This is a genomic window from Comamonas sp. A7-5 (genome assembly GCF_039581385.1).
In the GTDB taxonomy this organism is placed as follows: Bacteria; Pseudomonadota; Gammaproteobacteria; order Burkholderiales; family Burkholderiaceae_C; genus Comamonas; species Comamonas thiooxydans.
This window is the reverse complement of sequence record NZ_JBCPWO010000023.1, coordinates 1-48,058: the sequence shown is the minus strand read 5'-3', so window position 1 is coordinate 48,058 and position 48,058 is coordinate 1. Positions and strand designations below refer to the sequence as shown.

Below are 48,058 nucleotides of genomic sequence, written 5' to 3'. Positions count from 1 at the left end.
CCACGGCCAAGGACAGCGGCTATTTTTCACCCTTTTTTCATGGTGACACGCGAGCACCTGGCCAGCTGCTTTTTGTCACCATGCCGCACAGCCCTACACCCGCCCCCGCCCATCGGGCGAGGAAAAAAAGGTGCAAAAAAGGCCTTGCTATATTCACCATATGGCGAATATAATAAAACCATCCCAACGCAAGGAGCTACACCACATGCAAATCACCAACAAAGCCGCTGAAATGGCAGCAGCAACAACAGCAATCAAGGCCGTGCGCCCGTTCATGTCCAGGCAGCAGATGGCAGTCATGGCCGCAGGCCTGCGTGACTCTGAGGGCAGCAGCTTTATGGAGTCCTTTGTGAAGATGGCCGGGGTGATCGAGGCCATGCCCAAGACCTACGAGCAGGGCGACAAGGGCGGGCAGGCGGTGGCTTACCTGCATTACTTCTTGGGCGGTAGCGACTGGTTCATCTTTGAGAAGGATGCAGAGGGCGGCGTAGATCAAGCCTTTGGCTATGCGATCCTCAACGGGGACTTGCACAACGCCGAGCTAGGCTATATCAGCATTGCCGAGCTGGTGGAGGCGGGCGTAGAACTGGACTTGCATTTCAGCCCGACAACCTTTGAACAAATCCAGCGGGAGCGCGGGATTCTTCTCTGAGACACCAGCGGGCCACGGTAGCAACCACATAGCAAGGAGAATGCAGCAATGACATGGGAGATTCCGACAATGAAGGAACTAGCCGCTGTTTGCGTTGTTGCATTCCTGGCTTACTGGTGCTGGGTGTGGTGGAACGCGCGCACGTTTGCTGCACGATCCACCCGCGTTTTGTTGCGAGCTTGGGATGATTTAGAGCCCGGCTCCAGCGTTGTGTTCTACCGTTGCCGTCACAATTGGGGAGCGCATCGAGCCACCTTTTTTGTGTTGGCCCGTACCGCTGCAGGCCAGTGGTTTGAGGCCGAGGTGAAGGTTTTGGCCTTGACCAAGGCAGTGCCCCAGGCCCGGCGTCAGCTGACGCCCTCAGAAGCCCATGCATGGCTTGCAGCAATCCCCCAGGCAGCAGCCGAGGTGCAGAAGCACTTTGGCGCATCAAAAGTAGCAGCATGAGAGAAGAAACTAACCCCGTACAGCTGATAACAGAAGAAGAGTTTGTAGAGCTGTTGGACAGCCACGGCTTGCGTAGCGAGAAGGTCAAAGAGGCCTGCAGGCTGGTGTTTGTGAAAGGGGAGTCTCGTAGAGCTGCCGCCCTCGCTTGTGGGGTTGACTATGCAACGCTGCACCGTTCTGTGCGCCGCCTGCAGGGCTTGTGCCCTACCTGCGGCCAGCCTTTGCCTCAAGGGCAAGAGGAACACGAATAGCCGTTAAGGTTCTGGCCAGGTCTGCGCCTGGCACTCGGAAACTTTTACATATAAGGCGCTATGTTTATGTCATTATTCAGGGATGTAAAGCGCAAAGCCCAGCAATTGCCTGCGCGCCTTGAGGCACTGGACAAGGAACTCAAGGCCATAGCCAAGAGGCTGCAGAAGCTGGAAAAGATGGGGTTAGAGAGGGGCAAGGCCCACTGGCGCAAAGAGCGCGAAAAGGTCTATTTGTATCTGATCTACCCCATGGACAAAGGGGCGAGAACAAGGGTCTATGTGGGCAGCGACCCCAAGAAGGTGAAGCAGGCTCAAGACGCCATTGCGCGGGCTTATGAGTTTGACGAGCTGGCCGAACGGCAGACCCTTTTGCAACAGTGCTTTGCAAGGGGCACGGCAGCGATTGACGAGGCAGCGCGGTACTTAGATAAATGGTGACAATCAGCGACCGCCAGGCGCTAATTTGTCACCACTGGAGCAAAGACATGGAAGCACAAAAGAAGGTTCAAGGACAGGCAGCGAGCGACGAGCGCACCGCGCTTGAAACGAAGCGCAGCAAGAAACTCGATGACCAGCTGGACTGGCTCAGGGATCGCGCCCAAGGCAAGACCGTGGCCGTGTCTAAGCCCGAGCAGCTGCAACTTGAATTTGCTCTTCCCTGGCTCCCAGAGGTGCTGCGTGCCTCTCCGAATGAAATGTGCCGCATGGCACTTTTTACGGCCCAGCGTGGCCCGCGAAGGCAATATCTTGACGAGGCGGTTTTCATCGCGGGCGAGGGTGAAGCCACATATACCGGCACTGAATTACGCGCTGAAAATGATGAATTAGTTTGGCTCCAGTGCCTATTTCTTGCTGGGGGTCAAAATCTAACTAAAGATAACTGGATTACCTTTACACCTTCGCAAATGTGTCAGGCGATTGGCTGGACACCGAGCGGGCCAAATTACAAGCTGCTTAGAGAATGCTTGCTAAGATTGAAGGCCACCGCATTAGTCTTGCAAACAAGAAATGTTAATGACGGTAGCGCACTAAGCCTTATCGGTGATTTTAAATGGAAAACCCCAGAGGGTAGACCAGACAAGATTTATGCCGTTGAAATACCGCCAAAAATAGCGCAGTGGTTCGGTGCAAACAATTTCACTCGGTTAAATTGGCATACTTATCGGAAATTAAGCCCGATTGCCCGACGATTATATGATTGGGGCGCGAGTCATAAAAACCCGTTCGCAATTAGGATAGAAACGGTCTATAAACTTTGTGGATCAAAAGCAGCCAGTATTGAAAATTTCAGAAAAATACTATTGAGGGCAATTAAAGAACTGAATGAGACTGGAGTTTTTAAAAAGGTTTGGCTAGACAAGCGTGGATTGCTCCACATCGAGCGCCACGACGACCCAAGTAATCACGGACAACTAGGAGAAGATCGACCATGAAAAAAACCGCCATTGCCATAGCCCTTGCAGCACTTCTGAGTGCTTGCGCAACTGGCCCCAAAGACCCGCCCGTGTCGTCGCTGCGCTTCGACTATGTGACCAGCGGGGGGCGCGAGCTGGGCCTTGTCCGGGCTTTTGATGATGGCGCGCATACCGCGTTGCAATTCAATGTTGACCTGCCGCGTGAGCTGCAGGTTTTTGACGCTAAGGGCCAGCCCCTGGCATATCAGCAAGTTGGTCAAACAGCCGTTTTGCCGGGCTTGTATAGCCCGCTGCGGGTACAGATCGGGCAACGAGCTGCGACCGTGGAGGCCACCAAGGAGCTGCAGCCGAGCGGTGCAGGGGAACCATTACAACAAGACCAAGCAGGCCATGTCCATGCACCCACGGCCCCAGCCGACCAGGCAGCAGAAATAGCCCGCCTGCGCGCCGAGCTGCAGCAGGCCAATGCGACGATTGCCAAGCTGCGCGGAGCTGGCCATGTCAAAAGCCCCAGCAAGCCCAGCCAGGAGCCCGCCAAGCAGCTGCAGCACGAAGCGCAGGGCGAGGCCCAGCTTTTTGCGTTTGCCTTCAACAGCGCCGACTTTAGCGGCCATGAAGAAGAAGCCGCAGCCCTTGTGCCTGCGGCCAAAGTCGCAAAGACCATCACCGTGCATGGCTATACCGACTCGCCAGTGATCGACGTGGCAAACCGGCGCATTGCCCTGGCCCGTGCAATGGCAGCCCGCAAGTTTCTTATGGAGCATGGAATTGCTGCCGAGAAAATCAAAGTTCGATTTTCCTCTGCCGGTAATTTTGTGGCAGATAACACCACCGATTCAGGGCGTGCTCAAAATCGCCGCGTAGAAATTCGGATGGCCTACTAATCCGCTATTTACCATTAACTAAAAAGGAGAGTAATTCACATGAAGGCTACGAAAATCACGCTCATGGCTGCAGCCGCCCTTGCTTTGTCTGCTTGCGTGCAGCTGCCGACCCTGCCCACACTGCCCGGAGCCCAGCCCGTGGCCTCTTCTGGCGTGATGGGGCCACCTGGCGGTTATCAGCAGCCTTGGACTGCTGTACCCCCGTCCCCCGACGCTTGCAACTCGCAGGCCTTCATGGAAGGCTACAAGGCCGAGTATTACCTTACGTGGAATCGCTTGATCGGCCCGAAGCAAGGCATGTTTGAAATGCAGGCCAAGCAACGCCCCGCCGATCCTGCAGTGGCTTGGAATGCATCGCTCTACAAGGGCAAGCTCTTCAACCTGCAGGGCTACGACAACGGCCAGAGCCGCTACGGGATGCAAAACATCACTTCTACGGACTACCTCAAGCGCTGCGCGGCCACCAGCTACCAGAAGGGCCAGAACGCAGGGGGCGCGGCTGCCCTGCAGGGCTTCCGCGAGCTGGAAGCCAAAGAGCGCCGCTAAGGCTGCATGGCATGGTGACAAACTAGAGTTGGCCAGGTTGGGGTTTGTCACCAAAAAAAGAACCGCCACAGCCGAAAAGGTGACACCATATGCCTATTAGCACTGACCAAGCGTTAGCAGGAATTGAGAAATTTATCGAGGATTATCCAGGCGCAGAAAAACTGCAGTTTTATGTTGTAAACAAATTTGAGGACTTATATGGAACAGAAAAAGCCCAATACATCCCCGACAAAACCAAAGGCGCGTATCATCCTGCACGGGGATTTGTCGCACTTGCCTGTGCCAACATTCATAACGACGGAGACCTGCGGGAAACTCTCCAACATGAAGTCATCGGACACTATGGAAGCCTCACCTTTGAAAAAGGACAAAAAAAGGCATTAATGACCGCTATCAGGGGTTCCAGGCAATCAGCCGATATGGTTGATGATTGGGAATATATTGATCGGGTTTATAAAGGCTCTCCCGAATCAATAAAATGCGAAGAAATGTTTTGTCTGCAAGCGGAGCGGATTGTAGGCAAACCATTGCATGACCTTAAAGGCGTCAATCAGACCTTTGGCGAGGTTGTGATGGGGGGCCGTCCCATGAACCAGGCAGACTTACAGACGCTGGTGCATGGTGTTGCTGATGGCCTGGCGCGAGGCACCAGGGAACAGCAGATTTTCCCCGAACGCGATAGCGACCAATACCGCTTGCATGATGCGCTAGAGCCCGCCCGTGACGAGGCCAAGGAGCTGCTAGGCCCAGCTGCCAAGGCTCACCCCGCACAGCACGCAGAAGGCAGCTACAAGGGGCCGCTTGTGGGCCACACGACCACCCATGTGCTGCAGCAGGTTTCAGCCACGCAGACAGTGGCCCACGACAAGGCCGCATTCCCTCAAACTCCGGTGATCGACGGCAGTAAGCCCGTACAGGTCAAGTACGAGCAGGGCAAGGCCCAGGTACTCCCGCCCCGCGCGCCTGCGCGGGAAAAAGAAACAGGGAGGGGGCGATAGTGCATTCCGTTGAAAGAGAGCGGCTTAATCGGAAGCGACTTAAACGCAAGTTAATTGCTGATGGGGCGGCGCTATTATTCGGCCTGGCGATGTTGGCCGGAGTTTACTTATTCTTCGGTAGCGAGTGGGGGCGTAATATATTCTCAGAATGGTTTATAGGCCTTTTCAAGACCGGGAAATAGATATGAAAAAAGGCCTGAATCTCAGGCCTTTTTCTATAGATCAAGACTTAATTGCAAAATCGTCCCGGTTCTTGTCTTTGATCCAAGCTGGGGGTTTGCCCCGGCCCGTCCATGTCGCGCCCGTGGCGGGGTCACGAAATTTAGGTTCAACTTTTTCACGCTTATCAGCGGCGCGGGAAGGTGCAATGTCTGAAATGGAAAGATCAAAATCTTTCATGAGTGCGCGAATCTTTGCCACAGCATCACCAACCTCTGCTTTTCGGGCATCGCTGATTTGCTTTTCGAGTAGTGCCCGCTGTTCCAGAAGTTCTTTGTAAGTTGCCATGATTCATTTAAAAAAGGAGTTGATGACGAAAGTATATTAGCGTATAAATTGGGTTTGTGGTGTTGTTTTTATAGCCAACTTGGAAAAATATACTGATGAGAAATCAAGTAAACCAGATTAGAAATATCGGTGAAGCTGGTGTTATCGCCAAACCGGAAGGCAGCGTAAAAATAAGTGTGCTGAATAATTCAAGGCAAATTGATGTTGTTGTCGCTGGAGCCGGGAAAGATGGTAAGCCTGGCTGGATGACAATGAAGGTGTTGCCTGAATCCGGTTTGCCAAAAGGCATTAATTATTTAGACGAGGCAATAAATCCGGCAAAAAACATGAGGACTCAGAAATACGGGGGGCAAGTCCTGCATGTTGACCAGGCGCATGTTTACCAATTTGGGCCAAAAGGGATTGTGAAGCACGACAAGAATATATTTTCTGTGGGCCTGCAAGGTAAAGAGCCGATAGTAGGTAAGTGCTACGAAGTCAACTATGTGGGCGGGCAAGGCAAGCTCAAGGGAGAGCTGACCATCGAGCAGGGCCGCAAGATGACCGACAGCAGGGGGCTATCCCGCTAGGGCTCTTTAGGGTTGCCATAGTGAGCCTAGCTCATATACATTGCAGATTCATTCAAAGAGCCATTCCGGGGAGCATGGCTCTTTTGTCTATACCCTATTTGACCATCACAAGGAACACAGATGGCGCTCTTCTATGGTTTGGTTTCAGGGCTTGTTGCCATTGGCGTTGTATGGCTGATTCGCAAGATGCTGCGGCAGAGCTATATCGACAGCCTCAAAGACATGCTGGTGTTGGTGGGCATGGCTTCTGGCGCGGCATGGTTGATAGGGCGAGGGTTTGAGACTTCGGAACTCATCGCCTCTTTTCGGTCAATCCCGTGGGGCCTGGTTTGGGTAGTCGATTCCGTTCTGCTGGCGGGTCTGCTTTGCGTTATCTACAGCCGCAAGGGCAAAGATGCCTGAAAAGCTCATGGGGCGATGGGGGCCATACGACCCCAAAACACCAGAAGATAAGAAAAAGGCCCAAGGACAGGCTCAGAAGCGCCGAGAGAGCCAGGCCGCGCGGCAGGCCTGGCTAGACAAGCACAAGAGCTGCGCGAACGGCTGCGGCAAGCCTGTGGCCTTCTATGAGGACTCGCCATCATTGGCGCTCAAGCATGGCGGCTGCTGTTCGCGCGAATGTGAAGAGGCTTGGACAGCCAGCCACCACCAGCCCGCCGCCCCCAAGGGGGCGAAAAAAGGAACCATGGCCAAGCCCCTGCAGCCTCTCCAGAAGGTTGCCCGTGTTTATCTGCGCGTCAGCACAGAAGCCCAGGATTTAGAGCGACAAGAGGCCATCGTCCTGCAGGCACGGGCCAGCGGGTACTACGTGGCCGGGGTGTACCGCGAGAAGGCATCAGGAGCCCGCGCAGACAGGCCCGAGCTGCTGCGCATGATTGCCGACCTGCAGGCCGGTGAAGTCGTCATAGCCGAGCGCATCGACCGTATCAGCCGCTTGCCGCTGGCAGACGCTGAAAAGCTGGTTCATACCATTCAGGCCAAGGGCGCACGCCTGGCCGTGCCTGGCGTGCTGGACTTGTCCGAGCTGGCGACAGAAGCCCAGGGGACGGCCAAAATCGTTCTGGAGGCCTTGCAAGGGATGTTGCTGCGCATGGCGCTGCAGATCGCGCGGGAAGAGTACGAGACACGCCGAGAGCGGCAGGCCCAGGGGATCGAGCTGGCCAAGAGTGCAGGCCGCTACAAAGGCCGCCAGCCCAACCAGGCACAACATGCGCGGATTGTTGCCCTGCGCCTGGCTGGCTACAGCATCCAGAAGACCGCAGACATGACGGAGAGCAGCACAGCTCAGGTCAAGCGGGTATGGGCCGAGCACAAGAAGAAGACCGAGTAGCGAAAAATGGTGACAGAAGCACTCGCCGGCCGCGCGAATTTGTCACCATGCCCCATTGTTGTAATGGTTCCATTTTTTCGCAAAGCGCCTGCTTGACCGCAATGTCGTTTTCAGAAGACGGCTGCACTGAACGTCAGAAGCCGACTGCACTATAGCAGCGGAGGGGTTGGATCCATCAGGCAACGACGGGCTGCTGCCGGCCAAAAGCGGTCTCTGGTCCCCCGTGTCCGGTCTTGACGACGAGGCACCGTAGTAGTTTAGAACCGGAGGGTTTCGCCATCCTCGGGAATCAGCACCCGTTGCTCAATTTTATGGTCTTGCACAAACTCACGCAGGGCCTTGCGGGTGAGTGACATGTGGTTCACCGCATCCATGTGCACGGCCACGATGGCCGCATGGGGCGCTGCCTTGGTGGCCTGGAGTGTGTCCTGCTTGCCCATGATGATGGGATGCTCCTCAAAGCCACTCACGAGCGCGCTCCCTGTGTTGAGGATCACCACGTCGGGCTTGTGCAGCTTCAGTGCCTGATCCACTTCCGGACGCCACACCGTGTCCCCCGCCACGTAGACCGTCTTTGCCTGCGGCGCCGCAAACACGACCCCCATGACCGGGCCCATGAACGCCGCACGCGCGGGGTCGGCAAACCACAAATCCGTGCCGTGCTGACCGCCGGTCCTGCTCAGCTTCACACCCTTGAAGGTGGTGGAGCCGGTGAGCACGCGGACGTCCTGGAAGCCTTGGCTGCGAATGAGCTTGGCATCCGCTTCGTTCTGCGTGAAGACCGGCAGGCTCTTGGGGATCGCCTTTTGAGCGGCCTCATCCCAATGGTCTGTATGGGTGTGGGTCACGACCACTGCTTCCACGCTGTCCAGCACATCCTTCACTGAAAAGGGCAGCGCGACCAAGGGGTTTCTCAGTTCGCTGCGGTAAGTGCCCGGGAAGCCGGGGAACGCCCCTTGGTCCGACAGCATCGGGTCGACCAGGAAGGTCGTGCCAGCAAAGTCGATCTTCACCGTGGCGTTACGGATCTGCTGCACTTTGACCGAGGTGCCGGTGACGGTTGCCGGTGCAGACCAGGCGGTTGCCGCAAAGGCGCCCAGCGACAGCGAGACCAGCAGGGGAGTGAAAGCTTTCATCGAGAACATGGGGGACACCCGCGTTGAGTTGAAGAGGCCTCCATGGTCGTGTCTCTCGCCCCTTTGTAGAATTGACCCAAGCGTCAATATTCGAAAGAATTGGGCCACTTCACCCAGGAGCTTCATGTCAAAGCGACTTCCCCTCGTGGCCCTCGTGAGCTACCCGCACTTCAGCCCGTTTCACTTTGGCGTGCCGTTCTTGATCTTCAGTGCGCAGTTGCCCGAGCAGGCGCTGTTCGATCTGAAGATCGTCACGCCAGGCGGCACCGCGCTGGCGGCCGAGCGGGCCTTGTTCGTCCAACCCGATGGCGGGCTGGAGTTGCTGGCCAAGGCTGACATCGTCGTGATCCCCGGTTGGCATGATCTGGCCGAGCGTCCTGAGCCCGAGCTGATAGCCGCCTTGCGCCAGGCCCGCCAGCGGGGTGCCCATGTGGTGGGGCTGTGCTACGGCGCGTATGTCCTCGCCTATGCGGGCTTGCTGGATGGCAAACGCGCATCCACACACTGGATGGCGGAGCAGGATTTCAAGCTGCGCTTTCCGCAAGTGCAACTGGACATGAATGCGCTGTATGTCGATGACGATGGCCTGATCACATCGGCGGGAACAGGGGCGGGCCTGGACTGCTGCCTCTACATCGTGCGCAAGTTCTACGGCCAGAAAACGGCCAACAAAGTCGCCCGGATGATGGTGGTGCCGCCTCACCGCGAAGGAGGACAGGCTCAGTTCATTGAACAGCCGCTTGCCCCTTCCACGCAAGATGCCAGGATCAATCAGTTGCTGGACCATTTGCGCCAGCACCTGAACCAGGTCCACTCGGTCGATGCGCTGGCCCAACGCGCCGCCATGAGCCGGCGCACGTTCACGCGCCACTTCAGCAAGGCGACCGGCATGTCGTTGGGAGACTGGCTCATCAACGAACGCCTGCAGCGGACCCGAGAGCTGCTGGAAAGCACCACCTTGCCGGTGGAAGCCATCTCTGACCTGGTCGGATTTCAGAACCCGACCTCGCTGCGTCAGCACTTCAAGCGCAGAAACCAGGTCAGTCCCAGTGAATGGCGAAGAACCTTTGGGCGCGCGTGAGCTTTGTCTGCTCCGGGCGGGACAGCGTCATCCAGCTACCTGCGCCACTGACTCAGCCTTGTCCAGCCGGCCGCGCCGCACGAACAGACTGACCAGCCGTTGACGGATCGCCACCTGGAGTTCCGCCAGTTGTTCCGGCGTGATGCGAATTTCACCCGCTCGACGAGCGCAACACCGGCGCCGCCTACGCCAAGAACCGGCGAATCGAACTCAAACTCACGAACCGCTGAGCGCCGCGTCACCGCGCTGCTGCGCCAGCCAGTCGCGCGGGGCGCAGCCCATGCGCACGCGGAAGGCGCGCGCCAGAGCGTTCGGGCTGCCGTAGCCGACGCGGTCGGCCACCACCGCCACCGGCCGCCCCTGCTTGAGCAGGGTGCAACTGACGTTCATCCGCCAGTCGGCCAGATAGTCGCCCGGCGTGACGCCCACCGCGTCCTTGAACGCGGCGGCGAAGCGCGCGCGTGACATGCCCGCCTTCGCCGCCAGCGCCTCGAGCGACCACGCGGTCTGCGGCGCATCGTGCATGGCGGTTATGGCGCGCGCGAGTTTCGGGTCGGCCAGGCCCGCCAGCAGTCCGGTGGCGCCAAGCCGCCCATCCATCAGATAACGCAGCAACTGGATCAGTAGCAACTCGCACAAGCGGTCGATGGCGGCCTGCCGACCGCACTGGTCGCGCTCGGCTTCGGCAAACAGCAACTCTAGCGTCGGCCCGAGGCCGGGCAAGTCCGCCAACGGAATCAGCAGCATCGACGGCAAGGCCATGGCCAACGGATTGCCCGTCGAAGCGCCCAGATCGACCTCCGCACACAACAGCTCAGCGGTATCGCCGGGGGCGGCGACAAAACGATGCGACGCCACGCGCGGATAAAACAGCAGGCTCGGCTCGGTAACCAGCAGATCTTCATGCACGGGCGAACGCGCCGTAATCGGGCCGCGCCGCACCAGATGGATATAGCCATGCGGCGCCGCGTAATGATGCTGCTCACAGAAGGCGCCGCTGTGAAAAACGCGCGCCGAAAGCGAGTAGTGCCGGAGCAAGCCGGCCAGTCGATCCGCCATTCCACTCTCCATATAAGACGATAGGTTACGTATTTGATACTTTACGTGCCATATCGTACCAAACAAAGGGCGATCATGCCCACGTGCTCTTGCACCTCACCCACTACGGAGATAGACATGACCCAAATCGCCCCCCTGACCATCGACACCGCTGACGCCGCTACCGCTGCCACACTCAAGGCCGTCAAAGCCAAGCTTGGCATGGTGCCGAACCTGTTCGCCACGCTGGCCCACGCGCCGGCGGCGCTCAATGGCTACCTCGGCTTGTCCGAAACGCTGGGCACCGGCCGCCTGAATGCCTCCCAGCGCGAGATCGTTGCGCTCGCTGCCGCTCAAGCCAATCGCTGCCAGTATTGCCTGAGCGCACACACCCTGATCGGCAAAGGTGCCGGACTGTCGGCAGAGGCCATCGCCGCGGCCCGCACCGGCCAGGCGGCCAACGCACTTGACGATGCAATCGCCGGCTTTGCCCGCGCGCTGGTCGAGCAACGCGGCGTGGTGTCGGCCGACGCCATGGCCAACTACCGCCGCGCGGGGCTCGACGACGGCCTGATACTGGAAGTGATCGCCAACGTCGCGCTGAACACGCTCACCAACTACACCAACCACATCGCCGACCCCACGGTGGATTTCCCCGTGGTCGCCGTCTGATCTCCATAGGCATATAAGGAGAACACGATGAAAATCGCACTCACCGGCGCTCTGCTCGCCAGCGCCCTCGTCCTGCCACTGGCCGTCACGGCCGGCGACTAAAGGCCTCGGCCGAGCACTACCGCAAGACCGGCAAGTTCTTGGACGGCGCCACGCTGGTGAAAGAGATCCGCAAGCTCGAAACCAGCGCCATGACCACTGGCAACCCTGTGGTCTGGGGTTCCGATGCGGCCGTGTGGTTCGTGATGGTCAAGGACGCCAAAGGCCGTTTCGCCAGCAACCCCTTGTGGGGCGGCGGCTGGAGGCACGGCGTAGCTGGCGCAGTACAGGTCGACCAGCACGCGCCCGAGCCGGATCAGGTCGCGCAGGTCCGGCGTGTTCTCCAGCCGCGAGACGGTGGGCTGGCTCATCAGGTCCGCGCCGCTCTCGGGCAGGCGCCCGCAGGCGAGCTTGAAGGCGGGGTCGGCGCGCAGGTGGTCGAGGTCGTCCGCGTCCTCATACCCGCAGGCGATGGCCAGGATGCGCGCCAGGAGGATCTCGGGCAGCGGGTGCACGATCCGGCTCGGATCGCGCCGGTCCGGGATCACCGCGGCGAGCTTGTCGGCAATCCGCATCCGCCGGGCCGCCTGAGCCAGCAGCAGGACGCCGCCGTCCGAGGTCAGGCGCCCGCCGTCGAAGGCGGCTGTGAGCTTCTTGGCTCTCACGGATGGAAACGCGAACGGAAGTGCGTCAAGATCGGACATGGCGGGCGTGGCGGGCTCGATGGGGTGAAGAAGGTTGGTGTGAGCACCCAATCCCTAAGCCAGATCAATGCTTTACGCTACGCTCGCCAGCTTCGATCCACCGCCCTCATGAATAAGACGGGCTAATTTCGTTCACGATGATCATCACCTTCCTTGACTGCACTGCACTGTGCAATGTATGCTTTGGAGACTGCACGGTGCAGTGCAAACGAGGAGATAGGGTATGTCAGTCGTAAATTCCAGCGTCGCTTTGCCTGCTGAGGTCTCAAAGGACCGTTTCGCCAGGGGATCTGCTACATTCGCCGCAGTCACCGGCATTCCCACGGAGGCATACCTTGATGGATTCAAGGATAGCTCGCCTGATTTTGGTCGCTATGTGATTGAGTGGGTCTTCGGCGATGTATACAGCCGCACCGATTTGGATTTGAAAACCCGGGAACTCGTTATCATCGCAGCCGGCGCGGCGTTGGGCGCAACGGGAATTGATGTCATCAAATTTCATGTCCCCACTGCGGTACGCGCGGGTGCAACCCGAGACCAGATTTTCGGCGTTCTTACCCAGGTAGCGATTGTTGCAGGTGTTCCCACAGCAATCGCCGCAATTTCGGCGGCGGCACAAGTCTTGGAGCCACACTCTCAGGTCGCTGATCCTCTCTTATTCACCGGGCTGCTGCGTGATGGCTTAATCCGGGACGGGGTGGCAGGCTGAGGCGGCCAGCGGGCTCTGTTGCAAAGATTGGCGGCAGTCAGAGGTAGGCTGTCGCTCTGCGCCGATCAGGCGGCTGCTGCGAAATGGTGGTTGAGCATGCCCATGGCCTCCGTCAGCGCCGAGGGCCCAATGCCAAAAGCTCTCTCCACAAGGCGCACCTCGCCCCTGATGCCGGGCTGCAGGCACCAGGGGCGAGCCTGTCCTTTGCGCAGGGCTCGCATGACTTCGAATCCCTTGATCGTGGCATAGGCCGTGGGGATCGATTTGAAACCGCGCACCGGCTTGATCAGTATCTTGAGCTTTCCGTGATCGGCCTCGATCACGTTATTGAGATACTTCACCTGCCGGTGGGCCGTCTCCCGGTCCAGCTTTCCTTCGCGCTTCAATTCGGTGATCGCTGCACCATAGCTCGGCGCTTTGTCGGTATTGAGCGTGGCAGGCTTTTCCCAGTGCTTCAGGCCTCGCAGGGCCTTGCCCAGGAACCGCTTCGCTGCCTTGGCGCTGCGGGTCGGCGACAGGTAGAAATCGATCGTGTCGCCCCGCTTGTCGACTGCCCGGTACAGGTAGGTCCACTTGCCCCGCACCTTGACGTAGGTTTCATCCAGGCGCCAGCTCGGATCAAAGCCACGCCGCCAGAACCAGCGCAGCCGCTTCTCCATCTCCGGGGCGTAGCACTGGACCCAGCGATAGATCGTCGTATGGTCGACCGAAATGCCGCGTTCCGCCAGCATTTCCTCAAGGTCGCGATAGCTGATCGGATAGCGACAATACCAGCGCACCGCCCACAGGATCACATCACCCTGGAAATGGCGCCACTTGAAATCCGTCATCGTTCCGTCCGTCCAATCTCCGCCAAGCATGCTCAAGCTTCACGATTTTTGCAACAGAGCCGGAAATCGACCAAAAACGCGGTGGGGCGGGTAACGACGGCCGGGACGCCAACGCGCTCCACGGCCTCGGCCCAGCGCGCGGCCGGCGGCTGGAGCAGGCCGTTGTGCACGGAGCCGTGATAGGTGCCTACCGCCAACGCGAGCCAGCGCTCCAGCTCGCGCAGCGTCAGGGTGGCCATCTTCTCGGAATCGTACTCGCCGCGCTGGCCGGGATTGGAGAAGGTCGTCCCCGGTAATTCGTCGTGGATCATCTGCATCGCCGTGCCGATGATCCGTTCCACGATGCCGCCGTAGTGCGGCTGGCCTGGTGGGCGATAGTCCAGCCGGATGCCATGCTGTTCGCAGCCACGGCGCAGCGCTTCGCTTTTGAACTCGGCCGCGTTGTCCAGATAGAGCAGCCTGGGCTTGCCGCTCATCGGCCAGTCCATTTCCACATTCAGCCCTTCCAGCCAGGGCCGCTTGTCGCAGGCGGCATGCGCGAGGCATAGGCCGACCGAGACGGCGGACGGCGCTTCCAGCGTGACCACCATGCCGAGTACGCAGCGCGTGAACACGTCGATGGCGAGGGTCAAATATGGGCGGCCAATCGGTTGCCGGTCGCGCTCGTCGACCACGATCAGGTCGATGACGGTGTGGTCGATCTGCACCTGTTCCAGCGGCATGGTGACTTCTGGCGGAATGCCACCCGCGCCTTGCAAGGGACGGGCAGCGTCCTGCCCGCCCCGGCTGCGGGCTATTTTCGCCGGGTGTAGTCCGGCAATCCGCTGGGCCACGGTGTTGCGCGCCGGCACCGGCAGCTTCTGGGTTTTGCACGCCTGCGCGACTTCGCGGTGGAACGCCGCCAGGCTGCGTTTCTGCTTGGTCAGGAAGCGCTTTTGCAGCAGCTCGCGGATGATGCGCTCGACCGGTTCCGGCAAGCGCCCCTTGCCTTTGCCGCCGCCGGATCGGCCGGGCGTCAGGTCTGTTACCAGGCCAGTACCCTGCCGGGCGCGACGGATCAGGACATATACCTGTCGCCGGGACAGGCCCAGCGCTTGGGCTGCCTCATCGGCGGCTTCATGCCCGACCACCTCAAGCGCTGCCAGTGGCCCGATGATTTCCGTCCGGTGCCGGGCTTGCGCCCATGCCTCGTCGGGCAGGGTGGCCACGCCTTGCGCGGCAATCGGTGGAGTGTCTGATGTCATGCCCAAACCTCGCTTTGGTGCACACGAGTATTGAGCATAGTCGAGATTGGTGCAGACGACTCCTGATATTGGGCTGTCAGGAGCCGTATGCACACCAGGCGTTACATCCAGTCAGATGGTGCGGTCGTCTTCTGAAAACGACACGCAAGGCGCTTTTTCATTTTCTATGGCATTGGAGGTGCGGCATCAGGCCTGCCGGTGCGCTACGCCCCGCCCTGGAGCCTAAGACCGCTTGCAATGGCCCGAGTTGCCCACAAAAGGGTTGCTAACTAGCCCAGGTTATCCCCAAAGTGGGGTTGCATTGTGTGGGCTCCTTGTGGGCTCCTTTGTTGTAACGGTTCTGTTCTGTGGATAAGCACCCCTCTGGAGCCGTTCTCGGCTTGTTGTAACGGTTCCAGATGGGAGGGGGATTGTTGTAATGGTTCCGGCCTTTTGTTGTAACGGTTCCGGCACCTTGTTGTAACGGTTCCGGCCCGTTGTTGTAATGGTTCCGGCCTTTTGTTGTAACGGTTCCGGCCCGTTGTTGTAGCAGTTCTGAGAAGAACGCCAAAAATCCACGTAAGCCGTTGATAGAAAACGGGAAAAAAATGCGCTGCAGAGGGCGCTAACCGTTTTTTAACCAGGGTTTTAACCGGTATTTTTAATAATTTAGATAACCGGTTTTTTAACCCCGCAAAAGCTGCCTATTTTTTCAGCACCGCGCCCCCCGCGCGCCCCGCAGCAAAAAGTGCGGCCTCTGGCCGCGTCCTTGAGGCCTGCGCAGCCCTTCGGGCCGCTTGTCCTGACGTATCAATCAAGTCCCCCAGAGGGGACGAACAAAACCCCCTGAACAGCCCATTACAAGCCCCCCAAAGGGGGGCGACCGGCCCCCTCGCCGCTTTCCGTCGCCATCGGCTTAGGCCGATGGCTAGGAGCGTCGGACAGTCAAACCGCCCCCGCCCCCTTGGGGCGTGGAAAAAAGCGGCCTGCAGCCGCTAAAACGGCCCTCTGCGCGCATTTCCCGGCTCGTTGATGGGGTGGCCAACCCCTCGCCCTCGCTCGCCGTGACGGCAGGGCCGACGCAACCGTGCGCAAGCCAAGCTGGCAAACCATTGAACAAACTTTCTTTCTTTCTTTGTTTCTTACTTACTTTCTTTGTTTCTTTCTTTCTTTCTTGTGCTATAATCAATCCACACACCAAGGAGGTTTCACCATGCGCCCCGTTGAATTCACAGATGAGCAGGTAATCGAAGCAGGCCGCACCCTGCAGGCCCAGGGCCGCAACATCACCGGCTTTGCCCTGCGCAAGCTGGTTGGCGGCGGCGATCCAACGCGCCTCAAGCAGCGCTGGGACGCGCACCAGGCCTCGACCGCTGCCGGGGAGCCTGAAACCGTTGTAGAGCTGCCTATCGAGGTGGCTAACGTGGTGGACGGGCTGGCGGTCGAACTGGCCGGGCGCTTGAAGAGCTTGGCCGTGGAGGTCAACGACAAGGCGGTAAAGGCTGCAGAGCGCCGGGTTTCTGAGGTAGTAAAGGCTGCGGGCGAGCAAGCCAGCCAGGCCGAGCGCGAACTTTCAGACGCGGCGACAGCAGTAGACGAACTGGAAACTCATGTGGCAGAGCTGCAGGAGCAGGCCCAGGCCAAAGACAGCGCCTATGAAGCCTTGCGCCAATCAAGCCAGCAGCAAGCCGTGGAGCTGGCCGAGCTGCGGGAGCGTCTGAAAAACGAGCAGGAGAAGGCGCAGGAGCTGCGCACAGAGCTGGGACAGGTCAAGGAGCGAGCAGAAAGCAACCAGCAGCGGGCAGATAGCTTGTTGCAACGGTTCCAGGGTGCAGAGGCGCGCATCGAGCAGCTGCAGGCAGAAGAGGCAAAGGCGCGCGAACAGATCGACCAGGCAAGCCAGCAGCTGGCCGAGGCCAAGGGCGCATTGTTGGCAGAAGTTGCCATAACAAAGCAGGCCCGCGCAGAGCTGCAGGAAGCCCAGGCGCGTGCAGAAGCTGACCGAGAAGCCCGGAGCCAGGCAGAGCAAGAAGCCGCACGCCTGCGGGGCGCTCTTGAGGCTAGGGATGGTCATGTCGCAGAGCTGCTGCAGCGCTTTACTCTGCAACCAGCTCAGGAGCCAGTGACAGCACCTGTTGAAACGACCCAGCCGAAGGCCACGCCAGCTGCCAAAAGGACGACAGCACCTAAGAAAAAAGCCAGCGGCCAAAGCTGATTTTTCCCCGCCCTGGCGGGGGCGGTCATGGTGACAGATCCGCGCCTGGCCAGCTGCTTTCTGTCACCAACGAAAAAGCCCCTCGAAAGGGGCGTGGGGGTGGAATTGAGCTTGTGAAGCTAGAGCTTTGCAAAGCCCTCAAGGATTGCACTGTTGAGCATGGTATTCACAGAGACATTGCGATCTTGTCCGATCTTGAGCACCTTTTCGTAGAGGCTCACGGGAAGCCTCACGGATGTGTAAACGGTAGGGCGCTCTCTCAGCGGGACAGATTCTGCCGCTCTGCCTTTGGGAATCTTATGTAGCTGTATTTGGTGCAGGTTGAGGGTACTAAGGATGTTCACCAACTGATCGGATAAGTCCCCCCGGTAATGGTATGAGTTGCGTAGCAGCTCATTGGCTACGCCAGTCAACCGGATCGGGTAGGTCTTTGTCTCACTCAGCGGTGTATCGGTGTCGCCCATACATCGTTAACCTGACATAAAGATTTCATTATATAAAAATAGTTGACTTCATGGTGACAAATTTTCACGTCGATGCGCAATTTTGTCACCACGTTTGATGGTGACAAAACCGCGCGATCGAGGAACCTACTTGTCACCATGCCGCCTGAGCTTATCGAGCGTTGCCGAAGGCATACGGACGAGAGAAAAGCAGGTCTTTGTCAACGCGCACATTGAACTGATAGCCGGGGCGAATCTCGATTGTTGGCTGTACCCGAAGGTTCTTGCGTGCAATCTCAATGCCCAACTGGCTCATTTGTTGCGCCACGGCAGCCCCTGCAGTTTGTGACGCTGTGGGTTGCTGGTAGCCGTTGGTGCCGTTGTTGCGTTCGTTCTGCGAAATCTGGAATGCTGCCGAGAACAAAGAAGTCATCAAACCAAAGCCGATGATCCGGCCATAGTGGTTGTTGATCTTGTCGCGGAACCCTGCATAGCCCGACGCATCAGAGCCGCCCATGCCCTCAAGGTCAACGCTGGAGCCATCCGGGAAGATGATCCGCCGCCAGGACACCAGTAAGCCGTTCTGGCCGTAGGCTACTTGGGAGTCATAAGCACCCATCAGCTGCGCACCTTGGGGAATCAGCAGGAAGTTACCCGTTGCCGTGTCGTACACGTTCTGAGTGACCCTCGCTGTGATCTTGCCGGGCAAGTCTGAGTTAATGCCGTGTTCCATCGTGGCCGGGATGATCCAGCCCGCCTTGACCTCATACGGTGAAATCTGGCCCTTGCGCGTGCTGTTCACATGGTTGCGATCAGGTACGGCTTCCATGTCGCGCACAAACTGCTGTTTTTGCGCCTGCATGTTCTGATCCTCTTCACGCTGGCCGCCGAAGGAAGGAGCACCAGCAGGCATAGGAGCCCGCCCAGCTGCTGCACCGCCCTGCCCTGCCATGGCTTGCAGGGTCTGCAGGGCAGTACCTGGCTGAATGCCGGTAGCGGCTGCAGGATTGAAGCCGCCAAGGCCTGTGCCGCTGCCCCCGGCCTGCGCAGGGGTTCCAGCTTCCATTGCCTTTTTGAGATTGTTTTCCCTCTCTTCACGGAGCCTGCGCACCCGTTCCTCTTCGGGGTCGATGCCGCCCTGTGCGGGCATCGTCGGGTTCGCGGTATTGCCTGGCCGTGGAGGCAACCGCCCATCATTGAGGCTCGGCACGGCGCTTTGCGCACTTGCCTGGCCAGCTTGACCAGGCACAGCAGCGGGGCTGGCCGGAGACAAAGCCACATCCTTGCTTTCCTTGGACTGCAGAACAGGCAAATTTCCATCGGGAATATCACGCGAGATATTCTCGCCAGCTTGCAACGCTGGAGCCAGCTTTGTGTTACTGGTTTCAGCAGAGGCAGCGCCTGCGGTTTTCGGCTTTCTGGTAGCTATTCCCAGAACGATAGCCATCAAGGCCAGGACGAGAATAAATCCACCAATGGCGGCAGCCTTTTTGCTAACCCTAACAACCCCTTTGGGCTTGGTTTTAAATCCCAGGCCATCAGGTGATTTTTGAGGGCCATCATCTTTAATAGTGGCTTCGCTCATTATTAACCCCCAAAGTTAAAGAAGGAATTGGACTTGTAGCGTGCATTATTGGTAATGGTGATTTTTCTTTGCTCTTTACCAACACCAAGGATCAATGCGGCACGGTCAAAAAGACGGTCAACTTCATACCATCCATTGATGTAGCGAGAATTCACCAATTGCTCTTTTCCTTCTTGATTGAGGACAACCAAGACAGGAATTTCATCAGATTTTGCAGTGGGCGGGAGTTGGATATAGGTTTTCTCGCCATTGTCAATAACCCGGATCGGTTTGAAATATGCATCGCCGTCAATGGAGTAATTGAAATGCAGTCGTTCAATCGACATTTTCGACATGTCGGGAGCAACTTCATTTTGTGCCAGGGACTCGCGTTTTGCGGCATAGGCTTGCCATTCCGCTTTTGCATCTTCTGGATATTCAAAAGAAACGCGAGAAATATAGTCGCTAGTGCTGGAAATAATGCGCAAATAGTAGTTTCGCTTATCGGTTGCAATCAAAAGATTGGTGTCCAACCCTGCTTCTTTGGGTTTAAGGACGACAAGCGTTTGAGCATTTTTGCCCGTGCCGGATTCGTCGGGGGTAACGATCCAGCGCACAGAGTCCCCGATTTGAGGCTGCTTGTTGACCTTTTCACCAGGCTGCAGCTCAATGACGCACAAGCGCAGGGGCGCGCAGATGACGACCGGCAGACCATTGCCATACGTGAATGACACGCGACCGTCTGCACCCGGTATGGGGCGATTTGTCGCGTCTTGCCAGGCTTTGCCTTGGCTCAATGCACTGCGCGCCGTGGTGTTGAGGGGGACAGGCTTAACGTCCTCCAAGACGGGGCGGGGCTTGACTGGAGAACTGACCGCCACCCCCTGCGAGGGCTCCAATGCGGGTACTGCTTGCTGTGCGGCTGCATTCACGCTCAAAAAGGCAGTGGCAATCAAAACGGGGGTGAAAAAGTTTTTCATGGTTAATTTCCTTTTTTGCGTGATTTACAGAGTTTGCGACCAGCTCAGGTCAACGATATAAAGACCAATAGGGTTCCTGAAAATTTGAGCTTCAGTTGTCGGCGGATTGAATGCAATTGTCAGGTTTGCTTTCCAGCGCTGCTTTCCAGTAATACCGCCTTGAGTGCTGCGGGTTGTTTCTTCCCATTCAACCTGCCAGGTCTTGTCGGTGATTGGTATCACGCTGGAAATTTCAACAGAAACGGCAGAAGTGGCCGAGCGGGTATTAGGCGGATCATTCTTGTAATACTCGTTAACCATAGAAAGCGCGCGGGTTCCATTAGAGAGCATGGAATAAGTGCGATCAATCATTTGTCGCTGCGCTGTACCATCAGAAACGACGCCGCGAACGTCAGCAGTCCACCTGGCCAAAAGAGATTTGATTACCTTTTCGTCCATCTTCTGCATTTGATCGGCGCGCGCTACATTGACCGCTGAACCCAGGCGGTCAAGAGTAACCACATAGGGAACGATCTTGCTTTGCATTGCCAATCCAACCAGGCCGAAACTTTGGACAAGGCAGATACCAATAACCCCAAACGTGGCAAGACGCCAGTTTTTAGCGCGTGCAATATAAGAGCCATACCGTTCATTCCACTCACGGCGAGCATCAAGATATGGGCTAACTGGCCCTTTTTTGTCTTCTTTTGCAACAGTGTCTTTTTTGGACATAGCGATTTATCCTTGAATGTTGATGGCTGCTAATTAATCTTGGGGAGAGTCAAAGCGGATATGAACGGTTGCCGCTGGTGCGCCGTCATGAGGCAGTTGCGGCGGGCGAACTTGTGACAGCTGCCTAAACCGATCTTCAAAGCCTGGTGCAGAAGGCTTGTCTTTCTCTTTTTCGCTGACCCCGGAAGGGGCAGGCGCGGTGGAGCTGGCCGCATCGGAGCTGGGCGGGGCCGTCGAGCTGGCCGCATCGGAGCTGGGCGGGGCCGTCGAGCTGGCCGCATCGGAGCTGGCCGAGGCCGTCGAGCTGGCCGCATCGGAGCTGGCCGAGGCCGTCGAGCTGGCCGTATCGGAGCTGGCCGAGGCCGTCGAGCTGCCCACATCAGAGCTGCTGCTATTGGGCGCTGCCACAGCGCCGGTATCGCTCCAGTTGTTGGAGCTGGCCGCATTGGAGCTGCTGGTATCTGCAGCTGCTATAGCGCCGGTATCGCTCCAGTTGTTGGCCGTTCCAACTGCAGGAGTCGATACCGTGCCGCCATCGCTCCAGTTGCTAGATGCCTTCGCAGGGGCCGTAGGCGTGCCAGAGCCGCTGCCAGGGGCCGCAGGCGTGCGAGAGCCGCTACCAGGGGCCGCAGGCGTGCCAGAGCCGCTGCCAGGGGCCGCAGGCGTGCCAGAGCCGCTACCAGGGGCCGCAGGCGTACCAGAGCCACCACCAGGGGCCGCAGGCGTGCCAGAGCCGCTACCAGGGGCCGCAGGCGTGCCAGAGCCGCTACCAGGGGCCGCAGGCGTGCCAGAGCCGCTACCACCACCGGCAGATGCGCCAGGAGCTTGCGCGCTTGCTGCAGCCCCACCAGCTGCGCTGCTGGGAGGGGAGACACCGCCCCCGCCTGCCGACATTTCAGCGCCGCGCGCTTGCGAAATGTCAGCCATGCGCCCGCCCTTGGTCTGAGATATGGCCTCACCCATGCGGTTCGACGTGTCTCTAGCCGCCGCAGTCCCGAGGTTGCCCAGGGTTCCAACAGCACGACCGAGGCCTGTTTTTCCTTGTGCTCCAGCCTCACCAAATGCCGCGCTGGTTGCAGAAGCGGCACCGCCAACGGACTTAGCGGCAGAAATAGTGGAGGCAGCGCCCATGGCCCCTGCCCCAACAACACCAGCAGCGCCCATGGCTGCAGTTCCGGCAGCAGCTCCTGCGGTCATAGTGGGGCTACCAGACAGCATAGAAGCGGCCATAGCAGGAATCTGCACCGCAATGACAGCCAAAATAATAGAGCCGCCAAACACCGTCAAAATCAGGTTGAATACAGGCGCACCGGGTTGCCCAATCGTCTGCAACATGCTTTTCCATTGAAGGGCTTGGGTGTTGCCAATACCTACGATCAAGAAAAGCATAAATAGCTTTACGCCAGTTGCAACCGCGTACCCGATAAACTTCTGAACAAAATCAGTAGTCCAACGAGAGCCGCCGAATCCCAGGAACAGAAGGCCAGCACTAATAGCAATATAGCTTTCGATAAGTGCAATAAGCAGTTGTCCCGCAATCACAGCAAATGCCAGAACAATTGCAATAGCCGCCAAACCTGCAATAACAATAGTCGCAAAATCATCCCAAAGGGACATATCTTTAATGCCTTGGAGCATTGTTGCGGCATTGTCGAGGCCGGTAGTGAAAATCTCGGATGGAGACAAGCCAGCGCCTGCGCCACCTGCTGCAGAGCCAGCTTGTGTAAAGCTGTCAACAATCAGCGGTATCCAAGTTGGGCCGTTTAGCAAAAGCGCATAGAACAGGCCAATCCACATGATTTTTTTAACGATTGCAGAAGTAAACCCCTGCAATTCGCTTTTGTCCATCGCCCAAACGCCGAAGCTCCAGGCAAGCTCAATAGTCGCCAAAAGCATGAATAGCCGATTGGCATAACCGAGAAGCGTTGTCGCCCAGCCTGTAGAGGCATTCTTATAGCTGCTGGCGATGTTGTCGAGAATGCCAGTGTCTGCATACGACTGAGCAGAGAAGAAAACAAAGGCAAGTGCCAAAAGAAAAGACGCTTTTCTAAATTTTCTTACCGATGGTTCTTCTTTGGCTGGTAATCGTGATTTTCCGAAAATCATTTTTCCATTTCCAATCTGATATAAAAATGTCACTTTGAAGCCCAAAAAAACTTCCATGCGGAAGTCTTTTTGGTGCTATTTAGTTGGAGCCACCACGGAAACTTTGATAGTTGGACGGGCGAGGATCACGGTATTCATAGGCATCCTGCTTGGCTGCTTGAATGGTGTCTTCCTTTTGCTGCTGTGCGGCCATATAGGTGTTCTGTGACTGCAGCTGCAGCATCATGAGCTGCCGCAGCTTCTGGAGCTGCTGAACTTGTTGCTCGGCAATTTGGCTGCCAACCTGAATAGCTTGCATCTGGCCGGTTGCACTGGAAGACATAGAGCGCAATTGGCTCAAAACACCCTCTTCCGTTGCAAACTGCTGAGATTGAAGATTCGCAGATTCAAGCGCACCCTTCAAACTGTCCATTGTGGTTTGCGACCACTTTTTGTAATCGGTCTTGAAGTTGAAACCGCTAGGGAATTGAAATCCCTTAAATGTGTTCACAAACTGCTGCCCAATATTTTGAGCAGAATAAGCGAGTGCTTGACCTTGTTTTACAAGGTTAGCAACCCCGGACAGCTCATTCATCACCATGCCCCAAATTTGATTGGGGATGTTGAGCGTGTTTTGAATCATATTCCGGTACTGATCCAATTGGGTCACATATGCTTGAGCTTGCTGAATGTAGGAATTCACCAGCTCAACATTATTAGCCAATTGCGTCAATTCAGTGGAGCCACCGAAGCCACCCACCGAGCCCGCGCGCGCCACTGGCGCGAGAAAAATATGTGCAACACTTACAGCCAGGACGGATTTAACGAAGTCGCGTTTTTGCATGATATTAGAACTCCAAAATTAAGCCGGAAGCCTGAGCCAGTAATCGGCCCAATCATTGAATCCACGAGAACGCAGCCATTCTGCGGGCCAAGTCTCACCATAGCGCTGAATAAATTGGTCAATCAGCACAATATCTTCTTTGCCGGAAACGCCTACAAAGCTCAATGTGACGCCACCCAAGCCCAACTGGAAAAGACGACGCCCTAATGGGCTCATGTAGTAGTAATGACGCTTTTGTGTCGCAGTAGCCAGAATATCAATCTGGCGCTCATTGAGTCCAAGCGACTGATACAGAGGGCGCGCAGTGTCATTCTTTGCTTCTGGATTGGGAAGCAGAATCTTTGTCAAGCAAGATTCAAAAATAACATCGCGGATTGGCGAGTTATAAATATCAGTCAGCGACTGAGTGAACATCCAGACAGCGCAATTCTTGGAACGAAGGAGTTTCAACCAGGCGCGCAATTTTTCCTCAAAGATTGGATGGCCTAACGACATCCATGCTTCATCGAGGGGGATAACAGTCGGGGAGCCGTCCAACCGTTTTTCAATGCGGCGGAAAAGATAAAGAAGGACAGGGACAACATTCTTTTGCCCCATACCCATCAGCTCTTCCATTTCAAACACCATGAATTTAGAAGAGCTTAATGTGTCTTCTTCGGCATCCAACAAGGAACCCATAGGGCCGGAAATGGTGTAATGCTCCAATGCTTCACGAATATCTTTATCCTGCACGTTTGCGCAGAATTCGGTGATGGTTCGTGTGGGGCTCTCTTTCAGCAGCTCAAGTGCGTGCGTGATTTTGTTACGCATGGGGGCAGTAACAATCATGCCTTGCAATGTGCAGAGAGTTTCAATCCACTCTGCAGCCCAAGCAAAATCAGACCGATCATCAAGGTCTTTGAGAGGGCAAAATGACAGCTGGCTATCTTCGCGCCCCATGTCGTAATGAACGCCGCCAGAAGCCTTGCAGAGCCCGTAGAGGCCATATTTCATGTCGAAGGCGAATACCTGGCTGTTCGGGTATCGGAACTGCTGGGCAACCATAAGGCCGACCAATGTAGTCTTACCGCTGCCGGTAGGCCCGAGGCCAAGAACGTGCCCAACGTCACCCACATGGGCGCTTACACGGAATGGAGTATTGCCGTTGGTTGCCGCGTGCAAGAGTGGTGGAGAATCTGGGGGGTAAAATGGGCAAGGGTTTTTAGGCAAACCAGCCCAAACCGCCGTTGTCGGCATCAAATCAGCGAGATTCAGCGAATTCAGCATGAATCTGCGGATATTTTCAACCCCATGACCAGGCAGAGAGCCCAAAAATGCTTCCACTGCATTTATGGTTTCTACGCGAGCGCCGAAAGCGAGGTTCTGAATAACCTTTCTTATTTCGCGTACAGCTTCTGCCGCCAATTCAATATCATCCTCATAAACAATGATATTAGAACTGTAGTGGCCGAAACGGATCAATCCGCTATCGGCTTCCGCCATTGCGACTTCTGCATCACGGGACATTTCTGCAGCGTCAAGATTTACCGCGCCGCTTTGTGTCTGGAAAACCTGATCCTTAAATCCGCGAATCTTTTGTTTCCATTTTTTCCGAACGGAATCAATCAAAGGGCGAGCGGTGTAGGGGTCGAGAAATTGGTATCGTGTTGACCAACGATATTCAATAGCCAATTCATCCAGGGCTGCGAGAATACCAGGGTAGCTTTCTTGAGGAAAGCCATCAAGCGCAATGACTCTGATATTCTTGCTGCCAACTTTAGGCTCAATACCGCCATAAAAATCGGCATTGCCAATAAGAGTGTCCAGATATGAAGGAACCGCAGGCAGATTAAGAGGGTGATTTTCACCCGTAACGCAATAGTGCAGATACTGCAGCATGTCGTCACGAATATGCTCTTTGCCATGTGCATCAATATATTCATGACCAATCATGCGCTGCATGATAAAAATAGAGCCTAATTGGTCTTCAAAATCTTGGCAGGTATCGACAAATTGACGAAGAACGCGCTCAAAAACGCCCTTCCCTTCCCCCTTTTCGCGGCCTTCAAAAAGAAAATCTGTTGCCTTTCCTACTCCTTCTGTGGGAGGCAGGAAAGTGAGAGATACCGCAAAAACGCTTTCATAATGAGCGCCTTCTGCAAGAAACTGCTGTCGGCGCTCTTCATCAATGATTCTTGTTGTGCGGTCTTGAAATGCACCTTGAACGGGATAGCTTGGCGCTTTACGCCGCATATCGTCAATATGCAACATCCAACCTGTACCAAATCGGAGAGCATTATTAATGCGCGCCGAAATGGCCGATAGTTCATCATTGGTGCTAGATGCAAGATCAGGCCCGCGAAAATACCAAGACGCCATGAGGGAGCCGTCTTTATTGAGCATGACTCCATTTTCAATCATGGCGTCATAATTCAAGCGGTCGGCCAAACCCTCTTCTATGGTTCGATATTCAGTCAGATTGAGCATTATTTAACTTTCCATTGAAGAGGAATTTCACGACGCTTGCCGCAATAGCGTGCCAGCGCTGGCATATAGCTTTGATACTTCAAATGGCGAATGTAAACGGGCCTCATTAGTGGATCGGCCTTACCCATACGTGAAAGGATGGCCACGGCAATAACCCATAAAGCAATGCCGAGAACCACCCCCCACACCGTACCAAGGGAAAAAACCATAATGCCAGCAATGAAACCCGCACTCATTACCAACTCACGATCACCGCCCATCAGCAAAGTGTGACGATTCAGGGAAGAGTGAATAGGAATTTTGCGCGGGGTATCCATGATGCTGCCCTGCCCTTAAACGAGTGCGCCCGACACGCCAAACAACGAGGTCATAAAGGCAGCGCCAAAGACCAGGAAGGAAATAGCCAGGACGAGCATCAAAGCGCGGCGGGTGAATTCACCCAGCTCACCACCGAAAACCAATGTGCCGCCTGCAGCAGCCATTGCGATGATGGAAATGCCCAGGGCCACCGGGCCAGTCAGGCTGTTGGCCAGGGTCTGCAGCGGGCCTTCCCAGGGCAGGCCACCGCCGCCAGAGCCTGCAAATGCCAGGCCAGCGATGCCGAATTGCAGCAGCACAAATGCCAAGAACCGCAGGGGGCGGCTTTGTTGTTGGGTTTTTTGGGGTTGATTGAAATTCATTGGAAACTCCGGTTATTGAATTGAGGTAATACGGTATTGATCGGATATTGCGTCATATCCGTCGACTTTGACAATTTCACTTATTCTTCGGCCTGCTAATGCCTCCTTATCTTTGCAAATAAAAATAATGACATGGACTGCCTCTCCAATCAGCGACTTAATCATGTCGGGGGTGTAATTCGATGCTTCGGGAGCTTCTGCAATAAGGCTTTGCATTCGCAGCAAAGCCAAAGAAGCGCTATTGGCGTGAATAGTGGCAGCGCCGCCCTCATGGCCGGTGTTCCAGCTTTTGAGCAAAGCCATAGCTTCACCGCCGCGAACTTCGCCAACAATAATGCGGTCAGGACGGAAGCGCATTGTCTTTTTGAGACAGTCGTTCATTGTGAAATTGCCAACTGCGCGCATGGTGACAAAATCACTTGCGGAGCATTGCACTTCGCCCGTGTCTTCAATAATCACAAGACGGTCATGCGAGGCTTCAACCGAAATGCCGTTAATAACGGCATTAAGTAAGGTTGTTTTTCCGCTGCCTGTACCACCTGCGACAACAATATTCTTTTTATTTTTAATGCAGTCGATAATTACATCATGCTGCTTTTGTGTGATGATGTTCGATTGCAGATAATCACCAAGAGTAAAAATCTTGGTTGCTTTGCGCCGAATGGTGAAGGAAGTTGCCGCCACAACGGGCGGCAATAATGCAGTAAATCGGCTTGTGTCTATCGGTAGCTCACCTTCCAGGCCGGGGCGGTCATAGCCCACTGTGGTGTTGAGCATGGCCGCAACCGTGTTCACAATGCTCTCGGCCTGCACGTTTGTGAGGGTTCCGACTTGCTGTTTGCCCTTGCCAAACTCTTCAACAAGCAGCTTGCCATCGGGGTTCAGCATGATCTCAAGCACTGACGGGTTGCCTAGGGCTCCCATGATGGTGTCGCCAAGCTCCCGCTTGAGCTTGACCATCAGGCGCATCCACTGTTCATCTTTCATATGTGATACCTTACCCTCTTTAGTGGCGTGTTTATATCACTTTGAAGTGCTGTAAACAACTGGATAGAAGCAACTATGGGCTGTTCACCTCATGCAGAAAAAAGACTTCACAAAGCTGGCGATTGAGAAGCAAGTGCAAGCCATGGGCTGCGAAGTGTTCGACGTTGGAATGCTTGATATGGCCTACAGGAATCCCAAAACAGGGGAAGTGGGCGAACGTATGGAGCTGCGAACGTGGAGCAAAGAGACACTGCTTCACGACGACACCATCAAGCACCTGAAACTGCGCAACATGCGCGGCCAGAACATCTACATCAGGCCATCGGGAACCCACGGGCTCACGCTGCTGGACGACCTGAGCGGGCGCGCAGTTGACCAGATGAAAGCGACCGGCTTTCAGCCTGCAGCTGTTGTGGAGACAAGCCCGAACAACTTTCAGGCTTGGGTCAAGCACGGTTCTGTGCTCGATCAGGCCACATCGACCGCCGCCGCACGACTGTGCGCCGAAAAATTTGATGGCGACCCAGGTAGCGCGGACTGGCGGCACTTTGGCAGGCTTGCAGGCTTCACAAACAGAAAGCCCAAGTACCAGCAAGACAATGGGCACTTCCCTTTTGTCAAGCTGCGCGAAGCCACGGGCATCGAATACGACCGGCGCGGAGAACTATTACAACAAGCCCATGGGGTGATCGAGCAGGAGCGAGCAGCAGAGCAGCAGCGCCAGGAGCAATACCGCCAGGCGCGCAGCTCGGCCCCGACCCGCCAGGATGGCCAAGGCTTCAAAGAAAAGACTCTCCAAGACTTCCATGCAGATCAACGCTATGGGGGTGACTTGACCAGGGCTGACCTAGCCTATGCCACCTATGCAATCAGCCGGGGGCATCAGCCCCATGCTGTAGAGGCGGCGCTTGCACAACGCGATCTCTCGCACAAGGGTTCGACCCAGCGACAGCAGGCCTACATCGACCGCACCATAAAAAAGGCACAGGAGCGTGGCGTGTCGCGCTGATCTATGTGTAAATGCTTATTACAAGGCACGCTAGGCTGTAGCACACTCGCCCGCTTGCGTCGAGCGCTGATCTGTGCTGGCGGTGTTTTGGGGAAGTAACAGCCTAGTCCATTGGTGACAATCAACCGTGCAGTTTGTCGGTCTTGTCACCATACCTAGCATGGGAGAACCTACTCAACAGCAGGAGGCGCTTTCAAGGAAGGGTTTAAACATGGCAAAGGCTGTCAATGTCTGATGCAACACAGCGCGCGGAGCTGCGCAAGGCTGAACTAAGAAAGCTCCAGACGTTCGCATCAAACAACGATCTGGCTATAGAAATGGCAGACATGAAGACGGGAAACTATCAAGGGCGCATGGGCGTTCACACTGATAGCTTTATCACGCAGCATGTCGGTGGCCGCAAGCTGGTGGTGCACGACAAGGCGATAGTAGGCCGGGATATGCAGCCCGGTATGGATGTGAAGATCGACTACAGCGCCCGGCGGGGCAACCAGGCCGATGTGACAAAACTAAAGCCTATTCAGGCGCGGGGCGTCACCCGCTGATGGTGACAGATTCCAGCCTGGCCAGCTGCACACTGACACCATAAGGAATGGTGACAAGCCTAGACCAGCCAGGCCTAGATTTGTCACCATTTTTTCCCCCCTTGGGGGGGCGGGGAGAGTCTTCTACTTGGTGCGCCATCCAACGGTTTTCCCCGGTGCCGCAGGCGTGCCATAGCAAGAGCCATCTTTTTCAGTCCATCCCGGCCCTTTGCACTCCAGCAGAATGCGTGCCTGGCCCAGCTCGGCCAGCTTCACAGCTGCCGCACCTTCGGGGCCAGCCAGCACCCGCCCTGCCCTTGCAGCTGCAGATTCGGCTTGTGTCGAGGCGATCCAGTACCCTGCCCCACCCGCGACCGCTGCAACCGCTATGCAGGCTCCAGCTGCGACCGTGAACCACTTAGAGGCGTTGACGTTGCGGTTAGCCCGTGCCACCTCTTCAATGAGCTTTGCAGCTGTTGCGCGAGCCTGTGCAACTTCTTCATTAACCGCTTGAGAAGCTATTGCGGCCTCGCGCTGTGCTGCTTCATGCGTCAGATCGGCTACGGCAGATTCAAGTGCGGTGCTAATGCTATCTGCAGCCTCTTTACCACTGGTGCGGATAGCTTGAGCCGCACCAGGCAAAGCCGCAGCCATTGCCTTAACGTCATCATGCAGGCGGCCAACGTCCCCCAGCAATTCAGCCGTTAAGGCTTCCAGTGCAGTGCTTGGTGCTGCCATTATTTACCAATGAGGGCTTTATACACCCCGTCCAATTCTTCGCTAACACCAGCAGCCAGGCGCTTAATGCTTATCAGGCGACTAATGCGCAGCTTTTCATCGGCATTTTGTGCAGCTTTCAGCTGTTCTTTCAAATCGGATGGATCGGAAAGAATATCAGCAATGCTTTGCTCGCTACCCTTCAAACGGCCATAAATATCGTTCACATGAATGACGGCTTCGGGCTTGAGCGTGAATGTTTTTTCGCTGGCGTGATATTCAAAAAGGCCGGAAAAAACTCGTTCAGGCACTTCATCGAGTTCAACCATGTTGAAGACCAACCGAATCTTTTTGGCCGGAATTCCCAGGTCAGAAAGCGCGTCAATAGTCGAAATGGTATCTCGTTGCTGTTTGTTTTTGGAAACAGTAGGCACCACATAGAAATCAAAATCTTCATGGGAGCCGCGATATTGCTTCATGAGATTAACGAAGTCTTCGACGTTGGATGCTCCAATATCAACGACTGCATCATCCATCAAAGCCATTGCTTCCAGCAGTTCGCCAAACTGCTTTCCACGGATTGCATCAGCTTCTGCATTGCCATCAGAGTTGATGCTTTCAACCGCAATAACTTGAGCGTTATTCAGGCGCGGTGCGAGCAGATGGCGTGCCACAGTAGTTTTGCCAACATTGCCGGAAAAATTAATAACTGCGATTTTCATTTCTGACTGCCTTTCAGTGATTTAAGAAGCGGATTAGTCGATTCGGGTTTGATAAATTGGTTTGCGCGTCTTTCGCGTTTCTCTCTTGGTGTCAATGGTAAATTGTTTGTTTCTTCATCGGCTGGTTTCTCGCTGGTGTCAAGGGCTGTTTTTTCCTGGCCTGCAGGAATGCTGGCCGGGGCGGGGGCTGATATAGACGAAACAGGTTTTGCAACTTTGTCTTTTCCTGCTGCAGCTTTTTTTCTGAGTCGATACAAGGCACTCTCAAAACTTTTGAGGGTCATCTTGAAACCTTGCTCATGCAAAGTTTCAAGAATCGCAGTGCGACTGACACCGGCTGCTAATGCTGCTTCTATGTCGTGGAAGACTTCGCGCAATCTGGCTGTTTCGGAACGGCTTTCACTGCTGCCCAAGTCACGCAGCGCAGTGGCTACGCGCTCTTTGTCCATTCCTAAGCTCCTTTCAGTCTCTGTCAACATATTTGCAGTGTATCAGCAGTGATTGTGCAGTGCAAGTGCAGTGATTGTGCAATTTCATGCAGTGTATCAGCAGTGATTGTGCAGTGCAAATGCAGTGTATCAGCAGTGATTGTGCAGTGCAAGTGCAGTGTACCGCGTTGACGCCCTTGGAGCTGGGGGTGTTCAGGGGCTCCGAGGGAACCGAGGGGCCAAACCACCAACAGCCTCAACATCCAAATACATTTTTAGTGGAACATAAAGAATGGCGCACACTTAGGCGCTCTGCGGGTTGCTTTCGCTTTTGTTGACAAGCATTTAGAATGTGTCACACAGACCGTTCAACGTGACACATTGAGAGCACACAAAATGCCCCGTATCAGCGATAAGAAGCCCGCCAAGAAGACCAAGAGCGGAGCGGCCACAACAACCCGCATCCCTGCCCTACGGCTCTCTGTGGAGCTGCTGGAGCAGGTCGAGCAGGCCGCCCAGGATGCAGGCATGACTACTGCTGACTTCCGGCGCTATGCGCTGCGCCAGGTCATTGACCGCAACAGCCTTTTGGCGGAGGTGCAGCAGATGGAAGAGCGAATGGCAAAGCAACAGTTGAAACTTCAAAAGCGCATGACGCAAATGCACTCAGCTTTGCAATTTCAATTTGCAGTGATTGACCAATTCATGAAAATGGTTCTGACGTTGGCCCCTGACCTAATAGACGACGAGGCAAAATCGGCGGCTCAAGCCGTTGGACGGCTTCGGTATAAGTCATTGATGGACAGTATTCCTGCGGCTCTTGATTCTGCATTGGCGAAGGTCTTTGCGGAGAAATTAGAAGGCAATGATGAGTAAGAAGTCGGACGCTGGGGAGAAAGAGCCTGGCGGTAAGGTTAAAGTCACGGCCAATGCAAAACCTAAGAATGACTCTCAGGGTTTTGCTAAGGCTTTTCGATCTCTAAGAAACATCGTCAGCCAAAGCAAAAAATCTGGTGGCGGTAGTAATAGAAGCTCTAGGCCTGCGCGTGGTGCGCCAACTGCAAAAGTTGGCACGAGTATGCAGCGCTGCAGTGTAAGGGTGACATATGCAAATAATAAGGGTGATGGTCAATGGGGCGCTCATGGAAAATATATAGCCAGAGAGTCAGCATCATTAGAAAATCAGATTGAATCCGCCCCCGCCCAGATGGGCGAGGAAAAAGAGTTAACAACGCAAGAGGAAATTAGCAATGAGCAGCCAGGAAGAGAGCCAGAATCATTCGGAGCTGGAAGAGTTACAGGACTTGAGCCATCCAGCAGAGATAGAATTCTCAGAAACGGGAGAGATAGCGCCTTATATAAGCCCTACATTGGCGAGCATTACGAGAGAGGACTTGCGCCCAAATCCCTCAATAGTTTGCGAAGTCTGTCCGGCATCAGTGTGGCACGGATCGGAGCAAAAGGGGCTGAAATGCTATTGCCGGGTGATGCACGTAATAAGCTGGAGCCAGGAGGAGCCGAACGACATAGCATTTTGCGACGGGGAAGTGATGGCAAATCTGGAAAGGCAAAAGGCCGCAAACAAGTAAATAAGCAACCAGCTAGAGGTTTTGGCAGTGATGGGGATAATATGGAGATTGCGGGCACGTTAGACGCCTGGCAGAAATCCAATGATGACCATTTATTCAAGCTCATTATTTCCCCTGAATTCGGGGAGAAAATGGATTTGCAGCGCCATACCAAAGAGCTTGTAAAGCAGATGGAGAAAGACACGGGAACCCGTTTGCAATGGGTGGCCGTCGAGCACTTCAATACAGAACACCCACATGTGCATTTAGCCATCCGAGGTGTTGACGACCAAGGCCAGCCCCTGCGGCTTGGCAAGGAGTACATCAAGACAGGAATCCGGGCGAACGCGCAGCGCCTCGCAACAAACCAGCTTGGATACCGCACTCACGAAGACATGCGCCTTGCCGCTGAAAGACAAGTCACCCAGCAGCGCTTTACTGAGCTGGATAGAGCCCTGCGCAACAAGTCTCAGCCGGTTACTGAGGGCCACAAGCTGGACTACAACACGCCCATTCCCAAGGCGCAGCACATCAGAGAGGCCCGCTTGCGCGAAATTCGCCGGTTGCAGCAGCTCTGCACGATGGGCTTGGCGCATAAGACTGGCCCGCTGACATGGGTAGTAGATCGCTCTTTTGAGCAGGCCTTGCGTCAGATGCAAGTGGGCAATGACCGGCTCAAGTCACTGCATGAACAGCGGCACACCCTGAGCGATCCACGTTTGCCACTGGTGGCAACCGAGCTGCGGAACGTGCGCAGACTCAGCGGAAAAGTCATCGGCACAGGGCTGGATGAAAACAGAGGGATACCCTATTTGCTACTTGAAGGAACCGACGCAAAAGTGCATTATTTATATCAGGATGGAGCGCTCAACGAGGCCCGCCGAAAGGGCCAGCTACAACCAGGCGCTTTTGTCGAAATCGAGCGGCAATTCATCCAGGGTGGCGACGGTCGAAAACGTGCGCAGATCGTCGTGACTGACAGGGGGCCAGCGGAAGCCCTGCTAACAGATCAGAAGCACCTTGCACGCGATGCACTGCGAGCAGCCAAAGGCCAGCCCTCACTACCCCGTGAAAGCGGGTACGGGGGTTGGCTTGGGCGGTATCACAAAGCAGTGGCAAAGCGAGCCCAGGAGCTTGTGAAAGGCGGGCAGCTCAAGCCTGGCCCGAACGGGTACGAGTACGCAGCGCGCGGGAAATCTGGAGGAATCCAAAGATGAAGCTGAAAAAATGGCTTGGAGCATTGGCCCTGGCGGCTCCAGCTGTGGTACTGGCAGGCAGTGCTACGGCAACACGTCAAGATGTGTGCATGGGAGGCGGCGGTGATAGTGACGGTTGCTCTTACTACGACACCACCATCACCGTCACGGTCAACATTGACCCGGCAGACGTTGGAAAGCCGGGCGCTTTTTTCATAGGAGCCCGCGAAACCAACGGCCAGCCAGGCTACACAAACAACATCAACAAGGACACGGTAGCCATGTGGCTGCTGACGCCGACCGAGGGCTGGGTAGGCTTCAACGGTGGCCGCTATGAGCCCTTTGAAATCTCCAACGCGATGCCCTCAAGGCGCGTGATTGTGCCTATCAATCGCCAAAACCTGTGCCAGTTCATCGGCTACGACCGCAACATTGAACTGTGGGCTGGTTACGGCGTTTTGTCGCCCGACAAAGAGCGTGCAGTGAACGAGTTTCACCGGATCAACAACCCCCGCATTCCGCCCGACCACATCCGGGGTGTCTATGTCTATGAGGACATGAAGAGTGGGCAGAAATATTGGAACGTGTTGAACGCCATCGGCTGCAACCCGTACCGCCAACCCAGCGACGGGGGAGGGGGCTGATATGCACGCGGCTCAGGCACATACCAATGGGACAGGGGCCGCGTCGAGCGGCCCTCTTGACATGAAGAACTACCCGACAACGGAGGACGACATGGGAGCTATCCCCCTTGCTGAATCAGGCTTTGAAGACGAGCAGCCGGACGAATAAGGAACCACCATGGCGACACAACCCAAAGAGCGCCGCGACTGGCGGCAAGAGGTCACAGACACCATAGTGGACATGATGGAGCGCGGGGTAGCGCCCTGGCAAAAGCCATGGGACGACAAGGCCGCAGCACGCGCCCTGCAGATGCCACACAACGGGGTCACAGGACGCCCCTACACGGGCGGCAATGCCCTTTACCTCATGGCCAAAGGCTCTGCCCTTGGCTACGATGATCCGCGCTGGATGACGTACAACCAGGCCCAGGAAAAGGGGTGGCAGGTACGCAAGGGCGAGAAGGGCACGCAGGTTGAATTTTGGCAGTTTGACCGCGTGGAAAAGGTCAAGGGCGACGATGGCAAATGGCGTGAAGAGCGCGTAAAACTTGACCCGCCGATGCAGCGCCTCTACACGGTCTTCAACGCGCAGCAGATGGACGGCGTGCCCGCCATCCAGCCGCCCAAGCGTGAAGAATGGCAGATCAATGAGACAGCCGAGCGCATCCTAAAAAACTCTGGTGCAAGCATCCGGCATGAAGGCACAGCAGCCTACTACAGCCCAGGATCGGACAGCATCACCATGCCGCCCAAAAGTAGCTTCCCTTCCGAGGTGGACTACTACGGTACAGCCCTGCATGAGCTGGGGCACTGGACAGGGCACGAAAGCCGTCTGAACCGGGACGGCATCACGAAGTTTGACTACTTCGGCTCCACCCAGTACGCCAAGGAAGAGCTGCGCGCCGAAATGGCAAGCGTTTTCATGCAGGCAGAAATCGGTTTGCCACATGACACAGAGCGCCATGCAAGCTATCTGGATGGCTGGCTAGAGACTCTGAAAAAGGACAAGAACGAGCTTTTCCGGGCGGCCCGTGATGCCTCGAAAATTTCCGATTACGTCATGGAGCTGGATCGAGAAAAAGAGCTGTCCAACGAGCAGGCACAGCAGCTGCAGCAAGGCCGGGAAGATGCCCAGGAACTGCAGCCCAACGATGTGCCGCCACGCGGTACACCGGCCTACGCAGCCAAGCTGCGCCAAAGCATCCAAGACCGCAACGCAACGGGGGATTACCACGTTCTGCACGCCCAGGTGCGTGAGCAGATGGGCGACAGCGTGAACTTTGGGCGCTTGGCAAGCGACGAGCCAATCAAGGGCAAGGTCATTGCCGAAACCGAGCACAGCATTGCCCTTGAAATCGCACCAGGGCAGGCCGTGGCGCTCTACAAGATGGACTTGAAGGCTCTCCCCAAGCCCGGCCAGCAGGTCAGCATCGGAGCACCCAGCGAGCAGGGCCGCGAGGTGGCACTTGATCGAATGATCGAGCAGGCCCACGAGAAGACCCAAGCCCGGCACGGCGAATACAACAGCACCGCACTGCGACCCGACGAGAGCCAGGCTCTCATGCAGGGGGCCGAGCAGTGGGAGGTGCAAAAGCAAGCCGAAAAACTCAACCCAGCAGACAAGGCAAAACTCATGGCCAAGAGCAACACTCAGACGGCACAAGCGGCCACCAAAAAACAGGAGCTGGACAGCGCACCGCGCGAGAAGTCCTACATTGAAAACATCAAGGATCATGCGGCCATCGCTGCCGTTGCACGCGACGGCAAGACAGTGGCTCTGCCCGAGTTGAACGCGGTTGCTTACGTGGACAAGGTATCCGGGGATTTGACCCTGAAAGCCCCGACCGCCGCCGCGCTGCAAGCGCTGCAGGAAAAGACGGTAACGCCCGACACGGTAGTGGTGAACAGCACGCCCACGAAGGCCGACAGCATGAGCTTTGACAACAGCACAGGCGACGCCGCAGGCCTGGCTGCAGATGCCCTGCGCCGCATGGGTGCAGAGCCTCAGAACATCGAGAAGGTGATGGGCCTGGCGATGACCCCGGAGCAGAGGCAAGCCAAGCTCAAGGAGTCGGTAGAAATCCTGCAATACGACGCCAAAGAGCTGCTGGGCAACAACGCCAAGACCCACACCGCACAGACCGCCGAAGGCAACTACAAGGGGCCGATTGTGGGACAGACCGCCTACCACGTAATGCAGCAGGTTTCAGCCACGCAGACAGTGGCCCACGACAAGAGCACCTTTAACGGACAAGTCCCCCAGCCAGGCCAACACGTACAGGTCAAGTACGACCAGGGCCGGGCGACCGCTGCCCAGGTTGCGCAGACCAAGGCACGGCCCAAAGAGAAGGCGATGGAGCGCTAAACCATGCAGGGCGTTTACAAACTACCTCAAACGCCCCGCAACTTTGGGGGCTTGCAGTGGCAAGCCCTCATTGCAGGGCTCACACTGCTTTTGATCGTGAACGTCCTTGCCACGCAATGGATGGCTCACGGATTCAAGTACCAGGCTGCACTAGGCGATCCGCTGACCGTGGCAGGCCCGGTGGCTATCTACATGCCCCATATGTGGGCCGTCTGGTTTTTGAAGTTCAACCAGCTTGCGCAGCCCGAGGTGAAGCAGGTTCTTTGGAAGGGCTTGATGCTGGCCGCAGGCGGCTCTTTGGCATCCGTTTTGCTCGCCGCGCTCATCATGTATTCCCGCACCCGGAAGCTGCAGCAGGGCAATGAACACTTGCATGGCTCCGCTCGCTGGGCCGAGCGCAAGGACATTGAAGAAATGGGCCTGATCGGCAAGGGTGAAGGCGTGTATATCGGAGGCTGGGAAGACAAAAAAACCGGCCAGATTCACTACCTGCGGCACAACGGCCCGGAGCACATCATTGCGTTCGCCCCGTCCCGTTCTGGTAAGGGTGTCGGCCTGGTGCTGCCTACTCTGTTGAGCTGGCCGCATAGCACCGTGGTCTATGACATTAAGGGCGAAAACTACGCCCTCACCGCAGGATGGCGCGAGAAGCAGGCCGGGCAAAGGGTGCTGAAATTTTCCCCGGTGGAGCTGGAGGGCGGGCATAGCTTCAACCCACTGAGCGAGATTCGCATAGGCACACCGCGCGACGTTTCGGACGCCCAAAACATCGCTTTCATGTTGACCCACCCCAAGGGCGACACAGACGATGAAGACCATTGGGTAGAGAGCGCCACATCGTTGCTCACTGGCGTGATTCTGTATGCCTGCTACAAGGCCAAGGCCGAGGGCCGTATTGCCTCACTGCCGGAAGTCGCCGCAGTGCTGACCACGCCCGGCCAGAGCTTTGAGGAAACACTGAACGAAATGCTGCTGACGCCCTTGGACGAGGCGCATCAGTACGGATGGCGCACAGTGCGCGGCAATCCCACATCGGTGCATCCAGTCGTGGCCGAGAAGGCGCAAGAAATGCTGGACAAGGAAGACAAGGAGCTATCGGGCATCTTGTCATCAGCCAAGGTCAAGCTGCAGCTGTATTCCGACCCCATCGTGTCTGCCAACATTGGCCGCTCTGACTTCTGCGTGAACGACCTTGTAAATGGTGACAAACCGGCCACCCTCTACATCGTTGTGCCACCAAGCGACAAAGACCGTTTGAAGCCACTCACGCGCTTGCTCTTTGCCTTGATCGTCAACCGGCTGACCGAGAGCATGAAGTTTGAGGATGGCCGCTCTGTGCAGACGTACAAGCACCGGCTGCTGGCCCTCATCGACGAGTTCCCGACGCTGGGGCGCATGGACAACATCGTCAACTCCATGGGCTACACCGCAGGCTATGGAATCAAGTATTACTTGATCGTGCAAGACAAGGTGCAGCTCAACAACGTGTATGGCGAAAACGAGCTTGTTTTCTCAGGTACGCACATCCGAATCGCATACGCCCCGAACAACCCGGAAACCGCCGAATTGCTCTCGCGCATGACCGGCACTATGACGGTTGTAAAGGCAGACCACAGCTATTCCGGCAACCGGCTTTCTCCCATGCTGGGCCAGGTGTCCACGAACGTGCAAGAGATTGAGCGGCCCTTGTTGACGCCCGACGAATGCGGGCGCCTGCCTGGCCCGAAGAAAGATGCGCGCGGAAACATCACCGAAGCGGGCGACATGCTCATTTTCGTGACCGGCTTTGCACCGATCTATGGCAAGCAAATTCTCTACTTCAAGGACGAGATTTTCAGCAAGCGTGCCAAGCTGGCCCCGCCCGTGATCGTGCATGACCTGGCACCCGTCCAAGACCCCAAGCCACAGCCGCTGCAGGAGGTTGAACAGGTCGAGCTGCAGGACTTCCAAGAAGCGGAGCCCGTAGTAGCAGCCGAGGAAGACGAACAAGCCGCAGCAGCTGCAGCAATGCAGTGGCAACAAGAGCAGGAGCAGCAGCAGCAGGCCATCACTGCACTGGCCCAGCATGACGGCCCACCGGACGAGCTGGAGCCACCGCCAGAGCCGGATTTTTCCGAAGACATGCCGCCACCAGATGACGACTTTGCCCCGCCCGACGAGCCTACTTTTTCGGACGATGACGACTACACAGGCGGCGAGCCATTGGCGGAATCAGGTTTTGAAGGGGAGCCACCAGACTTAGACGGCCCCACCGAGCCGCCAGAACCGCCCCAGGACGCGCCGCAGGCGCTGGCCGATGCCTACCCGCAGGAGCCCGAAGAAATCGCGCCAGAAGCCCTTGCAGTCGTTGACGCCGAGGAAGAGGACGAGCACGAAGAGGCGACAGGAGGCCGGAGCCTGCGAGCCAGCCAGGCCGACGAAGGGCCACCGCCCGCAGCAGCGCCCTACGTCAAGCGCAAACCGAGCCTTGACGGCGACAACATCCCGAACCCCGACATGCAGCCCGTTGAGGTTAAGCAGGTCAAGCCACCAAGGAGCCGTAAACCATGAACAAGAACCGTGTAGAGCTGGAAGGATTTTTGGGCAATGAGCCCGACTTGCGCCGCTTGCCATCCGGCGAGGCCGTCACCAATATGCGCCTGGCAACAACCGAATATTGGCAAGACAAGGGCGGGGCGCGCAAATCGCACACTGAATGGCACTCACTGGTGATCTACGGCCCGCTTGCGGAGCTGGCCGCAAAGCACTGGCACAAAGGCGACAACATCGCCGCAGAGGGCCGGATTCAGTCGCGCACCTTTGGCGAGGACAACAAGAAGGTTGCGCGGGAAATCATCGTTTTCCGTGCCCATCGCATCGACCGCCTGCCGGGTGCAGATCGCACCGAGGAAGCCGCCGACGAAGCGGCCAGCGGCAGCGCTGACAACTGGCCCAAGGTGTAAGCAGTGAAGCGCAAAACCATAGGGTTAGCTTTGCTCCCTGGTGCTATGTTTATATCGCTAATGGCCGTAGGTGCAGCCTTGGGTTACAGGGTCAACATCACACAGTCATTGCCCCTTGGGCTATGGAAAGTGAACGACCAGGCAGAGCAGGGCGCTTATGTGGAGTTCTGCGCACCAGCTCAGTTTGCCGAGCTGGTGCGCGAACGCGGATACCTGCCCCACGGCAGCTGCCCGCAAGACCTGGCTCCAATGCTCAAGCCCGTGGCCGCCCGAGCTGGTGACACCGTGACCATCGACGCAAAAGGCATGGCAATAAACGGCCTGCAGGTGATTGATGGGCCGCTGCCTACCACCGACTCCAAGGGCCGCCCGCTGCAGCCAGTTGCACCAGGCACCTACCGCATCGAGCCTGGCGCTCTTTGGGTGCTATCGACCTACAACCCCCGCAGCTTGGACAGCCGCTATATCGGCCCTATCCAAGCAGACACCGTGATTGCTGGCATGACGCCGGTTTTTGTCTTCAACCAGAAAGAAAACTATGCGCTTGATCGTCGCTGAAAAGCCCAGCGTGGCTAAAGCTATTGCCGAAGAGCTGGGCATCGTCACCCGTGGAAATGGCTTCTTTGCTTGCCAGGATGGCTCTACCGTAACTTCCTGCTTTGGGCACATGCATGAGCAGCTGGGGCCAGATGAATACACCGCCGACGACATACCCCGTGCCACGAATGGCCGCAAGGTATGGCGACCGCAAGACCTGCCCATCATCCCCAATGTGTGGAAAACGGCAGCGAAGGAGGAAGCCAAAGAGCGCCTGCAGGTCATTGCTGGACTGTTCAAAAAGGCCTCAAGCGTGGTGAACGCCGGCGACCCCGACCGAGAGGGGCAATTGCTGGTCGATGAGGTCATCGACGCGAACGGATGGCAAGGCCCGGAGCTGCGCTACTGGAGCAGCGCGACCGACGCCACCAGCGTGCAAAGAGCCCTGGCCAGCCTGCAGCCGAACGCACAATTCAGGCGCTACGGCCTGGCAGCCCGTGCGCGCTCCCGCGTGGATTGGCTGATCGGTATGAATCTGACCCGTGCATTCACGCTGCGCGCCCGCCGTGGCGGCAGCTCTGCATTGCTGACCGTTGGCCGTGTGCAGACGCCTACGCTTGCGCTTGTCGTAGAGCGTGATCGAGCTATCGAAAATTTCAAGCCTGCAGCGTATTTCAACGTGCTGGCCGAGCTGCAGCACCAGGGCGGCAGCTTCAAAGCCAAATGGCAAGCTGCAGAGGGTGCAAAGGGTCTTGATGAAGAGGGGCGGCTGACCGATAAGGCCGTGGCCGAAGCGCTCAAAGCGAGCTGCACAGGCAAGCCCGGAAACATCACGGAATATAAGCAGGAAGCCAAGAAAGAGAAGCAGCCGCGCAGCTACTCGCTGGCCGATGTGACGCTGGCAGCATCACAGAAATTCGGTTACTCGGCAGATGATGTGCTGAAAATCTGCCAGGCCTTGTACGAAACCCACAAGCTCACCAGCTACCCGCGCACGGACTGCGCCTATTTGCCCGAATCCCAGCACGCCGACGCTCCCCAGGTGCTTGCAGCTGTGGCCCATGTGAACCCACGCCTTGCAGCCCTTGTTGCCAAGGCTGACCCCAGCATCAAGAGCCCAACATGGGACGACAAGCAAGTGACGGCGCACCATGGCATCGTGCCCACGATGCACCGCGGCGACCTGGCGGCGCTCAATGACAAAGAGAAAAACGTCTACGAGCTGATCTTGCGCGCGTACCTGGCGCAATTTTTCCCCGTGCATGAATACATGGCTACGACCGTGACGGCCCAGGTTGCGGGCGAGTGTTTCAAGGCCACCGGCAAGGTCATAACCGCCGCTGGCTGGCGTGAGGTGTATCAGGAGCCCGAAGCCGACGACCAAGCCGACGAGAAGCCCGAAGCCGACGACCAGGCACTACCGGCCATGAACCAGGGCGACAGCGTGACGGCCAAGGCCATCACCCTGCAGTCTCAAAAGACCAAAGCCCCGCCGCGCTTCAACGATGGCACGCTCTTGAAGGCCATGGAGAACATTTACAAATACATGGAGGACGAAGAGCAGCGCCGCATCTTGAAGGACGGTGAAGGGATCGGAACACCGGCCACCCGGTCAAGCATCATCAAGGAATTGAAGGCGCGCGAGTTCTTGGGCACCAAGGGCAAACAGATCATCAGCACCGAGCTGGGCCGTGGTCTGGTGGACGCCATGCCCCCTGATGTGAAATCGGCATCCCTTACCGCTTTGAACGAGCGCGAGCTGCGCGAAATCGAAACGACAGGGCAGGGGGTGGATGAATTTGTCGCGCTGCAGGCGGCTTTTGTGACCCAGCACGTAGAGCAGGCCAATGCGAGCAATGAAGCCCTGGCCGGAACCCTTGGGCCAGCTTGCCCACGATGCAAGGAAGGCCACCTAAAGCGCTGGCCGCGCAAGGAGAAGGGGGGGCATTTTTGGGCCTGCGACAAGTACCGAGAAACCGGGTGCAAGTTCGCGTGCGATGACAAGGCAGGCAAGCCCGATTTGAGCGTGGCGAAGGCATACAAGTGCCCCAAGTGCGAGGGCGGGCAAATTCGGCTCTTGACCGGGGGCACCAGTGGCAAGTTCTGGGGCTGCAGCAACTACCGCAACGGCTGCCGAGTGACCTACCCAGACAAGAACGGCAAGCCCGACACCGGGGCCAAGCCCGCCGCCAAAAAGGCCGCACCTGGCAAGCCCGCTGCATGAGCTGCAACAGATCCTTTTTTGCACCATGACCCTAGTAAAGCAGATCCGCTTTGCCGTGCCAGCAGCTGCAGCCATTGGTGCTGCAGCTTGGGGCGGGAACCTGGCCCTATTGGGCCTGGCTCCCGTTGCCGTGGCTTTGTGGGCATCCCGTACCAGGCGCACTGCCGCCTGGCTGGTGATGCTGGCCTATTACCTGGCCGTGGCCCGAGGCCTGCCCATCGGCGCTGCAAAGTTCTTTGGCGGCGATTGGGCGGCCTTGTTTGCAGCAAGCCTGTGGCTGGGTGCAAGCCTGGCTCTCTCACTGCCTTGGGCGCTCTTGTGGAGCGCGCAGCGCACGGGCTATTACTGGCGCGTGCCCGTGGCCGTCATCCTGTGCGTAATTCCCCCCATTGGCCTTGTCGGCTGGGGCAACCCGGTTTTGGCCGCAGGCGTCTTTTTCCCGGCCATGGGCTGGGGCGGGGTGATCGTTATGGCCCTGGCATTGGTTGTCGTGGCCTATGCCCCCTGGCGCACTGGCCTGGCCCTGGCCGCTTGCGGCCTGGCCGGGCTGGTGTTCACGGCCACACCGGCTGCACCGGAGTGGATCGAGGCGAAGAACACCAACTATGGCGGGGCAGGGGATGGCGGGCGCGACTTCATGCGCGACTTTGCTGCGAACCAGCAGATGATTGCCATAGCGATGCAGTCGAAAGCACCCTACATGCTTTTCCCTGAAACCGTTGCAGGCCTGTGGACAGACGCAACCGCCGACCTGTGGGCCGACGCAGCCGAAGAGCTGAAACGCACGGGCCGCACCGTCCTTGTCGGTGCAGAAATACCCATCGACGGAACCAATACAACAAGGAATTCCCTTGTCTATGTCGGGGCCGAGCAAGGCGAGCTGCAGCAGCGCATACCTGTGCCCGTGTCCATGTGGCGGCCTTGGGCCGACAGCGGCACCGTGGCCGATGTGATGGGCCACGGCCTGGGCCAGCTCAACGGATTGCGCGCAGCAGTCTTTGTCTGCTACGAGCAGCTTCTTGCCTGGCCAGCCTTGCTTTCCATGGCTGCGCAGCCGCAATTGCTTGTCGGCGCTGCAAATGACTATTGGGCCGCAGACACCAGCATTCCACACATCCAAAACATGACTTTGAGGGCATGGAGTAGGGCGTTTTCCGTGCCTGTTGTGCAGGCCGTCAATTTTTGAGTCACCGAGGCAATGATGAAAAAAATTATCAGAGCAGTCTTGCGTAAAACCCTGCTGCCGGTCTTGCGCGTGAAGGCCAGCTATTCCGCGCAGAGCTTGGAAAAGCTCAAGCATGGGCCTGCCATCGTTTGTGCAAACCATGTCAGTCTTTTGGATGGGGTGATTGTGGCCCTGGCAAGCCCTGTGCCCCTCACTTTTGGCGTGGATACCGACTACTCCAAGCGCTCCAAGATTGCCATGCGAGGCATGGCGGTTCTGGCCTGGCTGGGCTTCGGTGCAGTCGTGCCCGTTGATATTGCCTCGCCCTATGGCATCCGAACGATGCTCAAGCGCCTGCAGGCCGGTGAAACGCTGATGCTTTTCCCCGAGGGCCAGATAAGCACCGATGGGGCGCAGCAAGCCGAGCTGCAGGGCGTTTACTGGCTCCAGCGCCGAGCTGGTGTAGAGCTGATCCGTGTGCGGATCGAGGGGGCCGAGAATAGCCGCATTTTCGCCAAAGCAGGCAAAGCTATGTGGCCGCAGATTCACTTGATTTTTTGAGAAGCAGGGGATGGTAATGTCAATTGCTGACCACGCAATGAATGCGATTTATGGCGGATTTGCTGGCCTGATTGGTGCGCTAATCGGTCTGTATTTCAAGAAGAAAATTTTGAAAGAGCAAGAGAAAAACAAGATGCTCCAAGCTGAATTAGACAAGGCTAATGCAGTGATAAGTGAGCTGCGCAGGATCGTGCAAACGGAGAGGGGGAAGTAATGGACATGGCATTTTTGGAGCAGTGCGCTCCTACCGTTGCGCCGCAGACTATGGCAAGCATCATCAGGACGGAATCAGCCTTTCGACCGCACGCCATTGGCTACCACATCACCAAGGACGGCAAGGCCTACCGGCTGACGAACCCCCCCAAGAACAAAGACGAAGCCGTGAGCATGGCCAAGTGGCTTTTGGAGCACGGCTACCGCTTTGATGCGGGAGCCGCGCAGATCAACAGCCAGCACTTTGCGCGCTTCGGTATGACCGCAGAAACCATTTTCGACACATGCACCAGCGTTGGAGCTGGGGGGCGCATCTTGACCGAGTTCTACTCGGGGGCCGTGCGCCGGTATGGAGAAGGCCAGGAGGCCTTGAAGGCGGCAATATCGGCATACCAGACCGGCAGCTATACCCGTGGGTATGCCACCGGCTATGTGGGCCGCGTCACGGGCTTTGCAGGGGCTCCAATACCCCAGGCGAAGGCAGAGGCAACCAGGCCCAGCAAAAAGAGCGCTGCGACCGCTACGGCTGCCGCGCCTGCTGCTGGACACATCCGGCCCGAAGATGCGCCTACAGCCATCGCATGGTGATGCAGGGGCAGACTGGTGCATGGGGGGCTGCAGCTTTCCTTGTCGTGTGGCTGATCCTGCGGTTTTTTCTGCGTCGTATGAGGCGGCGGGGGGCCAGCAGGCAACGGAAAGGCAAGAGACAAGCCACCCTCAAAACACTGAGGACAATGAACGGTCAAAGGCAGCACAGGAGCAAAAAGCAATGAGCATCCCACCCAACCAGACCCCGGAATCTCAGGCCATGGACGAAATGGCGATGATGATCCGCAAGTTAGCCCAGGCCTTGCGCAAAGCCGCGCCAGAGCACGATTTGCCGCAAAAAGCACTGGACTACCTCAAGCGCAAAGGGCTTCAAGGACGGGTCTTTAGGGGGTGATGGCATGGAGACAGTTTTCAGCCTGGCCATGCTCTCTTTGTCACCATATTTTTTTCAACAATAGTGACATTTTTTGCCACCATGTTGAAAACTTCCTTTTAAATCAAAGAGCTATGTTTTCAGCAATGGTGTCATTCTTAATTCGTTGATTTAATTAGACTTTTTTGCGTTTTTTTTATACGCTTTAGCGTCCACAAACAACCTGCATCGTCCCGTGAGCCCCTTTTCAAATCTTCTCTACTCTTTGCGCATGAAGCACGGTGTCCGACAAGTAGATTTAGCTGTTCTTATCGGATATGACCAGACATACATCTCAGCGGTAGAGAGCAGCTTGAAAGGTGTCCCAGGCGACGATTTCATCACTCGCGTTGCAGATGCACTTTCACTCACGGAGCAAGAGCGCCAAGAGCTTTTTCTTGCTGCAGATGCATCGCAGCGTAAGCTAGTGATTGACTTGGACAGCCCCGAAGAAGCCTATTGGCTTTTAAAAGACCTCCGCGACCATTTCAGAACCTTGTCCTCACTGCAGATTCGCATGATCCGGGATGTTCTGCAGCTGGTTAATGAGAAGCATGTTGCGTCAGCTGAGGGCGAACCTGTGCGGAGACTAAAGCGGCGAGTTGAAATTGCCAGGCCTCGTAAAAACCTGCCTTCGACACCAGGGGCGGGTTCTTAGAGGGTGTGGCATGGAGACAGTTTTCAGCCTGGCCATGCTCAGTTTGTCACCATGAAAAGGCCGATACCGAAGGGGGTGCATAGCCCCTTTTTTTGTGCCTGGCTGCTGATGTTTATGAGGCATTTTTGCCGCAGCAGCGGCAAAAACCGGGATGCCCTGCCAGGTGCGGCTATTCGCCTTAGTCCCGTTGGGACTGGCCTGCGGCCACCTTCTAGGCCACCACTTGCCCGCTCATGGGGGATGCTGACGCAACCCCCGCCGCTGGGGCTCCCCCAATGCCGACCGGCTATGCGCTGCGCGCAAAGCCATGATGGTGACAAGCTGGTTCCTCGATCGCGCGGTTTTGTCACCATGCAGGGCGTGCCCTGATCTACCCGCCCCCGCCCGTTGGGCGAGGAAAAAGGGAAAAAGGTCTTGCTATATTCACCATATGGCGCATATAATAAGGTATTCCGCAGCAAACATCATCAGCTAACAAGAGAAGGGGCTTGTAATGAATACTATGGCAGGTATCACAACGGAAATGGTTTTTCGCGCTAATCAGCAAGCCTATGCAGGGGTTGCCGAGGCGCGCGGAGCGGGTAACGCCTTCACCCTCATTGATATGCGCTTTGGCCGGGGCATTGCCTTTATTGACGGAGCACGCAGCTTTGAGAACGCCCGCCAGTTTTCCTAGATTAACAAGAGAGGGGATTTTTATGTCAGCGAAGGTATTAGCTTTGGGCAGCGTGGTCTTGATAGCCGTTATTGGCTTTGGCTTCGCTGCTTATTTCTCAAAAAAACGCGGGGGCGATGGCGGTTTTATGTTGAAAATGATGGGGCTTGTGATAAGTATGTCCTTGGCAGCTTTTGCATGGGGAAAATACTCTGATACCGTGGACGACATGAGCAAAGAAGCCCAAGAAAAGAAAGAGAAAGACGCAATAGTGGTTTCAGTTACGCCCGCTGGAGTAGTTCAAGGCGGGATGCAAACCACAGATAGCGGCTTTATTTTCTCCAGTTCATATACTTCTTTTGAAACTGATAAGGGCGTTTACCGGGTTGATGGTAGCCATATTGTCCAAAAGGGGATTAATGCAGAGATTCAGCTAAGAGGCTCAGGACGAGAATATTTGTGCGTTGGAGGGTCTGGTAACTGCATGAGATTGAGTAGCAACTAAAGGAGGCAGAAATGAGCAATAAAGATGATGGATTTATCTATTCTTCGCCACGCGAGGGCATGAGCATTAACCCCGCTCACATTCTGGACGTTTCGCATTTTCTCGCCATGGGCAAGATGATTGCCGGGCCGCAGACCGTCACGATAGAGCAGCTGGTCGAGCGCCAGGCAGAGGCGGCACGCAAACAGCGAGAAGAGGACGGCGAGGCGTGAGCCTCACGCATGGGCAGGGCCAGCGCTGTGCGCGGTTTGCCCTGCACCCGAACCTACGCATGTCTCAAAGGGCTATCTGCTTTGAGTGCGCCCATTTCCATCAAGAAATCGGGGAGGACGGGGAAAGCGCGTGGACGCTTGACTTTGACGACCGGGGAGACTGCCTAGCAGGGCAGACCAACGACGAAAACTGAGGGCTCCCAACCCATCCGCATCGCATCGCGGCCCCCCATCCGCATAGCATCGCGCCCCCCCATCCGCATAGCA

Annotated in this window: 49 protein-coding genes and 3 pseudogenes; 34 read left to right on the top strand and 18 right to left on the bottom strand. The window is 56.6% G+C overall.

All coding sequences use genetic code 11. From position 1 onward, the window contains the following. Positions 1 to 205 precede the first annotated feature (205 nt). From AAIL67_RS23510 to AAIL67_RS23480, 7 genes are all read left to right on the top strand, one after another. A complete protein-coding gene (locus AAIL67_RS23510) occupies positions 206 to 652 on the top strand; it encodes a hypothetical protein (protein ID WP_343485262.1) in 447 nt (148 codons plus the stop codon). Positions 653 to 700: 48 nt separating this feature from the next. Further along, positions 701 to 1,099, top strand: a complete 399-nt coding sequence (locus tag AAIL67_RS23505) for a hypothetical protein (protein WP_343485260.1) — start codon at positions 701 to 703, stop codon at positions 1,097 to 1,099. A 317-nt stretch (positions 1,100 to 1,416) separates the two neighbouring features. Then, the gene (locus AAIL67_RS23500; RefSeq protein ID WP_343485259.1) at positions 1,417 to 1,788 is read left to right on the top strand and encodes a hypothetical protein; all 372 of its coding nucleotides are present in this window, start codon (positions 1,417 to 1,419) and stop codon (positions 1,786 to 1,788) included. Between the two features lie 47 nt (positions 1,789 to 1,835). After that, complete coding sequence (trfA, locus tag AAIL67_RS23495; RefSeq protein ID WP_343485258.1) at positions 1,836 to 2,783, top strand: plasmid replication initiator TrfA; 948 nt, start codon at positions 1,836 to 1,838, stop codon at positions 2,781 to 2,783. After that, complete coding sequence (locus AAIL67_RS23490; RefSeq protein ID WP_343485256.1) at positions 2,780 to 3,649, top strand: OmpA family protein; 870 nt, start codon at positions 2,780 to 2,782, stop codon at positions 3,647 to 3,649. Before trfA ends, AAIL67_RS23490 begins: the two co-directional genes overlap by 4 nt. 39 nt (positions 3,650 to 3,688) lie before the next feature. Next, on the top strand, positions 3,689 to 4,195 hold the full coding sequence (locus AAIL67_RS23485) for a hypothetical protein (protein WP_034382945.1): 507 nt from the start codon (positions 3,689 to 3,691) through the stop codon (positions 4,193 to 4,195). A gap of 89 nt (positions 4,196 to 4,284) precedes the next feature. Next, a complete protein-coding gene (locus AAIL67_RS23480) occupies positions 4,285 to 5,193 on the top strand; it encodes a hypothetical protein (protein WP_343485255.1) in 909 nt (302 codons plus the stop codon). A 222-nt stretch (positions 5,194 to 5,415) separates the two neighbouring features. Here AAIL67_RS23480 and AAIL67_RS23475 read toward each other — a convergent pair whose 3' ends face one another. Beyond that, positions 5,416 to 5,700 (bottom strand): H-NS histone family protein, encoded by a 285-nt coding sequence (locus AAIL67_RS23475; RefSeq protein ID WP_343485254.1) that lies wholly within the window; start codon positions 5,698 to 5,700, stop codon positions 5,416 to 5,418. A 95-nt stretch (positions 5,701 to 5,795) separates the two neighbouring features. Between AAIL67_RS23475 and AAIL67_RS23470 the strand changes: the two genes are divergently transcribed. The 3 genes from AAIL67_RS23470 to AAIL67_RS23460 all read left to right on the top strand — a co-directional run bounded on the left by AAIL67_RS23470 (position 5,796) and on the right by AAIL67_RS23460 (position 7,599). Further along, entirely contained in the window at positions 5,796 to 6,269 is a 474-nt protein-coding gene (locus AAIL67_RS23470) for a KfrB domain-containing protein (RefSeq protein ID WP_343485253.1), read from the top strand. 120 nt (positions 6,270 to 6,389) lie between these two features. After that, the gene (locus AAIL67_RS23465) at positions 6,390 to 6,671 is read left to right on the top strand and encodes a hypothetical protein (protein WP_343485252.1); all 282 of its coding nucleotides are present in this window, start codon (positions 6,390 to 6,392) and stop codon (positions 6,669 to 6,671) included. 283 nt (positions 6,672 to 6,954) lie between these two features. Further along, positions 6,955 to 7,599, top strand: coding sequence for a recombinase family protein (locus AAIL67_RS23460; RefSeq protein WP_343485263.1), 645 nt, complete (start codon positions 6,955 to 6,957; stop codon positions 7,597 to 7,599). Between the two features lie 257 nt (positions 7,600 to 7,856). Here the strand turns inward: AAIL67_RS23460 and AAIL67_RS23455 are convergent, their stop codons facing one another. Continuing rightward, positions 7,857 to 8,744, bottom strand: coding sequence for an MBL fold metallo-hydrolase (locus tag AAIL67_RS23455; RefSeq protein WP_232776335.1), 888 nt, complete (start codon positions 8,742 to 8,744; stop codon positions 7,857 to 7,859). Positions 8,745 to 8,859: 115 nt separating this feature from the next. On the opposite strand from AAIL67_RS23455, the gene AAIL67_RS23450 reads away from it, so the two are divergent. Further along, positions 8,860 to 9,816, top strand: coding sequence for a helix-turn-helix domain-containing protein (locus tag AAIL67_RS23450; RefSeq protein WP_034367474.1), 957 nt, complete (start codon positions 8,860 to 8,862; stop codon positions 9,814 to 9,816). 216 nt (positions 9,817 to 10,032) lie between these two features. Here the strand turns inward: AAIL67_RS23450 and AAIL67_RS23445 are convergent, their stop codons facing one another. Beyond that, entirely contained in the window at positions 10,033 to 10,875 is an 843-nt protein-coding gene (locus tag AAIL67_RS23445; protein ID WP_094313412.1) for an AraC family transcriptional regulator, read from the bottom strand. A gap of 117 nt (positions 10,876 to 10,992) precedes the next feature. On the opposite strand from AAIL67_RS23445, the gene AAIL67_RS23440 reads away from it, so the two are divergent. Next, positions 10,993 to 11,526 (top strand): carboxymuconolactone decarboxylase family protein, encoded by a 534-nt coding sequence (locus AAIL67_RS23440; protein WP_003830783.1) that lies wholly within the window; start codon positions 10,993 to 10,995, stop codon positions 11,524 to 11,526. Positions 11,527 to 11,684: 158 nt separating this feature from the next. Continuing rightward, a pseudogene (locus AAIL67_RS23435) lies at positions 11,685 to 11,771 on the top strand (cytochrome C); the annotation flags it as partial. Between the two features lie 48 nt (positions 11,772 to 11,819). On the opposite strand, the pseudogene AAIL67_RS23430 reads toward AAIL67_RS23435, so the two are convergent. Beyond that, positions 11,820 to 12,269, bottom strand: a pseudogene (locus tag AAIL67_RS23430) (transposase); the annotation flags it as partial. A 223-nt stretch (positions 12,270 to 12,492) separates the two neighbouring features. Here AAIL67_RS23430 and AAIL67_RS23425 point away from each other — a divergent pair. Then, positions 12,493 to 12,978, top strand: a complete 486-nt coding sequence (locus tag AAIL67_RS23425; protein ID WP_046941321.1) for a carboxymuconolactone decarboxylase family protein — start codon at positions 12,493 to 12,495, stop codon at positions 12,976 to 12,978. Between the two features lie 65 nt (positions 12,979 to 13,043). On the opposite strand, the gene AAIL67_RS23420 is transcribed toward AAIL67_RS23425, so the two are convergent. Both AAIL67_RS23420 and AAIL67_RS23415 read right to left on the bottom strand, forming a co-directional pair. Continuing rightward, the gene (locus AAIL67_RS23420) at positions 13,044 to 13,808 is read right to left on the bottom strand and encodes an IS6-like element IS6100 family transposase (RefSeq protein ID WP_001389365.1); all 765 of its coding nucleotides are present in this window, start codon (positions 13,806 to 13,808) and stop codon (positions 13,044 to 13,046) included. Between the two features lie 62 nt (positions 13,809 to 13,870). After that, positions 13,871 to 15,052: pseudogene (locus tag AAIL67_RS23415) on the bottom strand (DDE-type integrase/transposase/recombinase); the annotation flags it as partial. A 1,066-nt stretch (positions 15,053 to 16,118) separates the two neighbouring features. Between AAIL67_RS23415 and AAIL67_RS23410 the strand changes: the two are divergent. Continuing rightward, positions 16,119 to 17,246: a DNA-binding protein gene (locus tag AAIL67_RS23410; RefSeq protein WP_343485251.1), complete on the top strand. Its 1,128-nt coding sequence runs from the start codon at positions 16,119 to 16,121 to the stop codon at positions 17,244 to 17,246. A gap of 615 nt (positions 17,247 to 17,861) precedes the next feature. On the opposite strand, the gene AAIL67_RS23405 is transcribed toward AAIL67_RS23410, so the two are convergent. Genes AAIL67_RS23405 through trbB form a run of 9 tightly spaced genes read right to left on the bottom strand, consistent with a single transcriptional unit; the run spans position 17,862 to position 28,006 of the window. After that, positions 17,862 to 19,274, bottom strand: coding sequence for a TrbI/VirB10 family protein (locus tag AAIL67_RS23405; RefSeq protein WP_343485250.1), 1,413 nt, complete (start codon positions 19,272 to 19,274; stop codon positions 17,862 to 17,864). A 2-nt stretch (positions 19,275 to 19,276) separates the two neighbouring features. Further along, a complete protein-coding gene (gene trbG / locus AAIL67_RS23400; protein ID WP_343485249.1) occupies positions 19,277 to 20,233 on the bottom strand; it encodes a P-type conjugative transfer protein TrbG in 957 nt (318 codons plus the stop codon). Between the two features lie 24 nt (positions 20,234 to 20,257). Then, positions 20,258 to 20,944, bottom strand: a complete 687-nt coding sequence (trbF, locus tag AAIL67_RS23395; RefSeq protein WP_034382577.1) for a conjugal transfer protein TrbF — start codon at positions 20,942 to 20,944, stop codon at positions 20,258 to 20,260. A gap of 33 nt (positions 20,945 to 20,977) precedes the next feature. Next, positions 20,978 to 23,107, bottom strand: coding sequence for a P-type conjugative transfer protein TrbL (gene trbL / locus AAIL67_RS23390; RefSeq protein WP_343485247.1), 2,130 nt, complete (start codon positions 23,105 to 23,107; stop codon positions 20,978 to 20,980). Between the two features lie 22 nt (positions 23,108 to 23,129). Continuing rightward, the gene (gene trbJ / locus AAIL67_RS23385) at positions 23,130 to 23,873 is read right to left on the bottom strand and encodes a P-type conjugative transfer protein TrbJ (RefSeq protein ID WP_343485245.1); all 744 of its coding nucleotides are present in this window, start codon (positions 23,871 to 23,873) and stop codon (positions 23,130 to 23,132) included. Between the two features lie 18 nt (positions 23,874 to 23,891). Next, a complete protein-coding gene (locus tag AAIL67_RS23380) occupies positions 23,892 to 26,339 on the bottom strand; it encodes a conjugal transfer protein TrbE (protein WP_343485244.1) in 2,448 nt (815 codons plus the stop codon). Next, complete coding sequence (gene trbD, locus AAIL67_RS23375; RefSeq protein WP_343485243.1) at positions 26,339 to 26,656, bottom strand: conjugal transfer protein TrbD; 318 nt, start codon at positions 26,654 to 26,656, stop codon at positions 26,339 to 26,341. Before trbD ends, AAIL67_RS23380 begins: the two co-directional genes overlap by 1 nt. A 15-nt stretch (positions 26,657 to 26,671) precedes the next feature. Continuing rightward, positions 26,672 to 27,019 carry a TrbC/VirB2 family protein gene (locus AAIL67_RS23370; RefSeq protein ID WP_343485242.1) on the bottom strand — a complete coding sequence of 116 codons (348 nt, stop codon included), beginning with the start codon at positions 27,017 to 27,019 and terminating at the stop codon, positions 26,672 to 26,674. Positions 27,020 to 27,031: 12 nt separating this feature from the next. Then, positions 27,032 to 28,006 (bottom strand): P-type conjugative transfer ATPase TrbB, encoded by a 975-nt coding sequence (gene trbB / locus AAIL67_RS23365; RefSeq protein ID WP_343485241.1) that lies wholly within the window; start codon positions 28,004 to 28,006, stop codon positions 27,032 to 27,034. A 91-nt stretch (positions 28,007 to 28,097) separates the two neighbouring features. Here trbB and AAIL67_RS23360 point away from each other — a divergent pair, with 91 nt between their 5' ends. Both AAIL67_RS23360 and AAIL67_RS23355 read left to right on the top strand, forming a co-directional pair. Next, entirely contained in the window at positions 28,098 to 29,015 is a 918-nt protein-coding gene (locus AAIL67_RS23360; protein ID WP_343485240.1) for a RepB family DNA primase, read from the top strand. A gap of 227 nt (positions 29,016 to 29,242) precedes the next feature. Next, the gene (locus tag AAIL67_RS23355; protein ID WP_343485239.1) at positions 29,243 to 29,560 is read left to right on the top strand and encodes a hypothetical protein; all 318 of its coding nucleotides are present in this window, start codon (positions 29,243 to 29,245) and stop codon (positions 29,558 to 29,560) included. A gap of 123 nt (positions 29,561 to 29,683) precedes the next feature. Here AAIL67_RS23355 and AAIL67_RS23350 read toward each other — a convergent pair whose 3' ends face one another. From AAIL67_RS23350 to AAIL67_RS23340, 3 genes are read right to left on the bottom strand one after another with little or no spacing between them, the layout of a single operon-like run. Beyond that, positions 29,684 to 30,277, bottom strand: coding sequence for a hypothetical protein (locus AAIL67_RS23350; RefSeq protein ID WP_343485238.1), 594 nt, complete (start codon positions 30,275 to 30,277; stop codon positions 29,684 to 29,686). After that, positions 30,277 to 30,978, bottom strand: coding sequence for a StbB family protein (stbB, locus tag AAIL67_RS23345; RefSeq protein ID WP_343485237.1), 702 nt, complete (start codon positions 30,976 to 30,978; stop codon positions 30,277 to 30,279). The genes AAIL67_RS23350 and stbB overlap by 1 nt, the downstream gene beginning before the upstream one ends. Next, positions 30,975 to 31,427, bottom strand: coding sequence for a hypothetical protein (locus tag AAIL67_RS23340; protein WP_343485236.1), 453 nt, complete (start codon positions 31,425 to 31,427; stop codon positions 30,975 to 30,977). The genes stbB and AAIL67_RS23340 overlap by 4 nt, the downstream gene beginning before the upstream one ends. Positions 31,428 to 31,802: 375 nt before the next feature. On the opposite strand from AAIL67_RS23340, the gene AAIL67_RS23335 reads away from it, so the two are divergent. From AAIL67_RS23335 to AAIL67_RS23255, 17 genes are all read left to right on the top strand, one after another. Beyond that, entirely contained in the window at positions 31,803 to 32,282 is a 480-nt protein-coding gene (locus tag AAIL67_RS23335; RefSeq protein WP_343485235.1) for a hypothetical protein, read from the top strand. Continuing rightward, a complete protein-coding gene (locus AAIL67_RS23330) occupies positions 32,275 to 34,191 on the top strand; it encodes a DUF3363 domain-containing protein (protein WP_343485234.1) in 1,917 nt (638 codons plus the stop codon). The genes AAIL67_RS23335 and AAIL67_RS23330 overlap by 8 nt, the downstream gene beginning before the upstream one ends. Continuing rightward, positions 34,188 to 34,814 (top strand): hypothetical protein, encoded by a 627-nt coding sequence (locus tag AAIL67_RS23325; protein ID WP_343485233.1) that lies wholly within the window; start codon positions 34,188 to 34,190, stop codon positions 34,812 to 34,814. The genes AAIL67_RS23330 and AAIL67_RS23325 overlap by 4 nt, the downstream gene beginning before the upstream one ends. 157 nt (positions 34,815 to 34,971) lie before the next feature. After that, positions 34,972 to 37,158 (top strand): zincin-like metallopeptidase domain-containing protein, encoded by a 2,187-nt coding sequence (locus AAIL67_RS23320; protein ID WP_343485232.1) that lies wholly within the window; start codon positions 34,972 to 34,974, stop codon positions 37,156 to 37,158. Positions 37,159 to 37,161: 3 nt separating this feature from the next. Then, positions 37,162 to 39,708: a type IV secretory system conjugative DNA transfer family protein gene (locus tag AAIL67_RS23315; protein ID WP_343485231.1), complete on the top strand. Its 2,547-nt coding sequence runs from the start codon at positions 37,162 to 37,164 to the stop codon at positions 39,706 to 39,708. Next, complete coding sequence (locus AAIL67_RS23310) at positions 39,705 to 40,100, top strand: single-stranded DNA-binding protein (protein WP_343485230.1); 396 nt, start codon at positions 39,705 to 39,707, stop codon at positions 40,098 to 40,100. Before AAIL67_RS23315 ends, AAIL67_RS23310 begins: the two co-directional genes overlap by 4 nt. A 45-nt stretch (positions 40,101 to 40,145) precedes the next feature. Further along, positions 40,146 to 40,658, top strand: a complete 513-nt coding sequence (gene traF, locus AAIL67_RS23305; RefSeq protein WP_343485229.1) for a conjugative transfer signal peptidase TraF — start codon at positions 40,146 to 40,148, stop codon at positions 40,656 to 40,658. Continuing rightward, positions 40,639 to 42,861: a DNA topoisomerase 3 gene (locus tag AAIL67_RS23300; RefSeq protein WP_343485227.1), complete on the top strand. Its 2,223-nt coding sequence runs from the start codon at positions 40,639 to 40,641 to the stop codon at positions 42,859 to 42,861. The genes traF and AAIL67_RS23300 overlap by 20 nt, the downstream gene beginning before the upstream one ends. A 25-nt stretch (positions 42,862 to 42,886) precedes the next feature. Further along, positions 42,887 to 44,047, top strand: a complete 1,161-nt coding sequence (locus AAIL67_RS23295) for a hypothetical protein (protein WP_343485226.1) — start codon at positions 42,887 to 42,889, stop codon at positions 44,045 to 44,047. A gap of 15 nt (positions 44,048 to 44,062) precedes the next feature. Beyond that, positions 44,063 to 44,587 carry a 1-acyl-sn-glycerol-3-phosphate acyltransferase gene (locus tag AAIL67_RS23290; protein ID WP_343485225.1) on the top strand — a complete coding sequence of 175 codons (525 nt, stop codon included), beginning with the start codon at positions 44,063 to 44,065 and terminating at the stop codon, positions 44,585 to 44,587. Between the two features lie 16 nt (positions 44,588 to 44,603). Next, complete coding sequence (locus AAIL67_RS23285) at positions 44,604 to 44,801, top strand: hypothetical protein (RefSeq protein ID WP_343485224.1); 198 nt, start codon at positions 44,604 to 44,606, stop codon at positions 44,799 to 44,801. Further along, positions 44,801 to 45,388 (top strand): lytic transglycosylase domain-containing protein, encoded by a 588-nt coding sequence (locus AAIL67_RS23280; RefSeq protein WP_343485223.1) that lies wholly within the window; start codon positions 44,801 to 44,803, stop codon positions 45,386 to 45,388. Before AAIL67_RS23285 ends, AAIL67_RS23280 begins: the two co-directional genes overlap by 1 nt. Before the next feature lie 181 nt (positions 45,389 to 45,569). Continuing rightward, the gene (locus AAIL67_RS23275) at positions 45,570 to 45,743 is read left to right on the top strand and encodes a hypothetical protein (RefSeq protein WP_343485222.1); all 174 of its coding nucleotides are present in this window, start codon (positions 45,570 to 45,572) and stop codon (positions 45,741 to 45,743) included. A 214-nt stretch (positions 45,744 to 45,957) separates the two neighbouring features. Next, a complete protein-coding gene (locus AAIL67_RS23270; RefSeq protein ID WP_343485221.1) occupies positions 45,958 to 46,419 on the top strand; it encodes a helix-turn-helix transcriptional regulator in 462 nt (153 codons plus the stop codon). A 493-nt stretch (positions 46,420 to 46,912) separates the two neighbouring features. Next, positions 46,913 to 47,095: a hypothetical protein gene (locus tag AAIL67_RS23265; protein ID WP_034382917.1), complete on the top strand. Its 183-nt coding sequence runs from the start codon at positions 46,913 to 46,915 to the stop codon at positions 47,093 to 47,095. A gap of 22 nt (positions 47,096 to 47,117) precedes the next feature. Beyond that, on the top strand, positions 47,118 to 47,579 hold the full coding sequence (locus tag AAIL67_RS23260; RefSeq protein ID WP_343485220.1) for a hypothetical protein: 462 nt from the start codon (positions 47,118 to 47,120) through the stop codon (positions 47,577 to 47,579). A gap of 11 nt (positions 47,580 to 47,590) precedes the next feature. Further along, the gene (locus AAIL67_RS23255; protein WP_343485219.1) at positions 47,591 to 47,791 is read left to right on the top strand and encodes a hypothetical protein; all 201 of its coding nucleotides are present in this window, start codon (positions 47,591 to 47,593) and stop codon (positions 47,789 to 47,791) included. Positions 47,792 to 48,058 lie beyond the last annotated feature (267 nt).

Coding starts and splice junctions, on each gene's coding strand:
- AAIL67_RS23510 (WP_343485262.1), top strand. CDS start 206: ATGCAAATCACCAACAAAGCCGCTGAAATGGCAGCAGCAACAACAGCA.
- AAIL67_RS23505 (WP_343485260.1), top strand. CDS start 701: ATGACATGGGAGATTCCGACAATGAAGGAACTAGCCGCTGTTTGCGTT.
- AAIL67_RS23500 (WP_343485259.1), top strand. CDS start 1,417: ATGTCATTATTCAGGGATGTAAAGCGCAAAGCCCAGCAATTGCCTGCG.
- trfA (WP_343485258.1), top strand. CDS start 1,836: ATGGAAGCACAAAAGAAGGTTCAAGGACAGGCAGCGAGCGACGAGCGC.
- AAIL67_RS23490 (WP_343485256.1), top strand. CDS start 2,780: ATGAAAAAAACCGCCATTGCCATAGCCCTTGCAGCACTTCTGAGTGCT.
- AAIL67_RS23485 (WP_034382945.1), top strand. CDS start 3,689: ATGAAGGCTACGAAAATCACGCTCATGGCTGCAGCCGCCCTTGCTTTG.
- AAIL67_RS23480 (WP_343485255.1), top strand. CDS start 4,285: ATGCCTATTAGCACTGACCAAGCGTTAGCAGGAATTGAGAAATTTATC.
- AAIL67_RS23475 (WP_343485254.1), bottom strand. CDS start 5,700: ATGGCAACTTACAAAGAACTTCTGGAACAGCGGGCACTACTCGAAAAG.
- AAIL67_RS23470 (WP_343485253.1), top strand. CDS start 5,796: ATGAGAAATCAAGTAAACCAGATTAGAAATATCGGTGAAGCTGGTGTT.
- AAIL67_RS23465 (WP_343485252.1), top strand. CDS start 6,390: ATGGCGCTCTTCTATGGTTTGGTTTCAGGGCTTGTTGCCATTGGCGTT.
- AAIL67_RS23460 (WP_343485263.1), top strand. CDS start 6,955: ATGGCCAAGCCCCTGCAGCCTCTCCAGAAGGTTGCCCGTGTTTATCTG.
- AAIL67_RS23455 (WP_232776335.1), bottom strand. CDS start 8,744: ATGTTCTCGATGAAAGCTTTCACTCCCCTGCTGGTCTCGCTGTCGCTG.
- AAIL67_RS23450 (WP_034367474.1), top strand. CDS start 8,860: ATGTCAAAGCGACTTCCCCTCGTGGCCCTCGTGAGCTACCCGCACTTC.
- AAIL67_RS23445 (WP_094313412.1), bottom strand. CDS start 10,875: ATGGCGGATCGACTGGCCGGCTTGCTCCGGCACTACTCGCTTTCGGCG.
- AAIL67_RS23440 (WP_003830783.1), top strand. CDS start 10,993: ATGACCCAAATCGCCCCCCTGACCATCGACACCGCTGACGCCGCTACC.
- AAIL67_RS23425 (WP_046941321.1), top strand. CDS start 12,493: ATGTCAGTCGTAAATTCCAGCGTCGCTTTGCCTGCTGAGGTCTCAAAG.
- AAIL67_RS23420 (WP_001389365.1), bottom strand. CDS start 13,808: ATGACGGATTTCAAGTGGCGCCATTTCCAGGGTGATGTGATCCTGTGG.
- AAIL67_RS23405 (WP_343485250.1), bottom strand. CDS start 19,274: ATGAGCGAAGCCACTATTAAAGATGATGGCCCTCAAAAATCACCTGAT.
- trbG (WP_343485249.1), bottom strand. CDS start 20,233: ATGAAAAACTTTTTCACCCCCGTTTTGATTGCCACTGCCTTTTTGAGC.
- trbF (WP_034382577.1), bottom strand. CDS start 20,944: ATGTCCAAAAAAGACACTGTTGCAAAAGAAGACAAAAAAGGGCCAGTT.
- trbL (WP_343485247.1), bottom strand. CDS start 23,107: ATGGAAGTTTTTTTGGGCTTCAAAGTGACATTTTTATATCAGATTGGA.
- trbJ (WP_343485245.1), bottom strand. CDS start 23,873: ATGCAAAAACGCGACTTCGTTAAATCCGTCCTGGCTGTAAGTGTTGCA.
- AAIL67_RS23380 (WP_343485244.1), bottom strand. CDS start 26,339: ATGCTCAATCTGACTGAATATCGAACCATAGAAGAGGGTTTGGCCGAC.
- trbD (WP_343485243.1), bottom strand. CDS start 26,656: ATGGATACCCCGCGCAAAATTCCTATTCACTCTTCCCTGAATCGTCAC.
- AAIL67_RS23370 (WP_343485242.1), bottom strand. CDS start 27,019: ATGAATTTCAATCAACCCCAAAAAACCCAACAACAAAGCCGCCCCCTG.
- trbB (WP_343485241.1), bottom strand. CDS start 28,006: ATGAAAGATGAACAGTGGATGCGCCTGATGGTCAAGCTCAAGCGGGAG.
- AAIL67_RS23360 (WP_343485240.1), top strand. CDS start 28,098: ATGCAGAAAAAAGACTTCACAAAGCTGGCGATTGAGAAGCAAGTGCAA.
- AAIL67_RS23355 (WP_343485239.1), top strand. CDS start 29,243: ATGTCTGATGCAACACAGCGCGCGGAGCTGCGCAAGGCTGAACTAAGA.
- AAIL67_RS23350 (WP_343485238.1), bottom strand. CDS start 30,277: ATGGCAGCACCAAGCACTGCACTGGAAGCCTTAACGGCTGAATTGCTG.
- stbB (WP_343485237.1), bottom strand. CDS start 30,978: ATGAAAATCGCAGTTATTAATTTTTCCGGCAATGTTGGCAAAACTACT.
- AAIL67_RS23340 (WP_343485236.1), bottom strand. CDS start 31,427: ATGGACAAAGAGCGCGTAGCCACTGCGCTGCGTGACTTGGGCAGCAGT.
- AAIL67_RS23335 (WP_343485235.1), top strand. CDS start 31,803: ATGCCCCGTATCAGCGATAAGAAGCCCGCCAAGAAGACCAAGAGCGGA.
- AAIL67_RS23330 (WP_343485234.1), top strand. CDS start 32,275: ATGAGTAAGAAGTCGGACGCTGGGGAGAAAGAGCCTGGCGGTAAGGTT.
- AAIL67_RS23325 (WP_343485233.1), top strand. CDS start 34,188: ATGAAGCTGAAAAAATGGCTTGGAGCATTGGCCCTGGCGGCTCCAGCT.
- AAIL67_RS23320 (WP_343485232.1), top strand. CDS start 34,972: ATGGCGACACAACCCAAAGAGCGCCGCGACTGGCGGCAAGAGGTCACA.
- AAIL67_RS23315 (WP_343485231.1), top strand. CDS start 37,162: ATGCAGGGCGTTTACAAACTACCTCAAACGCCCCGCAACTTTGGGGGC.
- AAIL67_RS23310 (WP_343485230.1), top strand. CDS start 39,705: ATGAACAAGAACCGTGTAGAGCTGGAAGGATTTTTGGGCAATGAGCCC.
- traF (WP_343485229.1), top strand. CDS start 40,146: ATGTTTATATCGCTAATGGCCGTAGGTGCAGCCTTGGGTTACAGGGTC.
- AAIL67_RS23300 (WP_343485227.1), top strand. CDS start 40,639: ATGCGCTTGATCGTCGCTGAAAAGCCCAGCGTGGCTAAAGCTATTGCC.
- AAIL67_RS23295 (WP_343485226.1), top strand. CDS start 42,887: ATGACCCTAGTAAAGCAGATCCGCTTTGCCGTGCCAGCAGCTGCAGCC.
- AAIL67_RS23290 (WP_343485225.1), top strand. CDS start 44,063: ATGAAAAAAATTATCAGAGCAGTCTTGCGTAAAACCCTGCTGCCGGTC.
- AAIL67_RS23285 (WP_343485224.1), top strand. CDS start 44,604: ATGTCAATTGCTGACCACGCAATGAATGCGATTTATGGCGGATTTGCT.
- AAIL67_RS23280 (WP_343485223.1), top strand. CDS start 44,801: ATGGACATGGCATTTTTGGAGCAGTGCGCTCCTACCGTTGCGCCGCAG.
- AAIL67_RS23275 (WP_343485222.1), top strand. CDS start 45,570: ATGAGCATCCCACCCAACCAGACCCCGGAATCTCAGGCCATGGACGAA.
- AAIL67_RS23265 (WP_034382917.1), top strand. CDS start 46,913: ATGAATACTATGGCAGGTATCACAACGGAAATGGTTTTTCGCGCTAAT.
- AAIL67_RS23260 (WP_343485220.1), top strand. CDS start 47,118: ATGTCAGCGAAGGTATTAGCTTTGGGCAGCGTGGTCTTGATAGCCGTT.
- AAIL67_RS23255 (WP_343485219.1), top strand. CDS start 47,591: ATGAGCAATAAAGATGATGGATTTATCTATTCTTCGCCACGCGAGGGC.